General features: G+C 40.0%; 29 protein-coding genes. 14 read left to right on the top strand and 15 right to left on the bottom strand.

Annotation, left to right across the window (positions count from 1 at the left end; all coding sequences use genetic code 11):
• Both DS2_RS15475 and DS2_RS15470 read right to left on the bottom strand, forming a co-directional pair.
• Positions 1 to 643 (bottom strand): hypothetical protein (locus DS2_RS15475; protein WP_035015749.1); only part of this gene is annotated, 643 nt, incomplete at its 3' end.
• 180 nt (positions 644 to 823) lie between these two features.
• A complete protein-coding gene (locus DS2_RS15470) occupies positions 824 to 1,327 on the bottom strand; it encodes a hypothetical protein (RefSeq protein WP_160168578.1) in 504 nt (167 codons plus the stop codon).
• Between the two features lie 230 nt (positions 1,328 to 1,557).
• Between DS2_RS15470 and DS2_RS15465 the strand changes: the two genes are divergently transcribed.
• The 3 genes from DS2_RS15465 (at position 1,558) to DS2_RS15460 (ending at position 4,370) form a co-directional block, all read left to right on the top strand.
• The gene (locus DS2_RS15465) at positions 1,558 to 3,198 is read left to right on the top strand and encodes a glycoside hydrolase family 43 protein (protein ID WP_035015747.1); all 1,641 of its coding nucleotides are present in this window, start codon (positions 1,558 to 1,560) and stop codon (positions 3,196 to 3,198) included.
• A 127-nt stretch (positions 3,199 to 3,325) separates the two neighbouring features.
• A complete protein-coding gene (locus DS2_RS20590; protein ID WP_160168577.1) occupies positions 3,326 to 3,472 on the top strand; it encodes a hypothetical protein in 147 nt (48 codons plus the stop codon).
• Between the two features lie 322 nt (positions 3,473 to 3,794).
• Positions 3,795 to 4,370 carry a hypothetical protein gene (locus DS2_RS15460; protein WP_035015746.1) on the top strand — a complete coding sequence of 192 codons (576 nt, stop codon included), beginning with the start codon at positions 3,795 to 3,797 and terminating at the stop codon, positions 4,368 to 4,370.
• A gap of 5 nt (positions 4,371 to 4,375) precedes the next feature.
• Here the strand turns inward: DS2_RS15460 and DS2_RS15455 are convergent, their stop codons facing one another.
• The 3 genes from DS2_RS15455 to DS2_RS15445 form a co-directional block, all read right to left on the bottom strand.
• Positions 4,376 to 5,269 carry a DNA replication terminus site-binding protein gene (locus tag DS2_RS15455; protein WP_035015745.1) on the bottom strand — a complete coding sequence of 298 codons (894 nt, stop codon included), beginning with the start codon at positions 5,267 to 5,269 and terminating at the stop codon, positions 4,376 to 4,378.
• 9 nt (positions 5,270 to 5,278) lie between these two features.
• Positions 5,279 to 6,736, bottom strand: coding sequence for a replication initiation protein (locus tag DS2_RS15450; RefSeq protein ID WP_035015744.1), 1,458 nt, complete (start codon positions 6,734 to 6,736; stop codon positions 5,279 to 5,281).
• Positions 6,737 to 7,563: 827 nt separating this feature from the next.
• Positions 7,564 to 8,679, bottom strand: a complete 1,116-nt coding sequence (locus DS2_RS15445) for a hypothetical protein (protein WP_035015743.1) — start codon at positions 8,677 to 8,679, stop codon at positions 7,564 to 7,566.
• 2,246 nt (positions 8,680 to 10,925) lie between these two features.
• Between DS2_RS15445 and DS2_RS15440 the strand changes: the two genes are divergently transcribed.
• Positions 10,926 to 11,810, top strand: a complete 885-nt coding sequence (locus DS2_RS15440; RefSeq protein WP_035015742.1) for a ParA family protein — start codon at positions 10,926 to 10,928, stop codon at positions 11,808 to 11,810.
• Positions 11,810 to 13,042 carry a hypothetical protein gene (locus DS2_RS15435; protein ID WP_035015741.1) on the top strand — a complete coding sequence of 411 codons (1,233 nt, stop codon included), beginning with the start codon at positions 11,810 to 11,812 and terminating at the stop codon, positions 13,040 to 13,042. Before DS2_RS15440 ends, DS2_RS15435 begins: the two co-directional genes overlap by 1 nt.
• A gap of 300 nt (positions 13,043 to 13,342) precedes the next feature.
• Here DS2_RS15435 and DS2_RS15430 read toward each other — a convergent pair whose 3' ends face one another.
• Positions 13,343 to 14,812 carry a tetratricopeptide repeat protein gene (locus DS2_RS15430; RefSeq protein ID WP_035015739.1) on the bottom strand — a complete coding sequence of 490 codons (1,470 nt, stop codon included), beginning with the start codon at positions 14,810 to 14,812 and terminating at the stop codon, positions 13,343 to 13,345.
• 197 nt (positions 14,813 to 15,009) lie between these two features.
• Here DS2_RS15430 and DS2_RS15425 point away from each other — a divergent pair, with 197 nt between their 5' ends.
• Both DS2_RS15425 and DS2_RS15420 read left to right on the top strand, forming a co-directional pair.
• On the top strand, positions 15,010 to 16,413 hold the full coding sequence (locus tag DS2_RS15425; RefSeq protein WP_035015738.1) for a sulfatase: 1,404 nt from the start codon (positions 15,010 to 15,012) through the stop codon (positions 16,411 to 16,413).
• Positions 16,414 to 16,675: 262 nt separating this feature from the next.
• Positions 16,676 to 18,358: a hypothetical protein gene (locus DS2_RS15420; protein WP_035015737.1), complete on the top strand. Its 1,683-nt coding sequence runs from the start codon at positions 16,676 to 16,678 to the stop codon at positions 18,356 to 18,358.
• Here DS2_RS15420 and DS2_RS15415 read toward each other — a convergent pair whose 3' ends face one another.
• Entirely contained in the window at positions 18,359 to 19,240 is an 882-nt protein-coding gene (locus tag DS2_RS15415) for a transporter substrate-binding domain-containing protein (RefSeq protein ID WP_051479929.1), read from the bottom strand. It abuts the gene before it with no gap.
• A 215-nt stretch (positions 19,241 to 19,455) separates the two neighbouring features.
• Here DS2_RS15415 and DS2_RS15410 point away from each other — a divergent pair, with 215 nt between their 5' ends.
• The 3 genes from DS2_RS15410 to DS2_RS20015 all read left to right on the top strand — a co-directional run bounded on the left by DS2_RS15410 (position 19,456) and on the right by DS2_RS20015 (position 23,730).
• Complete coding sequence (locus DS2_RS15410) at positions 19,456 to 20,895, top strand: BNR-4 repeat-containing protein (protein WP_035015736.1); 1,440 nt, start codon at positions 19,456 to 19,458, stop codon at positions 20,893 to 20,895.
• A 10-nt stretch (positions 20,896 to 20,905) separates the two neighbouring features.
• Complete coding sequence (locus tag DS2_RS15405; RefSeq protein WP_081754302.1) at positions 20,906 to 21,730, top strand: DUF1961 family protein; 825 nt, start codon at positions 20,906 to 20,908, stop codon at positions 21,728 to 21,730.
• 371 nt (positions 21,731 to 22,101) lie between these two features.
• Positions 22,102 to 23,730 carry an alginate lyase family protein gene (locus tag DS2_RS20015; protein WP_051479928.1) on the top strand — a complete coding sequence of 543 codons (1,629 nt, stop codon included), beginning with the start codon at positions 22,102 to 22,104 and terminating at the stop codon, positions 23,728 to 23,730.
• A gap of 117 nt (positions 23,731 to 23,847) precedes the next feature.
• Here the strand turns inward: DS2_RS20015 and DS2_RS15395 are convergent, their stop codons facing one another.
• The 4 genes from DS2_RS15395 to DS2_RS15380 form a co-directional block, all read right to left on the bottom strand.
• Positions 23,848 to 26,715, bottom strand: a complete 2,868-nt coding sequence (locus DS2_RS15395) for a VCBS domain-containing protein (RefSeq protein WP_035015735.1) — start codon at positions 26,713 to 26,715, stop codon at positions 23,848 to 23,850.
• Positions 26,716 to 26,748: 33 nt separating this feature from the next.
• Positions 26,749 to 28,332, bottom strand: coding sequence for a VCBS domain-containing protein (locus tag DS2_RS15390; RefSeq protein WP_035015733.1), 1,584 nt, complete (start codon positions 28,330 to 28,332; stop codon positions 26,749 to 26,751).
• Positions 28,333 to 28,390: 58 nt separating this feature from the next.
• Positions 28,391 to 31,765 carry a TonB-dependent receptor gene (locus DS2_RS15385; protein ID WP_035015732.1) on the bottom strand — a complete coding sequence of 1,125 codons (3,375 nt, stop codon included), beginning with the start codon at positions 31,763 to 31,765 and terminating at the stop codon, positions 28,391 to 28,393.
• Between the two features lie 211 nt (positions 31,766 to 31,976).
• Positions 31,977 to 33,638, bottom strand: coding sequence for a hypothetical protein (locus DS2_RS15380; RefSeq protein ID WP_035015731.1), 1,662 nt, complete (start codon positions 33,636 to 33,638; stop codon positions 31,977 to 31,979).
• Positions 33,639 to 34,084: 446 nt separating this feature from the next.
• Between DS2_RS15380 and DS2_RS15375 the strand changes: the two genes are divergently transcribed.
• From DS2_RS15375 to DS2_RS15365, 3 genes are all read left to right on the top strand, one after another.
• Complete coding sequence (locus DS2_RS15375) at positions 34,085 to 35,551, top strand: alginate lyase family protein (RefSeq protein ID WP_035015730.1); 1,467 nt, start codon at positions 34,085 to 34,087, stop codon at positions 35,549 to 35,551.
• A gap of 365 nt (positions 35,552 to 35,916) precedes the next feature.
• A complete protein-coding gene (locus DS2_RS15370) occupies positions 35,917 to 37,503 on the top strand; it encodes a BNR-4 repeat-containing protein (RefSeq protein WP_235188628.1) in 1,587 nt (528 codons plus the stop codon).
• Between the two features lie 214 nt (positions 37,504 to 37,717).
• On the top strand, positions 37,718 to 39,154 hold the full coding sequence (locus DS2_RS15365) for a BNR-4 repeat-containing protein (protein ID WP_035015729.1): 1,437 nt from the start codon (positions 37,718 to 37,720) through the stop codon (positions 39,152 to 39,154).
• Here DS2_RS15365 and DS2_RS15360 read toward each other — a convergent pair.
• The 3 genes from DS2_RS15360 to DS2_RS15350 all read right to left on the bottom strand — a co-directional run bounded on the left by DS2_RS15360 (position 39,141) and on the right by DS2_RS15350 (position 44,811).
• On the bottom strand, positions 39,141 to 40,760 hold the full coding sequence (locus DS2_RS15360) for a LamG-like jellyroll fold domain-containing protein (RefSeq protein WP_035015728.1): 1,620 nt from the start codon (positions 40,758 to 40,760) through the stop codon (positions 39,141 to 39,143). The genes DS2_RS15365 and DS2_RS15360 overlap by 14 nt on opposite strands.
• Positions 40,757 to 41,287 (bottom strand): sigma-70 family RNA polymerase sigma factor, encoded by a 531-nt coding sequence (locus tag DS2_RS15355; protein ID WP_051479927.1) that lies wholly within the window; start codon positions 41,285 to 41,287, stop codon positions 40,757 to 40,759. Before DS2_RS15355 ends, DS2_RS15360 begins: the two co-directional genes overlap by 4 nt.
• Before the next feature lie 203 nt (positions 41,288 to 41,490).
• The gene (locus DS2_RS15350) at positions 41,491 to 44,811 is read right to left on the bottom strand and encodes a glycosyl hydrolase (RefSeq protein WP_035015725.1); all 3,321 of its coding nucleotides are present in this window, start codon (positions 44,809 to 44,811) and stop codon (positions 41,491 to 41,493) included.
• 266 nt (positions 44,812 to 45,077) lie between these two features.
• On the opposite strand from DS2_RS15350, the gene DS2_RS15345 reads away from it, so the two are divergent.
• Entirely contained in the window at positions 45,078 to 46,787 is a 1,710-nt protein-coding gene (locus DS2_RS15345) for a BNR-4 repeat-containing protein (protein WP_035015723.1), read from the top strand.
• Positions 46,788 to 46,846: 59 nt separating this feature from the next.
• Here the strand turns inward: DS2_RS15345 and DS2_RS15340 are convergent.
• Positions 46,847 to 47,276 (bottom strand): GNAT family N-acetyltransferase (locus tag DS2_RS15340; RefSeq protein WP_200870156.1); only part of this gene is annotated, 430 nt, incomplete at its 5' end.

The raw sequence follows: 47,276 nt of genomic DNA, 5'->3' as shown, positions 1-47,276 counted from the left end.
CTAGGCTGACACAGATTTTCGAACGCCCTCTTTGATGGGTTCGCCAATAGTTATTCTCAGGTTCAAAAACACTAAAAGCCAAATAATTATTATGCCCACCAAGCACAATTACATCACCGGAATCTGTACATATTAATTGATTTGTATTGTGTAACACGCCATCGTGCGACGTGTAGCGCAACCAATTTCGTTCGTGTTTATCGTGAACGACGATTTCGCCTTCTGGGTTGAAAAAATACTGACGACCGCTAACATCTTCACATTGAAAGAATAACTCGTCATAAATTTTGTTGCGCTTTCCAGCGTGATCATAACGTAGTACCGCTGAACGACGTTGCATCAACCATACGTAGCCTTGAGCGCTCATGTGTAGTTGGTTGAAAGAAGTGGTTAAATCAATTTTCTCGTTGTTTACTGTGTACCACAATCCATTATCCAATATATGCAGCGATGATTGACCGGTTACAACAATATGTCCTTCTGGGAGTTGTAAAATGGCACTATTTACATTGGATGGCAATTGATGTTTGCGCCAGGCATCTATGGAAGGTTCATAAGACATTGGTGGAACATCTGACAAAGAGGTAACAACCCAAATAGTGCCTGTATCCGTTTCAAGCAATTGACCAGCTTGGTAGGTCATTTCTCGACGTTCGTTAGAAAAAACACGCTTTTTGAAGCTATTTATGGGTAGTAACTGTTCACCTGTGTAATTGAATTTGGATATATCGCCCGTTTCTAAATCTAAGGTCCAAACGTTTTGCTGTGTATCTATTAAAATGTCACTAATAAATTGGCCAACTGAGTTGAAAATGGTGATCTGTTAGTCTTTAAAGACGATGAGTTTATTCGCTGCTGGTAGCCAAGTAGCACCATCATGACCGGTTCGAAATTGCGCTGAATACGGAATGTTTAAACCCGTTTGTACTAATGTCCATTTGTTGTCTTTGAATTGATATATGCGTTTGTTGTCTGCTGCCAACACATTGCCGTTTTCGAGTGCATGAATTGCGGTAATTTTGTTTAGCTTGATTCCGTCTTCAGTTCCATAGTACTTCACCTCACTACCATCGTAGAAGGCAATTTCATTATCAAGCCCGAGCCATAAATGGCCTTCGTTGTTAACACTCATACTGAATAAGCGGCTGCTATCTAACCAGTCTAGGCGACGCCACAGCTTTTGATTGTTAAGATTTACCGTTAATTTTGGTTGATAGTGTTCTAGCGCATGTACACTCTTACTTGTCAGTACATTGAGCATACATATCATCATAAAAGTAAAAATACAGCAGCAAAAATGAAATACGGTTAGTTTGGGTTTTATCATGTATTTGTCTTCGTGAACTATGAACTTGTAAATGTTGGGTGAATATTTGTAATAATATATCAATAAAAATGCTCTTGTTAAACAATATGCCTTGTATAAGAGATTATTAGTCAGTTTAGATATTTTTCATCTTGTTAACATCATTTTAGCAGCTTTCTGCTCAAGTGGGTGTTTTCCATATTAATTGGTGAATTACCTTGTTAATAAATTTAAGTAATAAGCAGGCTAAGATGAATAAAAAATTTGTACAATGGCTTTATATCTTTGTTGGTGTCATGGCACTTGGCTTAGGTGCCCATGCTCAACCTGGACCGAAAAACTTTAAAAACCCAATTATTCCTGGTTTTGCACCGGATCCAACGATTACAAAAGTGGGTGAGGATTACTATTTAGCGAACTCAAGCTTTGAGTTTTTTCCAGCTGTGCCAATTTATCACAGTAAAGACTTAGTCAATTGGCAATTGATTAGTTACGCTGTGTCTAATTCAGACTATCTGCCTGAATTGCGTCAGGTTGACCCTAATCGTGGTATTTACGCGCCAACATTGAGATACCACGACGGTTTGTTTTATATGATCACTACGTGCGTACGTTGTGGTGATAATTTTTATGTAACTGCGAAAGACCCGAGAGGCCCTTGGAGTGAACCCGTTTGGGTTGAAGGTGATCGTGGTATAGATCCTGACCTTTTCTGGGATGATGACGGCAAAGTTTATTACTCTGGCACAGGTATTTTAGACAAGTCGAAAGCGCCGTGGAAACAAGCAAATGGTATTTGGATCCAACAAATAGATTTAAAAACAGGAAAGTTGCTCGGTAAAAAAACACAACTTACATTCGGTCATGCAGCGGAAGCGCATTACACCGAAGGACCACATATTTATAAAATTAAAGGTAAGTACTATCTAATTGTCGCTGAAGGTGGAACTGGCTCAAGCCACGCTGTTTCTGTTTTTAGAAGCGATAAAGTAAAAGGCCCATACGAACCTTTCCAAAACAACCCTGTGATGACTCACAGAAATATGGGTTATAAAGCGTTTATTCATACTACAGGCCATGCAGATTTAATTGAAACACAAAATGGTGAATGGTGGTCTGTTATGTTGGCCAAGCGTAATTTTGGTGGCAAAACCATGCTTGCACGTGAATCATTTTTAACCAAAGTTGAATGGCACAATGGCTGGCCGATATTTAACGGGCCCGTAAATCGAGTTTTGGAAGTAGATAAACGCCCTAACCTACCTTGGAGCCCATTTCCTGCAAAACCGACTCGCTATCATTTTGATGATAAAAACTTAGAGCTCGAATTCAACTTTTTACGCAACCCTGCTAGTAAATGGTATGCGTTGACAAAAGGTCAGCTAGCCATTGATGTGCGCCCTGAAACAGGTGATATGAATAAGGTTAGCCCGTCAATGGTATTGCATAGAACACGTGACCTGCAATATGTTGCAAGTACCCAAGTTAGCTTAAAAAATAGAAAAGATAACGAAGCTGCTGGTTTGGTGGTTTACCGCAATAAAGACAACTGGTACCAGTTTGTTTTAAAAGGTGACAAGGTGGAATTGTCATACTACCGTAAAGGCAAACTCATCGAAGTTGCAAGCGAACCTTATATAGCTGATTCCGCTGTATTGAAAATTGTAGCCAGCAAAGATATCAAGCTGTATTTCAGCTATGGTGAATCAGAAAAACAGTTAAGAAGTATTGGTGGTTCGGTAAATGCTGATGCTACATCTGATAATATCGCGCTAGGCTTTAACGGCCCATATGTTGGCATGTATGCAACAAGCCACAATCAAGTAAGTAACAAAAAAGCTTATTTTGATTGGTTTGAATACAAAGGCTTAGACGACAAAAATGGCCAATAAGCTCGGTTATAATTTTTCCAACACATATGAGCATTACCAAATTCTTTGTATTTAATTAATTTGTAAGGTGAGTTGTACTGATTTTAGGCAACTCATTTAATCTCAAATTTATTCCAAAGGCATAAATATGTATAAGTTCAATGTGAGCTTTGGTTTAGTTCTCTTGCTACTACGTCCAGCCTTAAAAGCTGAAAAACGCATTCCTAACGGCTCTGCGCCCCAAGGTTATTTGCAAAATTCAAAATATCACACTTACAGCCCAACCATGGTTTAAATTATTAAAGTAATATTCCTGCTAGTTAGACTCTTAACCTTGTTCGTGACAACAATAAAAGCTAAAGGAATTAGCCTAATTTTTGCTAAGAAGGGAACCGGGTTCCCAACATGCAATACCATATAATTGTTACGGCGTAATATTCAACGTCGACAGCAACTCAATATCTTGCATTATGCATATCACCAACATAACAAAAGAGCATGTTGGGAACTTTCATGGGAATAGCGCGACTATAAAAAATCTTTCTTTGGATGTCTTTATTCATTGCAGCTGGAATGTTTTTACCTGATAATGTTACAGGTAACAAAAGGAGGCATTTATGGATCATACAAGCAAAGACGAGCATTGGTTGGCTTTTGTCACTAAAGACAAAGAATTTGAACGGCTCGATCTAAACATACAAAATAACCTTAGACAAATGAGTTATCGACAAGCTCAATCATTGTTAAAACAGACTTTGGATGACAATACCTTTAAAAAGTTGAATGGCCGCTTCCGTGCACAATTACACAGAGCAAAAGTCGGTAAGTCTACTCTCACTGTTGATGGCTATCTTCTGCGAAAATTAGATGCGATGAAAAATAATATTGGTGCAGACGATTATTCGGATTTACTCGAGTATTTGTTAAAACCAGATGGAGCATATAAGAAAGAACTTGATACATTTCATACTAACAACCAGCAACACAGATTGAACACACAGAACATTGAGTCTGATTTTAGTCATTTATTAAAACAGCTTTATCCAGAACACCAAAGTCTGATTAAGAAAGTTTTGGAGTTAACCTTTATGCAAGGGGCGCTATCAGCGAAAACGTCCGGTCGCTTACAGGATCTAGAACAAGCTTGCGAAGAGCATATAGATAAATTTCAATACAACATCGTTAACTTGTAAATCGTTTAGGTACAAGCGTATAGATAGAAGTGTTCGGATAATCTTTTATAATTGCGAGCCCTGCCCTCTTTTATGACCAACGGATGTTTCGGAGGTGGCGCGAGTAGCTTTCTAAATTTAAATTCTCCGTCCGTCTTTACGATGACAGGCAATTTACACTTTATGCGCTTTTTTGAGCCGGCAAAAAATACCATAGGTTCTACAGGTTTTGGGTCAATCGTCCTAAGTTCAGTATTGTTATTGGCATACGACTCTATTTTTGCAATAGTCTTTTCAATTTCTTGTTGCCACTGTTTGTTGGTCAAATCCATTTTCGGTTCAAACATTTTATTGTTCAATTTTGCAATTAATCCCTCTACATCAGTAATTTTTCTATGGATGAAATCCACATTCCAGGTAAAACTCGCGCAACTGTGTGAGTCAATCTCGTGGTCGATATGACGAGTCATCATTAAATGATTTTTCATTGGTAATGCATTAAATAAAAGATCATTTTTAACATAATTAGATTGACCAACACCATCGCTCACATAAGTCGGTTTACCGTTGTCTGCAATATAGTTGTGCAATAACTTTTTATGTTCGTTAATACGGTTAACAAACCGAATTACCTTATTAAAGGTAGCCTCGCAGTTAATAGCGATAATGCCGGGATAACGAATAACCAACTTAGCATTAGCCCCGGCTTCAATTTCAAAATGTTCAAACGCACTCAGAATATCTTCTAGATTATCTTTTAGTTCGTAAGAGGAAGGTGATTTTGATAGTGAACAGACTGGGCCGAGTTTATAGGCTATAGACCTAATATTTTTTCTGTTTTTAAGCAGAATGTTTTTGAACTCGACGATTAATTGAACTAGCTCTGCATACAACCGCTGTACGACTATAATGTGTTCCAATAAAATTTCCTATTGTTGAATCAAAGGTAACCGATTTTTGTTTGCTTTGAATTCTTGTTCAATCGTTTCATCAGCATTCTTTAATAATCGCTTCAATTTTGCTTGGTCAATCATGTCGTCAACCAAACCGCTATTAATCACGTACTGGCGAACGATCGCATCCTTAGCAGCTTGCGGTAATTTATCAAACAAACGGGATGGATTGGTTTTGTTTTGCGATTTAGCGGCTTGCTCAATGAGAGCATCTTTTTGTACTTGTGAAAGTTCACTCATATACTCAGCGACAACGCTAGCATTATAAGCGCCCTTCACTTCAGCTCGTTTAGCTTTTTTAGCTTCATTAAGTTGTTGTTCATAGACAATCTTTTCTTGTCTTTGTTTTTTGCGCTCTTGTTCTAAAGAGTCTTGGATTTTAGCCCATATTGGTTCAAACGCTTCTTCGTTCCTTTCTAAACAAGTTGTTAAATACCTAGACTCATTACCAGGTCTAATAGAACCTATCTTCTCAATATACTTTTCAATACAGTATTGTAAGTAATGATATTCTTTGGAAGTTAATTTATGTAATGAATTTGTTTGTCCAAGTTTACGGTCATAAAAATTTTCAGCAGCCTGTTTTAAACCATGCTCAATAAGCAGGTTTAGAACTTGTTTAGCGACACGGTCATTCAGTGAATTATCAAATGATTCTTTTAAACTTAAACCAACAAATATTGTGTGAACAGGCTTGCCAACCGTTTTAACTTGAACATTAAAATCAATAAAATTTGATTCATTAATATTTTTAACCGCTTTAGAAAGTACACGTTTGTTGAAATCTCTAAACTCTGCATTTGCCCAGACTTTTTCACCGTTTACAATTTCGTATGGACAATCCACCGCTTCACGAATACCGTCTACAGAATAACGAGTAGAGTTTTTCCCATCACGCCAATTCCTCAAACACAACTCGTAGAAACGAGGAGTATATTTGTCACTCCATGCAGAGTTAATCAAACTGACATCATAAGCTATGCTTGCCAATCCTCTTAAATTCAGGAGTTCCCGTCTCACTAGCGGGTCTATGCGTACAGATAGCACACCATTGTCAATTTTTGCACCACTAATTATATGTAAGTAACCAGCACTACCAGTATCGTATTCGCCTAACCCCCACTCGACTTGCACTTGACGCAGAGTTTTAACGGTTTTTTTTGCACTATCACGGTTTGTTGATTTCCAACCCATAGTTTGGCAAAACTCAACCCAGGGTACTTCGAATTCTAATACACTCTCACCAAGAACATCTTCGGCAGTATCAACCGATGTGTAATGTTCAATAACAAAGTTTTGTAAACTTACTTGAATAGCATTAAAACATTTCAGCATAGTTGCGGTCATAACGCCGCCTTCCGATGTCATCAAAGACACGCGGTCACTTTTATAAATTTCGTTTTTTTCTTTTTGTGCGAGATGCTGTTTTGTCATTTTTGCTTTTAGAGCGTTATAAAGTGGCTAAGAAAATACACTATGGCCACATTAGTTTCAACTGTTAGTTATCCACAGGCTATTTATAAAGTGGCTATTTTTACGTGTTAAGAGGCCTTGTTTACGTATAACGTGGCATTATTTACGTCTTCAAAATAATCCGATTCGTAAATAAGGCCACATTTAGTCGTATATTAAGCCACGGTTAGTCGTAAAGACGGCCACAGTGCTCGTATAATTAGCCACTTTAAGTCGTATTTAATGCCTCATTATATTATTTTAGGCCACATTGGTAATGTAAGTTACTGATTTTATTAGTCCCGGCTGGATCGATCAGATCTAATATTTATATATATAAATATAGATCTATCGATCTTATATATTGATCCAAATTTAATTTTTAAGGATTTTAATATGTTAGGAATTCGGATTTTCAAAGGGTTAATCAACAGTAACGTGGCATAGTTTACGTGTTTGATTAGTTAATGTCGTAAATAGTGCCACTTTTGTAGTAATTTTCGTCGCTTAAATGTTTCAATGTGGCCAATTTTACGATCAGTGAATAGCTTTGAAGATAAAAAAGACGCCTTATTAGATTATTTTTTGGCCTAGACGCTTTATTGTGGCCATATTTACGAGTTAAATTTAGCGTAAATCGTATTTCCTGCCACTTTTTTACTAACAGAATGGTTTAAAGTGGCACAATTTACTACCTGTTGTTTCTAACGAATTATTTTCGGCCACGTTAGTCTAGAAATTGAGCTATGTGTCTTATGTTATGGGATTTTCTCTTGCTATATTTTAGTAAAGTCGCATTTGTTGCCACGTTAAGAACACCAAAAAATCACGTCTTTTTCTAGTTTAATTCTAATACTCTGAATAGGTTTTATATTTAGCTCACTAATAATTGATGAAGAGACATCACTATCTTCTAATGTGTATTCAATTGTAGAAGCTAATTTTTGTTTAGTTTCTATTAGATCTGCTTGTTTGTTGGTGGTTAATAACCTATCTAACATTGTCTCTTGAATTGTCAATGCTTGGATATCGTTAATACAAATGTTTAACAACACAAATATGTGAAGGTTGGTTAAACACCTATGTGTAGACAAATTTATACGTTCTAAAATCTTTGGAAAAAATATCATCAAAGATGATTCTAATAATTTGTTGATCAGTTCGATAGGAAATTCTAAATCGTATTCTATGAGGGGATGTTTATTTCTTTTAGTTACTAATTTATAAAAATACGAGTAATTAACGTTTTGGCCTTCGGCTACCTTAAAATTAAACTCACTTAATTGTTCAACTTTTTGTTCGAATTCAATGACAGAGTAATTAGGATAGTCACTACTTCTTATAGTGAGTTTGTTGTTGTAGAGTTCTGAAGAAGGCAACTCTCTTTTAGACATTAATTCGGCTTGGGTAAGCTTGTGCTTATATAAGCTCGAGATTATTTGAACATAAAAATCTATGGCTTCATTTGGTACAAGTTTGTTTGTACTAAATTCATTTCGTTCTGTTTTTAACTGACTTTCAACCATTAGCATAAGGGCGAACCAGTTCGAAGCATATAAATGCCTGGTCGATTCTTCATGTTGTGGGTTAGATTCTCTGATACTCAGCTGATTACAGAAAAAAATGTCTACAGGTTTATTACCCCTACCCTTTCCTTTTACTCGATTTAGAATTCCCATTGCACATAGCTTATTTGCTATATGTCTTATAGTTACAGGTTTTCTTGATATTTTTTCTGCTATAACTTCACAACTCACCAATGTTGGTGATTGTTTTGGCTGCAAGCTCAGTGCACTCATAAATGATATTTGTGACATAGTTAGAACATTATCTAGCCCGCTTATGTCAAATTTGCTCATCAAAAAATAAGGCGGTTTGCCTGAATCAGGTATGTTGTATGTGCCAACTAGTTTGGTATTTTCCATATAAAAATTAAAAATAGGGTTGAAAAATTATAAATAGAATAGCCCAAATCTAACTTTCTCTCAATGTATATAAAGTCTCGTACGAGACGCTTTGTAGAACTTAATTATTCACTAATAAGTTTAAAGTGCGAGATAAATGAGTTTTAAGATGACACAATTATGTAGATACCTTTCATGCCAATATCTCATTATGAGTTATTTTTTTTCTTAATTGGTTTTTGCCGTACCACTTGTCAGTTGCATGTTTTTATTAGTTTACATCTGACCAAACTTAGAAATAGAAGAACATTTTTATAAATAAATCATGTATTCAGCTAATTTAAAATAGATTTAGGTAGCCTGAATTCCCGATTGCAATTTGTATTCTAGAGGCTATTTATCCATATAACGGCTTTGTAATCGATAGTAATATTTTGCTATTACTGATGCAGATACCTTTGTTCTAAGGATAAATATTTCCCTACGATAGGCATTAATTAACTTAGTCATAATTTCAATGTATTAGCTTATTAGTCATCGAGAATTAAGGTTGAATATGTATAAAAACGTTTGAACTGTTTTCCACTGATAGACTATCGACTCTTTTTGTTTGCATTAATATTCCAATTATTTGGCAGTTTAACAATTAATAAGAGAGAGCGAGATAAATTTAGTGGACTAAATGTTCGATTTCATAAACTGTTATTAGGTATTATATCCATGGGCTAGCGGCAAATTTCGCTTTATATACTTAGAACACTAAAACATGGCCGGTAAGAATTTAGTGACTATATTCTTGTCTGGTGCAATTTCTGAAATTGGCTAACACTACAATTAAGACAAATAGCGTGTAGTTCCTGTTGAGGTTTTGTGCTCAAATATATTCTGTTAATACACAATTTTTAATTGAATCTCATCATTGAAGACCTAATAGATTAAAATAGTTATAGATTGATGCGAACCACTTCGAATTGAGCCAATGACTGTCTATGTTAGGGTATTGCTATCTGTGAAATATCGCATTTATATCGCAAATTACACAATAATCACTATGCCTTGTATAGACACCAAGCAAAGCGGTACAAAATCAGACTCAAACGCACTACAGGCCATACCAATTTAAATAGAATTATCTTTATTTTTCTAGGCCGTTTTGTAGCGCTTGTTTTTGTATCCCTCATTTGCATTATGTTAGAACAAATAATTGATACCTTGATAGTCGTTAATAGGTTTACTTACAATTGGTACAAGCAACTAATAGAAATTAGTTCCTGCTTAAATTCACAAGAGTCTCGTGCGAGACTCTATTTTCAAAAGTAAAAAAGCGACTAAAGATTGAGAAAGTCAACACGCCTTTTTGTTGGCCCCTACCCCAGCTTTAATATAGTCAGGCGCGAATCTAGTTGAAATGCCAAATATTAAATTATAGCCAGTAAGTTCAAGCTATTAAAAACTAGTTTAGTAATCAATTAAAAATATATACACAGCATTAGTTAACGGCAAAAAATACGCGTTATTAATATGTGAGCGTAAAAATTGTGAGCAATGTTACACTTGCGACTGGTACTATTGTAGTTACACTGAGCATTTAAATACCTGGTTGTTACTTTCAGTTGCTCAAACAATATGTGATTAAACAAAGTGTGATTCACGTTTACTGCGTCGCATTAATAAGGGTTGAGCCAATATTAACGCTAGCTTTGTGATTATACTTAAAAATTTGCAGTTCTTTTTTATTCAATTTTAAACGGCTAACTGTTCATAACAGTGGTAATAGTGACCTTTCAAAGCGGATAATTGATGCAAGTTTGACTCGAGATAGATAGTTCAGTATAGCGACAAACGTCATTGGCAATTCCTGAAATTGATAAACTGCAGTGTGATATGGGTTCACTAAAGTATATTTTGCGTGATAATCGCTAGTTTGAATAGATTAGAGACTAATCAAATACAACAATGATATATTAATCTTTTGAGCCTTAACATACTTGGTTGCCGATTATATCCGCAGCTACAGACAGTCGAACGATATAGATTAATTTCGATACCTTACATTCATGTATACCCATGGCCTAGAAACTTTTATTGTTTAAACTTCAAAGTTCCAATGCAAACTTTAGTTTAACCTATTCTATATTAGTCTCGTACGAGACTTTATGATTCCAACTAGTCGAATCACTATTGATAAAAATATTAAATAATGCCCTATACACAGTTATAAATAGACGTTATCATTTAAAAATAGAACTATAGTGAGGAAGAAAATCATGAAGGTAATCGCAGTCGCTGCCCGTAAAGGTGGCGTTGGAAAAACATTTTCTGCTACTACATTAGCGGTTCATTTAGCTCGAGGGATCGATAACTTACCGCCTCTTAGGGTGTTATATGTTGACGGTGATAGCCAACAAAATTCCACTTACTATTTCCTTAAATATCTAGCACCAGAAACAAAATATCAGACGGCTGAGCAATGGCCTCTGCCCTCAAATCCATTATGTGAACACGGTGGCACCTACAGTATTTCTGATATTTTTGCTGGTCAAGACTTTATAGAATATCCAACCATAATCGAAAATCTCAATGTTGTACCTTCAGATGGCGGGATAGATACCTTCAATGGTATGTTCAAAGCAGATGAAATTGCAGAGGAACCTTTAACTGCTGTTATACACCAATTCCGAGGTCTCGTGCGATTGGTCGAACAAGACTATGACGTAATGATTATAGACACGCCACCTTCGCGCACTTATGCTGCTCACGCCGCCATTGCTATTGCTGATCAAGTTATCGTTCCAGTCAATTTAGATATTTGGAATGTAGAACAAGGTGTGCCTGCTGTATTGGGTGATATTCAAAACATAGCTCGTCAATACAGAAATGAAGACCATGATTTTGTCGGTTTATTCCTGAATAAAGTCAGTAAACGTTTTAACAAAAAAGAAAGTACTTGTTACGACTTGCTTAAAGGTATCCCTGGTGCTGCTCCGTTAATTCAAGAGGAAGCCTTTACTAAGCGCACAGCTTTTGAATTGGAATCTTTACCAGACGATCCTGAAAACTTTGAATACATGAGACAGCCCGATACCTTCAAAATGGTCAAGGATTTCGTTGCTAAAATTTATCATAAATTAGATATACAAGAGGTGGTCTAGTGAAAAGACAAATCACCCGGCGTTCATTTGATTCAATTGGCAAAGAGCCAACTGTTGCTGATACAACGCGTAGACGTTTTAAAAGTAATAAGTCAACTACCACTGTTCTTAATAACGTGCTGTTCAACCCATTGAATAGTCGAATCGCCACCTCACTATTACGTCGAGTTAATGATTCAGTTATAAACAAATTTAAGTTAAATGAATTGTCCGAAACTGCCGCATTAAAATGTATTGACAACTGGGTTGGAGAGGTACCTGCAAATGAAGTATTTAGTTTTATCGATGGTGATACAACTGAAGACTTCACATCGTTTGGCGTAGACAAATCTTTGGTTCAAGATATTAGAGAATTGTACCCATTAGGTAGCGATGAAGGTTTATTTATCGGCAAAGACTTTTCGCTAATAAATATAAAAGATGAGAAGCTCAATGAAATCGCTAATGCGTTTTTAGATTCAGTTATACGAGTCTGTGAAAATGTTAAAGCGGGTTCACTATTACAAGATAAAATAAAAACAATGCACATACGTGGTCAAAAATATTTGATTACAGGTGGTGGTCACAGAAGGGCAGTCGCCTTAGCATATGTTGATGGCTGGCAATCGTCGCAAGATATTGAAGTAGAAGCGACAGCTGAAACATCTTTATTAGACCTATACACTGAAAACAATAGTAAAGAGTCTGAATCAAAATTTGAGCGTTTATTAGCGCAGCACAGATTATATAGTTTCCTTAAAGCTAAAGGAGCGACGGCAGATGAAATGCGCGCAAAACTCCAGCTTTCTCGTTCTTGGTATTTCAAATTAATAAAGATCCTTAAGCGTCCAGTAGTAATAGAATTAATTAAAAAGAATCCAAGCATATTAGATTCTGTTGGTTTAGAAAGCATTTCAAAAATTATTGATAGCTTAAGCGAATTAGAACATGATGAAGCTAAATTTACCCAAGCTTTAGAACAATCACTGAGTGATTTTAGAGCGCCAGTGAGAGAAGAGACAGTAGAAGTCTCGTACGAGACTTCTACTGCAAAACCATCCGCTTCTAAAGCTACAATTGAAAAGTCAGTAAAAAAGACCAATCAATTATTTAGTAAAGTGTTGAAGGAACAAACTTCATTTAGTGCGTTATTTGAACTGATCTTTCCAAATGAAAATGCATCAACTTTGTCGCAAGAACAACAACATGAAATGTTGCGCTCAAAACTAGAATCATTGATCACAAAGTCATAACTTGTTCAAGGCGCAAAAATTAATTGCGCCTATCTTTAGTTCAGTTCTGAAAAAACCAAAATAATAAAATGTTACAGGTAACATAAAAGTTCGTAAATATAACTATATTTAAAAAATAATACTATATTGATATTTGGTGGGGTGGGCTGGCGTAATATTTGTCACTTAGTTAATACTTTAGATAGCAAGTTGATTGACAAATTGGATGCTAGACGACTTTAAAGCCAAAACTATCACAGCCTGTTGATTGATGTTTTAACGGGTAGGGCAGTGGTAAATGACCACTGCCGATTTACTTTGTTATTCAACTATGAATACTCGGCCAGTGGTTAACTCTGCCAATAAGTCTTCCCAGTCACTAACGTCCCAATTGGCACGATCAGCCATTCTAATTGCTTTTTCTAAATTATCGACAACCTTTTTAAAGTCACGCGCTTGCCTGTCTTTATAACTAAGTGCTAATAGATAGTAATACTCTGGATTACGAGATTGTGAATCTTTTACCTTATCTAAAAGCTCAATAGCATGATTAACATTGCGAATACCTTGATCTTGTGACAGCAATTTGATTTCAGCTACACGGATACTCGAAGCTTCATGCCCCTTCTCGATAGCTGATTGATACCAAAACAGTGCTTTTTCTTCATCGTGTAATATCCAAGGGCTCGTTTGAAAAAAACGCGCTAAACGATATTCTGCTCGCGATAAGCCATATTTACTTGCTTCGGTGATCCAATGAATTGCGGTTGGAATTTCTTTTTGCTCTCGATAAAGCTTCAAACCATATTCATACATCGCAGATGGATGGCCTTGTTTTGCTAAGGAAAGGAGTATTTTCTCTGCCTGATTAGGTTGATCTTCGAGCCAGGGAAAATTTAACATTGCCATGGCTGCTTGATATTGGTCGGTCAAACTGTGGTTGCTTGTTCCACGTTTGGCGACACTTCTGTATTCACGATAAAGGCGAGGGCGTTCTTCAACTAAGTCAAATTGATCATAAGTTGCTGCGCCAAGATATGCTCTATGAACAAACTCGGCAGCTTGGCCGTTGAAAGTCGGTTTAGGCAACGGAAACAGCTTGTAAGCGTCTATGTACCTATTGACCGACCCTAGCTTCTGTATTTGGTTTACATAGCGTATAGAGCCGTCTGGCGCGACGTCGTGGTCCAACACCAGTAAAGGTGGAGCTGTTGTAATCATAGATACGTCAGAACTATCAGAAAACTCGTCATCTTCATCAAAAAAAGCGCCACTTGTTTCCATTTCAAACCCAATACCGAATTCATCTTGCAATTCGTCTAAGTAAACTTTGTGATCAAGCTTGGGGGCGCCATCAAAGGTAAATTTTTTGCTTAAGTTGTTGCTATCTATCTGTGGCAAATAGCGTTGTGCGCCTTTTGTTAGTTGTGCTGCTGTTTCGTCGAGTAGGTTTTTTATCTCTAAGTGTTTTTCTACAGGGACAACGGCCATCATTTTATCCAACAATTGCTGTGCTATATGATAGTTTTGTTTTGCTGCAGCATTTATATACATGAGTGCATTTAGCTGATCTTGCTTTACGCCTAATCCCTTTGCGTACATAAGGCCTAGCTGATAATGCGCATGAGCGCTATTTAGTTCTACACCGCGTTTGTATTCAAGTGCTGCTTGCTGGTATTGTTGTTGTTTATATAGACTGTTGGCCTTTAACAAATTGGCCGAATAGCTGTTAAAAGGGGTTGATAGCATAAGCGCTAAACCCACAAGGCTTGTTGTTAATTTTTGTTCCATAATTATCTACTCGATTTCCTCGTTTTATTTATAGACTGACTCGTCTACGCATAAATGTTATGTGAGAACAAGAAAAAATGATACCTAAATAATCATGAATGCTCACAATTGTTCAATTAAATTTACAAGAATGATTTACACTAATTTAAACTGAAATATAATGACTATAAATTCAACCAATTTAAATTGGAGATTGCATGATCAAATTAATCATACAAAGAACCTGTTTGGCGATTACGCTTGTTGCTGTTGCAGCTTGCAGCCATATTGGTGGTAAAACAGACACTGACATTGCTGCGGAAAATCAAAATAAACGACCACCGAATATATTACTCATTTTGTCAGACGATCACGCCTGGAATGATTATAGCTTCATGGGACACGAGATTGTTAAGACACCAAATATAGACAAGCTGGCGAATGAGGGCGTCACCTTCAAACGAGGATATGTACCAACGTCGTTATGTCGACCTTCACTTGCAACCATAGCAACCGGATTATATGCCTACCAACACGGGATAACAGGCAATGATCCTTCAAGACTCTTACCTGGTGGTAAGAAAGGTGAATTGTATGCACAGCAAAGAGCTGAAATCATAGCCAAAATTGACCAAGTTGACACATTAGCTGAATTGTTAAAACCCAAAGGGTATGTATCTTTGCAAACCGGCAAATGGTGGGAAGGTAACTATAGCCGCGGTGGTTTTGATGAAGGCATGACCCGAGGGTTTCCACAAAAAGGGGGTCGTCATGGTGATGATGGACTCAAGATTGGTCGTAGCGGGGTGAAGCCAATCACTGACTTTATCGACCGCACGGTTGAACAAGAAAAGCCATTCTTTGTTTGGTATGCGCCGTTTATGCCGCATACACCGCATACACCGCCGCAGCGCATTTACAAAAAATATCAAAATTTAGGTTTGGCTGAATCGGTTGCTAAATACTACGCGATGATAGAGTGGTTTGACGAAACAAACGGGCAGCTATTTAATTACCTGGAAGAAAAAGGTCTTAAGGACAATACCCTAATTGTATATGTTTCTGATAACGGATGGATTTCTAATCCACAGCAAACGGACCGCTTTTTACCAAAATCAAAACAAAGCCCAAATGAAAGTGGTGTGCGTACGCCTATAATTTACTCACTGCCAAGTCAATTTCCAGCTCAAATGCGTGAAGAAATGACGAGCAGTATCGACATTGTACCAACTGTTTTAGGCGCTGCCGGGTTACCTGTGCCTAAAGATCTACCTGGTTTAAATTTGTTTAGCCAGTTAAAAAATAAAACTCCAATTTGGCGCGATACCATATTCGGTGAAGGGTTTGCTCATGATATGGATGATCTTAACAAACCTGAGTCAACGTTAATGTATCGTTGGGTTATCGATGGAGATTGGAAGCTTATCGTCAGTTATGATGGCAAAAACGTTAGTTATCAAAAATACCACGATCAAATCAATCAACCTCCGAGATTATTTAATGTAACGAATGATCCTTACGAGCAAAACAATTTAGCTGCCCAACATCCGCAAATAGTCGCTAAACTTAAACGCAAGCTCGAGGAGTGGTACCCGCTAAACGAACGAAAAATGATCGAATAATTAGTTAAATTTTTTGAACAATATCAAAGCCCTTAGCTACCAGCTAGGGGCTTTTTGTATGCATAAGTCCACTCGTTAGTTCGCATTTAGGTTGTTTTTTTTAGTAAGTTTGAACTATACTGCTGTTCAGTAAGGTGGTAAGGCCAATTGTTGCGGTTGATGGTATTAGCCATGATACACTTTGTTTTGCGGAAAATGTGCTAAGCTAAAAATCAAAATTGGTCACGTTTGTTCACAAATTTATAATTACAAGAGGAAGTCGATGAAACGTATTCTCATGTTATCGGTTGTTTCTAGTTGCATTTTAGCAAGCTTGGGGTGTAGCAAGTCTCCGGAATCAACTAATTCAGCTACAGCAGTGCCAACAGAGCAGGCTTCCGCTGAGGTCTTTTCTGCAAAAGCGGCGAAAGACAATTTAACCTTTGCTAAAAATCAGTATTTAAAATTGATTGAGCATGTTGAAAGTTCGCGTCACCTAGATGTTAAAGAGGGGTGTAATGCGACACCAGAAACCGTTTGTGTGCCACGTTCGCAAGAGGGTGATGAAATCCATATGGAGATCCCCGAAAAGTGGACAAATGGCTTCTATCCCGGCGTATTATGGAAGTTGTTATCCGCTAAAGACAATATCGCTAATTGGCAAGGTGGTGAAGAACAAAAGTTATATGAAACTGCCTTGTATTATCAAAAAACATTGTTTTCAGAGAGCAAGCGTGGTTCCACCCATGATTTAGGTTTTATCTTGTATGACTCTTTTGGTGAAGCCTTACATTATGACGGGCTAGACGCAAAAACACGTGCTGAATATGTAACTGCACTAGACGTTGGTCGTGCAACACTTGCCACTCGCTATACTGACGATGTAGGTTTAATTCGTTCATGGGATTGGACGCCTCGAATGCGAGTGTTGACGCTTGAAGACGGTGAGCAAGTGGTTGATAGGTATACCATAGCAAACCCTTGGACTTACCCTGTAATTGTTGACAACATGATGAATCTCGAATATCTGTTTGCCAGCGATAATGCTCGCTATCATGAGATCGCTTTTAATCATGCCAAGCATACTAGTGAAAACCACTATTTTTATGATGAGTCTGACACCGACAAGCAATATCCGTTGTCGTATCATGTGTTTGACTATGGCGCGAATAAGCCCGGAAACTGGCAGGGCGTAGGTAATGTATCTGCATGGGCGAGAGGACAAGCTTGGTCTTTATATGGCTTTGTAACCGTGGTTGAGGCGATGGAACAGGCCGAAATTGATTTGTCGTCATACCCTGACTTCAAAGCCCATTTAAGCCGTTTATACGGAAGTATCGAGCATTTATTAAAAGACGACAAAGTACCTTACTGGGATTTTTTTGCTGCAAGAGAAAATGCTTACGAATATGCCGAAAACCTTTCCGACGATACTGCTGTGTTCCATGGTATTTTGAGTTTATGTAGCAAGTTACTTGAGCCACATATATTACCATATGTTGGCTATCGCCCTATGGAATTAGAAGCGTCAATGTTGTCTGAAGAGTCATTAGAACGCTTAGAAGGCAAGGTAAATTGGTATGGCGAAAAGATTATTCAGGGTGACAAATTGCTACCATGTGGTACCAAAGATTACCCAGATACTCATGTGAAAATACCGCGTGATACCTCTGCTGCCGCGATTTATGCCGCTGCTTTATATCGTTACGCAAACTACACTAAGGATAAAAATGAGCGAGAACAATATGCAGGGCTTGCTGATAAAATCATGGCTAAGCTAACGCAAGAGTATCGCACTGATCGCCAAGCAACAGGTCGTGAAAGCAGTTACGAGCTAGGGTTTGTATTATCAGAAGCTACAGGTGACTTTGGCAACGGAGGAGAAATAGATACGCCGATTATCTACGGTGACTTCTACTTTATTGAAGCGAATATGCGCAAACTAGAATTAGAATCGCGCCAATAATCATTCTAATGTAAATGGCAGTGGGCTTGAAGATTGCTGCCAAAAAGTTTGAGCATTGTGTTTGCTCTCAGCACTTAAAAAAGGGTTCTCTACATAGAGAACCCTTCTTGTTTCTAACGCTAAGTCTGTAGGTACAGTTGCAAAAAACTGGGCAAAAATCTTATCGAATTTTCCAGTTTTAATTAGGCTGTGTAAACCACTCTCAATTCGTTTGGCCAGAGCTGGATTATCTGCGCCGACAAAAAAGTAAATTGGCAGCTCTGTATATAAAAGAATATTGTTCTCAATGGCGAGATTACCAAACCTTTTTTGAATAATACGCTGAGTTTCGCTTGCTTCTATGACCCCTCGTGTTGTGTAGTCGAATCTGCCAACATTCAGCATTTTATATAAACTGTGGTTGGTATCTGCTTTGACATGCGCAAAGTTATGATATTGATAAACTTGTGTCATTCGCCATCGCGTTCCGGTCCCTTTAAGCAATCTTTTTAACTGCTGTAAGTTAGAAATACTATCAAACTTGGTTTGGTCTTTTGCCTGTATAAGTAAAAACCTGTACCCCATTAATCCTTTGTATAATGGCACTCTGATTGGTATTAAGTGCCTTTCTATCTTCTTTTCTGCTGGGAAGTAAGTGACATCTGCTTGGCCTTTAGATACTAAATACGCTCGAGCATCATAACCATAACTGACTGATACTTGTTTAACGCTTTCGAAATGATTGTGTGCTGTGTTGGCGTTGAGCGCCGCTGTTAATAAGCGATTTGTGTATGCTTTGCGGTCATCACTCGTCCCTTTGGCAGCAGTCAAGGTAATTTCTGCCACTGCGTTGGCCGCAACGAACAATGTTAATAATAAAACAGCAAGTTTGTGCAGCAGCATATCAGATTACCTTGTTACGCAGTTTGTAGAGCTGAGCAATTTATCGTAGACCTTATAAAGCTTAGATACGAATGGTTCGATTTGCCAAGATTTAGTAAAGATTGATGGTTTGATAGCAAGTTGCAATAAATTTTGCTGTATTTAAGGGTAGCAATTGGCGAAGTGGGCTGCTTATTTTATATGACCCCTGACGTTTAAATTGGAAACAAATAAAAATGATAAAACTTAATTGCCTAATTTTAGTTAGCCTGTTTGCTTTAGTGGGTTGCCAAATGACTGGCAATGGTCATTCTAATAGCAAGCGTAAAAATATCCAGGTCGATTATTTTACCGATTCAGGCTTGAGTAATCCGGTTGCCACTTTACAGCATCCAGCTGGCGAACATGCTAATGGCATAACTTATGTAACTTACCAAGGGCCACTAGAAGACCCCTATGTTGCTGCTTACAACCACAATACCCAAGAATGGCTTGGACCGTTCAAGGCTGGCACCAGCGCGATGGGCAAAGATCCAACACGAAAAATTGATAATCATGGTAAACCTGCTTTAATTATTGACGACTTGGGTTACATCCACATTGCTTTTGGTGGCCATGGCGGGACGCCGGACATGGGTGAAAATGATATGGGTAACTACAATTATGGCAAGTTAAAGCATGTTGTTTCCAAGCGCCCTTACGACATAACAGAATGGCAAGAGCTGGATAATGTTTCGCCTTTTGGTACTTATAATCAGTGGGTTAAAACCAGTAATGGCGATCTCTACTTATTTTATCGCCATGGCGCACATCAAAGTCACTGGGTTTACCAAAAATCGACTGATCATGGCCGAACTTTTGGCAAAAGAGTCTCAGTTATGCAACCGAAAACACGCAGCGATGGTTTAGGGGTTGATTCTTGGTATGGTTATTTTTCTGAAGAAGCCCAGGATACTATAGCGCTGGCTTATATTTATCATCGCTGCGGTAACAGCCATGCCAATGGTAAGCATTTAGGTGAGCGCTCTAATGGTTATTATATGCAAATGAATACTAAAACCGGCCAATGGTCTAATGTTCAAGGTGAAGCTCTGGCCACTCCGATTGACCGCGAAACGGCTAATCAAAAAACCTTAGTATTTAAAACCGAGCATACCGATGACTGGACAGGTATAAGTACGGTTCATTTAGACGATAATGGTTACCCGCATATTCGTTTTGCCCGCGGGCACCATAAAAACCGTCACCAAGGTGGTCCGAAAAAGGCGGTTTATTATCGTTGGGATGGTGCTCAATGGATTGCAAGCAAAATTGGCCATCTGCCTATTTCTAATGGTGATCATATTGTGTACTCGCCTTTAAAAATAAGTGCTTTATTAACCAGCAGGGCACAAGATAAATCTCATATGATTTCGTGGCACCATAGTGTTAATGGCGGTAAAACCTTCAAAAAAGGTGATGTGGTACTGGCAAATAAAACCTTTGGTGTGCAAGTATCTTCATTTATTCGCAACGCCCATCCTGATGCTTTGATGTTGGTTTCAGAAAAAATCGAGAATTCACATTTAAGAAGAATGTATCTGGTTGGTGAAAAAGGGCCTGTACTTAGAGACTTGGCTCAAGCAAACAATGTGTCAGCTGCATTTAAACGTCAATACCAAATTAACAAGCAATAAGTGGTTAGTTATGTATAAAAAATTGAAAATAGCCTTAAATTTATTATGGGCCGTTAGCTGTGCCGCGCAAGCACAAGAGTTAACCAGTACGCAAGCTAAACAAATTGAATTTAATCAAATTAACAACTCAGCTTGGCAACAAGTTATGTTTGATTCTGGTGATAAAAACTGGCGTGAGCATTGGTTTGTCGACGGCCTTGTTGGCTCGGTGGAAAATTCTCCAAAAGGTATGCATGTAAAAGCTGGACCTGAAGCAAATAATCACGCGCATCATTTTGTCGTTTGGAGCAAGCAAATTTTTACAGGCGATATTAAAGTCGAGTATGAATACACCCGTACCGACTCAGCTATTCGCTACGTTAACATTCTTTATCTGTTGGCCAACGGTGAGGGCACGGCTCAATTTGATAAAGATATTATGCGCTGGGCTGATTATCGACAAGCGCCTTATATGCGGCACTATTTCGACAACATGAATACTTACCACATTAGTTATGCAGCATTTGGGATAGAAAATAATGATGCTGATAAAGATTATGTTCGAGCGCGCCGTTATCTACCGCTTGAAAACAGAGGTTTAAAAGGTACAGCATTAGAAGGTGATAATATGAACACTGGCTTGTTTAAGACGGGTGTTCCACATCGCATTACTGTGATTAAAAAAGGACAAAATTTATGGATGAGAGTTGTTAATCAAACGCAAAGCCAAATTTATCATTGGGATTTGACTAGCCACCCAGATATTACAGAAGGTCGCATTGGCTTACGCCACATGTATACTCGCAGTGCTCGTTATAAAAATTTCAGCGTTTCAACATTAGCACCAGCGAATTAATTTAATATGCAAATGAAACGCGACAAAGCCACATAAAAGGCAAGCTTAATGCTCTGCCAAAAAATATTAACTTATGCGCCTAGACAGCAGCAATAGGCGCTTTCACCTCTAATTAGTAAAAGCAATGAGCTAATAAAAATTGACCTTTAGGGGTAGTAATCTCATTCGTTAGTAGCTCTTCTTAATAAAGACAAAGTTTCCGATCCCGGCACCACGCGCCAATATTTTTTAACAAGATGCCATGGCAAGTTCAAAGCGATATCTTCCTTGCGCCAAGGGCTCTGTTGAAGTTAGCTGAGCTAACAAGCGTGTTTGCCGAATTTAATATGAAACCAGTCGTATTACGACTATATAACAATAAGGCTACTAACATGAAAAAAGCATTATTAATAACCCCAGCTATCATATTTGGTTTGGCTGCTTGCGGCGGCGGTTCAAGTAGTGGCGGGCAGGATACGAGTAATCCACCGCCCCAAACCCAAACGCCCACACCAACACCTACTCCAACACCTACTCCAACACCCTCGCCAAATTCAGCCGCTAAATTTTCGGGGGATTTAGCTGGCGAAGTCAGCTTGAACGATACCAGCTTAACGGGTTTAGTTGTGGTTTCTGACGTTGACCCAGGTGAAGCTGGTTTGAATACTTCGGCGACCGCTCAATATGGCAACTTCTCAATTACAGAGCAGGGCGGTTGGACATATAACTTAAACCCTGCGCACGAAAAATTTACTGCTTGGACGAGTGAATCAGACAGAGCGGTTGAATCCATCACACTCGAATCTGTGGATGGCACGACAACTAAACTTGTCATCACAATTAAAGGGGTTGATAAAGCAGATAACCAGCGACCTGATGAGCTGATTTTTTTAAATGAAGACAAACTGACTCAGGCTAAAACTTTACTTGAAGCCAATAAAACTGAATATGTCGACGCTTACCAAGCGCTTATGACCCTTGCGGATAAAGAATTAGATAAAGCGGTAGATCCTGTTACCAACAAGACGTTAATTCCAGCAAGTGGTGATATTCACGATTATTATTCAATAGGTCCTTATTACTGGCCAAACCCAGACACAGACGACGGATTACCATGGGTTTATCGAGATGGTGAGTACAATCGAGATACTTCTAATGGCCCTACAGCTGATTATAAACGCCGCAGAGATATGCTCAATGCGTTGGAGATTCTGAATCTTGCGTTCTATTTCTCCGAAGACATGGTTTATTTAGAAAAAGCCAAAGAGATTGTCAAAACTTGGTTTGTAGATGAAGCTACTAAAATGAACCCGAATGTAAACCATGGTAGTGCTGTCCCTGGCAAATCAGACGGCAGTGGATTTGGTATTTTACAATGGAATAGTATTGGTCATGTGATGACATCAGTACAACTGATTGAAAAAAATAACCTATGGACAGACTCGGATAGTCAAACCATGCAACAATGGTTTGCTGATTATTACACCTGGCTAACCACTAGCGAGTTAGGTATTTTCGAAAGTACCCGCAGTAATAATCATGGCACCAACTATGACCATCAAGCACTGGGTCTGCAAATTTACTTGGGTAAAATTGCTGACGCAGAAGCACAAATTGATGTCACAAAAACACGAATCGACTCACAAGTTGCTGCTGACGGCAGCCTGCCTGAAGAGTTAAAGCGCTCTAAGTCAGTCAATTATACGGTAAATAACTTATGGGCTTTAACGCGAATAGTGGATCTTGGTCGCCGCCACACTAACAATGACTTATGGGCTTATACTGGCAAAGATGGGGTTAGCGTAAAAAAAGTTTTTGATTTTGTGGTGCCTTATTTTAATAACCCTGATGCTTGGTCATGGAAACAAATTACCGGTGGTGGGGTTGAACCATCATTACAAGACTTAGCATTGCCGATGTTTAGCAAAGCAGAACTTATGTTAGGTGAAGATATTTTACCAGACAGTTTAGATGGCTCGGATAAGTTTACTGCCATCGAAATACTGACGTATGCGCCTTAATTTAATCTTGGCTAAATAATTAAGCAAAAAATAAACCCCATGCATAAGTCATGGGGTTTATTGCTAACCTAACGCGAGCAAGTCGCGCTAGGTTGCTTTTTTGCGGTATTGGAAAGGTTATTTTTCAACAATATCTGCGTTACGAATTGTCCCCAGTGTTTTCATACCACTTTGTAAAACGTCATCTTTAACAATCACATCTTCACCAGCGTCAAGACTATTAAAGTCTTCAGTCGCAATGGTTGAGCCATCGGCTGCTTTTACAACGACATTATCAAAATCACAGACACTAGGTTTATCTGCATTAACATTGTAACCACACTTAAAGGCGATTCTATGCACACCTTCTGCGATGTCATTAGGCGCTGTACTTTTAGACTCAAAAGCGCCATCAGCATCAAGGGTGAAATCTGGAATTTCAGTGACTAAGCTGCCATTAAGTTTCATGGTTACGGTCGGTGTGCTGTCACCTGTTGCATCCCAAGATAACTCAATTGGGAACCACTCACCCATAGGGTATCGAATAACAGGGATATAGCCTGGTTTTTGTGTGGTGCCTCTGACTTTAAAAGCGCCGAACTTGTTAAGGTCAAAGTCGACCAGAGCGTCGCCCTGACCGCCGCTTGTCCCCCCAAATAGGCTTGTATAGCCTGAATGCGCGCTTGTATTCATTCTGACATCAAAACTGACACTGCCTTTCTCTTGCTTAGCAAATTCGAGTGTGGTGCCACCAAAGTGTTCCTCATTATTCGATAAACGCAGGAACTTATCCGCTGGCGGGAACTCAACGCCGACAGTGTTAGACTTGGTTAATCCACCATGCACATAGTCGCGTGTGATTTCAACACCTTCAGCAATGCCATCTTCATCAAAACGTTCGCTAAAGATTTCCGTTGTACCAGCCAGATCTGAATAAATAATTAAATCATCGAGATCAACCGGCAGCGCGTCTTTAGTCCAGATGGCAAAAAATCTTGGCCCTTTATCTAACTTAGAGACATCAACCGTTGAGAATGAAGGGAAAACACCATCGACAATGCTAGAGCCGCTAGCAGATTCGCTGCCAGATACAGGTTTGCCATTGAGCTTAAGGGTGATTAAAGGCTTATCCCCATTAGCTGCTAAGGTATCGACTGAGCCATCCCAGCTAAATTCAAACTTCAACAATTCACCCATGGTTAATGGCTGATCAAGCTTGACACTATTGCCAGTTGTGCTCGTGCCAGTGCCATCCAAAATAAAGATGGAATTTGATCTAGGTTGCAGCGCCATGGACAGCATATGTTTTCTAACATCGCCCCCTTGCCATTCTGACCCGTGGAACTGGACTTTGACATCTTTAGTATTGCTTTCAGGTACTCTCAAGGTAAATTCAGCCTTACCTACGGCGCCTGTTCCATCGGGCATTTTCATCACCCATACTTTAGTACCTGATCCTGTGCCCGCTATTTGTGCACCAAAGTTCAAGCCTTCCACGGAGGTAATGCTAATGGGTAAATTAACTTCAGTGCCATCTTTTGCTGAAACCCTAATTTGCTCCGTAAATGGTAATACCAAGGTGCCGTCGTTAATTAGGCCAACCGATTCATCGCTGAGTGTGTAACTCCAACTACCGGCTTCGTTAATCGAAAACGAACCGTAAGTGGTTGCAAAGGAGTCAGCTATGAACGAAGCTTGCCAAGTATTTGCATCGGTTAAGTTCAAGTTGCCTGCTGTTGCAAGCAAGTTAGCATTAACCGCTGAGGTTGATACGCCGTCCTCTACTGCTGGCAAGCCACTAATGACCGCAGGTTCTAGTAGTGCAGCTTCAAGGCTGACAGTGACGTTTGCTAAGGTCCCGTCAATTGCTTCAAAAGTGAGCGACTCATTTAAGGTCGGCAGTGGATCCTGTGCTGTATCAAGCAAAATGCTTTTAACGTCATCATTGGTGTAATCTATGTTATAGGCGAAATTACCGGATGCGTCGATTGATACTCGACCATAAGTTGTTTCAGCATCGGTTAGTGGTTTAAATGCTGCTTCTTGGTAGTTAGGATCTGTTATGCTTAATGAACCAGCCAAGTTTGCATCATTGACGCTTAATACAGTTGAAAAAGTCCCATCTTCGTTGGTGGTGAGTGGACTGTTTGCAACAAAGGTAGCAGGTACAGGATCAGAGCCCTTAACTAACACAGTGACTTCTTGCTCTGTGCCATCGGCTGAGACTAGCGTAAAAGTATCATTCAAAGACTCACTGGCATCGGCTAATGCGATGACCTCTTGATTCATTTCATCTAAATCATATGTCCATTCAACTTTGCCTGGTTCCGCTTTGTCTGTTTCGGTCGCTTCGACAGGTGCTAGTACTTTAATCATGACTTCGCCATAACTGGTCACAATTTTAGCCGTATCGGCCATTTCTGTTGCCACTGTATTAGGCTGCTCAAGAATGGGCTTAAAATAGGCTTCAGCTGGATTGGCATCATTGACTGTAATAGTGCCCTCTGCATTGCCTTGGTCTGTATCTCTTTGGACCAATCTGGTGGCTATATCACCACCAAAGGTGGCCGGTTCGTCAATACCACGAATGGTAACGGTAAATTGTTTTTCTGTACCGTCGGCCGTTTTTACAGTAAATGAATCAAACAAGTCAGGTAAACCTGCTTTTACCAATGCTGTGACGGCTGGGTGCTCAGGTGTTGCTGAATATTCATGGCCTTGCCAAAGCGTATAGCTCCATTCGCCACTGGCACTAAATGAAAACTCACCATAAGTACCAGTTGCTTTAAATGGATAGAATTGAGATTCATTTTTGGTTTCATCCGAAATGATAATCTGTCCACTGGGGTTACCTGTTTCAGCATGTTTGGTTGCGACTGCTGCAAATTCACCGGTAAAAGTTGGAACCGTAGCTGTATTTGCTTTAAAACCAATAGGTCTTTGATCATCGCTACCACAACCAGTGAGAGCGGCAACAATCGATAGGGTTAATAATTTATATTTCATTGTATTACCTTTAATTCTTTTTAAGTCAGTGCTTTAATCCCGTGCAATTAGCACATTTTCTGTAGAGCCCTCATAGACATTTGCGCCTTCAACAGTCATTTCTTGCACGACATCCCCAGCTTGGCTGTTAGCAAACTTTTCGTTTAAAAGGGCTTTAGTGTCTGCTTCAAATATTGGGTCGGCATCTATATCTGTGTAGTACTGAATATCATCTACCATCATGGCGCCATAACCGCCTTCATCTTCATCGGCATTGACATAAAAGCGCATTTGATTGACACACTGCACAGGCAGCTTTCCGCCAAGGGTTGAGCCAACAAAACCTTGATCCGGATCAGTCGGGATAGCAGGGTGTACCGAGGTTAAGCTTTCACCATCAAGGGTGGCTTTTAATAAAGGCTTTTGCGTTAAACTCGCGCCTTCCCATGTGATGATAAATTCAGACCACTCACCTGGAACAAAGCGTTGATCAAAAATGACCTTTTTATATTTGGGTGGGGTGATAAAAATACCTGGGATACCCCTATCGTCATAGGTTTTGCCAGCTTTAAGTTCGCCAGACCACATTTCAAATTGACCATCAGGCTGAATATAGAAAGTGGCGACCCGTCTTTTTTCATCGTTGTGGAAATTAGAGCTACAACCAATAGAAAAGCTCGCTTGTCTAGATAAATCTTGAGTAATTTTGGCTTTAAATACTATTTTGCCGTTACGGGTTTTATGTGGTTCTAGACCAGCTAAATCCATATTGATATCAAACCAACTTTCTTCAGTTGTGGTACTGAGTAGCTCGGGGGCAAAGTTGGGGACCGCACCATATATATTAACGTCAATGGTTTGGGTTGTACCATCTAATGTTGTTAAGGTGACAGTGTCTGTCACTGGTGGGCTATCAGCTTCAGGTAACATATCTTTAAGTGTTTGGGTTTCATCTTCTGGGTTTTTGGCAATGCGATTGACTTTAAATTCCCAAGTACCATTTTCGTCAATAAAGAGAGAGCCATAGCCGTTGTCAGATAAAATACCAATTGGATTACCGTCATCATCCACTGGACCTATTTGAAATTTTGATTCACCAAAATTCGGGTCATAAACGGTAACAGCGCCGAATGCTGAGGTTTCTCGAATTGAAGCATTCGCGGTCAACGCGCCTTTTATTTCAGCGGGTAGACTTGGGTCAACGCCCTTGATGATAAAGTTGAGATCTTGGGTTGTACCATCCAATGTTGTAATGGTCAGTTTGTCAGTAATTGAGGCATTGGCAACATCTAATATCGCCGCCACTTCTGGGTGGGTTTCATCTAAGTCATATGTCCATTTAGCTAAGCCTGATTCAACATACTCTAATGTGAAAGTTCCGTACATGGCTTCAGGGATCATATCGTAGTTGGGTTCAGCTTCGCCAAAGTTGACGTCGAATACGCCAAGTTCACCTTCAGCTTGACCATGGCCTGTGGTTAATTCAACATCAAAACCATAACCTTCAGTACCGTAAAAACCAACTTCAGTGGTAAAGTTATTGGCGAATGTAGCTGAGACTTGTAAGTCATCCATATTGTCAAGGTCACATCCGGTTAGTGCCGCGGCGACCGACATAGCTAATATTTGTTTTTTCATTGGGTCTTTCCTGTTAATTCTATTCTTCTAAAACTGTTCAAAGCGCTAAACCTTTTAGTTAAAAGCTGTAACCTATGCCTGCCTGAATAATGCGCCCCTGGTAACGAATACGGTTAATCGCTTTGTCATTACCACCTATGAACTCATATTCTTGACGGTTGTTTAGGTTGATTGCTTTAAGGTTGAGCGAAAGGCCTTTTAGGCTACCTTTAAATCGGTAGCGAGCAGCCATATCAAGACGCCCCCCTGATGTTTGTGTACGCGCTTCGGTACCTAAGAATGTGCCCGACTCAGTACCTGTACTCAGGAGCTTTTCGTCTTGCCAGTTATAGATAAATTGAATGCTGGCACCATGGTTTTCCCAATAGGCGATTAAGTTAGCTGTATGAGGTGCGATTTTGGTCATAGGAATGCCGCCACCTTCATCTAAATCGATTTTGGTGAAGTTGAGCTTGCCGCCAAAACCGTTCCATGGATATGCTAAGAAATCCAATTTTTGTTGAATTGATAGCTCGTAACCATAAACCTTAACTGGAATGTCACTGTTGTAAGTATGTTTAATACTGACGTCTCGGTTGAAATAGACTTCACCATTTTCGGCTTGATATTCGCCTACCTCAATGCAGTTGCCTTCAGTGTCTCGTCCTAGTTCGCCCGTACCCCATTGTTCATGGTTGCCGATAGGACAAATCGATTCACTGACAATTTTTCCTTCAATTTCTTTATAGAAAAAACCGGCAGAAATAGATGAACCGTCGCGGTTGTACCAAGCTAATGAAAGGTCGTAGTTATCTGACGTATAGGGTAATACTTCTGCTTTTGAGTTTTCGAGTCTGACTCGATTATCATTACTGGTATTAACTGGGCTAGGGGTTTGCGACAACAGGTTAGGACGCACAAGTGCTTTTGAATACGCCGATCTAAACACCACATCATCGGTTAAATCTACTGCAAGATTAAATGAAGGTAAGGTGTTGGTATAATTGGTTTCTGTTAATATAGCAACCGCATTACCATCTATGTTAAAGCCTTGTCCAACCACGTCATTTGATGTTTCAACGTAACGTACACCCGCATTACCTGTATAACTGAAATCGCCAAGGTAACCTTCAAATTTACCCATTAAATATACAGCATTTATTGCTTGGTCCGCGCTGAAGTTTTGGCGGAAATTTGCATTGACGACAGCCCCATCTTCAAAGGTGGTTAACTTTTCGGCAAATCCAAGTCCAGGTATTTTTTTGAACCTGTCATCAACCTCACCGTTTTCGTCTAGAGCGACCATGTCCGTTTGAATAATCTCTTTGAGGTTTTTAGAGTCAAGTACTTGCCAGCCAGCATCTGAACCAAAGTGATTGGGGTAGTCACCATTAAAAAATTCATTTTGGCTATCTGAGGTTAACTGATCTTTATAAAACTCACTGCCATCGAGCAAACCTACACTGATACCGCCACTACCCAGTCTCCGGTCATAAGCTTCTAAGGTTTCACGTGAATGACGAAAACCACTCTTAACACTGGTGAGCAAGAATGAATCGCCGCCGATATCAGTGTAGCGTTCAGCATTAAATTCAAAGGATTTCATATCACGTTCAGGACGCTCGTATCGGCCATTGACGTAAAAATCGAGTGATTTACCGCCAATTTCGGCTTTTTGCTCTGCCAATTCAGCGGCTATGTTTTCTTCAGTCAGTGGGTCTTTAGCTTTTTGAAGTGCTTCAACAGCTTTGTTGTAGAAATAATCTTGCGGGTAGTCATCATAATCAACAGGATTAATTTTTGGATCTAGGTTGCTACCAAACCGTGTCACCCGAACGGGCGTCCAACCGTTGTCAAAGCGCTTCCACGCATTGTCGCCCAGATCATAAATCAGTTCGCCAGTTGCAGGGTCCGTTTGTTGAAAAATGCCATTTACATCGGCGTAGTGATAGTCTTCAAATCCCTCAACGGTTGCAAATGCATTTTTTAAATTGCCGCGTCCAGTATTGACTTCCCCATTAATACCAGTCACTGCATAGGTATATCTCTGACCGTCATCTAAGTCTTGATATCTATTATTGGTTTTGTTGGATAAGCGCAGATCTATGCCTTCTTGTGACGCTTCACTCACAGAACTTGATCTGGTGACAGTTGCATCTAGTTTCCAATCATCTTTGACATAGTCAGCGTATAAAAATATCCCTTTGGCTTCATCTTTTGATGTTTGTAATCGGTTAGATGGTTTATAAGACACATTGGTCATTTTTGAGTGAGTAACCGCATAGACAGGAATCGTAGCCATATCCGGATTATCTGTTTCGGAATTGTAATCTGGGTTGGCAATATCGTCTAAGCGAATAGGTGCACTTAATGGCGTTAGCCTTTGTGTATCTAGCTGTGAGCCTCTATCTACTTGAAACAACACATCTTCCATATTGCTGTCGTCCATGTTCTTTATTGTATAAAGAAAGTTCGCACCTAGCTTTAGCTCATCCGTTGGCTTCCACTCAATGTTGCCTGTTGTTGAAAACCGTCTGCCTCGGTTATTGACTGTGACCTGATGCGCTTTACCAATTGCTTTGACAACAGAAAGTGGCTCGTTAATGCCATGTTCTGCTTTATAGGCTTCTAGGTCTTCTGGTGAAATTAATCCATTGTAGACAGTTTGATTGTTGCTTAATGAATTTAACGCGACATATTCGGTAAAGTTGGCGGTGTCGCTACGGAAAACTTGCTTTGAACCAGCCATTTTTATCGCAACTGCGAGTTTGTCTTTAATAATGTGCTTTGATGCGGATAGCTTAAAGGTTGTGTTCCAGTCATCTGTCAACTCTTCATAGCGGCCACCAATGCCAACTGAATATTTACCGTCTTTTGAACCCAGCGCACGTTGTAGCTTTTTATTTACCACACCGGCCATACCACCTTCTTGTAAATCAGCCGTAGTTGCTTTAATGACGGTGACTCCATCAAATACGCTGGCTTCAAATGCACCAAATGGATTAGATGCGCCAACCACACCGCGGCTACGGCTGGGTATTGCAAAAGATTGCCCTTCAGCAATGACTTTTGCATAACCGCCCGGTAGACCACGCAAAGTGATATGTGAATTGCGACCTGAGTCATCCGTATTTAACTGCACACCCGGGATAGATTGCATTGCTTCACCTAAATCAAGTGCTGGCAAGGAGTCCATATCTTTAGCTGAAATAGCATCCACAATTGATAGTGCTTCGCGTTTTTCTAGCAATGCCGATTCTAAAGAGCCACGTACACCAGTCACTTCAATTGTTTCTACTTCTTCACTTTCATTGTTGTTGGCATTTAGTACTGAACTGACTTCTGCCGCCAATACTGATGGCGTGAAAAGCGACATCAGCAAGCTAGCCGACCCTCCAACTAATAGCGATTTGCCAACGCTATGTTGTTTTTGATTGTTTGTGTTCTTATTCATTACAAGTTATTTCCCCATATATGGAATTTTTCTGTACTAAGAAGCAAGTGCTTCAATAAGAACAGCAAGACGAAATGCAAATTAGTACCCCTTTTTTGACAAAATGTGATTTAAAATGGTTTTTTTTGTTAAATTGTGGTCGGAGGGAACTGCGTTAGTTGGTTGTTGCTAGTGTGGAATCATTAGCGCCACGACGTGGCGCTATTTGGGTTTATCGGCTTAATTCGTACGCTATTTTGCGAATGTTGGCTTCGACAAAATAGAAATCACCATAAACAATTGGCGTATCAATTTCACCTGCGCTGCCCATATTGCCGGTTGCTTCGGCTAAAACAAAACCTAGATCTTGGCTGATTTCTCGGTTTGTATTGCGGTCAGTTCGGTAGTTTTGCGTGAGCTCCAACATAATATTGTCTGCTAACTTTGCGTATCTTTGACGTAATTCAACGTCCTTAGTGATAGTTGCAAAGCGGTAGAACGCTGAAGCAAACAATGCTGATGCCGAGGTATCTCTAGGTATTTTTTGATGGCTAGCTGGATAAGGTTTTGAGCCGCAAGGTACCAATTTATCACCTTGTATTACCTCTTCACCGTACCAGTTTTTCTTACCTGCTAGGCGATTGCGTGATTCTTCAGATAACATTGAAGCTTCCAGCACCTGTGGTCGATAACCTTTATAGGGGGTGATATGCTCCTCTAAACGTTTAGCACATAACTCTAAAATACCTGAATAAACGGCTGTTTCTGGAGATTTATTTTCTGCGTATTCATAAGCGTTATCGCGGGCTGCCCAAAAATCCCAATAAGGGACATATTGATCACCGAGCAAATGTTCAACCGATGCTAATAATCTATGCAAGTGGGCGGTAAAATCGGGATAGTTGCTTAAATCGGTTCTAGCGCGCTGCATAGCTTCAACTACAGTTAAATATCCATATAACGACCAACCTTGACCGCGCGCCCAAGCCGATACATTACCTAAACCTTGCCAGTTGCCTGGTTTGTTTTCGCCATAGTCAAAAACATGGTATGACAATGGGTATTGTTTCGCTGTGTCGGCTTCATCATAAAAATAATGGTTCACCATGGTTTGCTCAGCATGGCTAAATCCAATGTGGTGATATCTTTCAACATCACTATCGAATAAGTACTCCAGGTTCATCATATTGTCGATAATAACAGGGAAAGTCCATGGGTCAGACAGTGAATAAAAGCCGACTTTTTGCTCACCGTTTTCCATGGTGGTTAGCTTCATATGCGGCTCAAAGTCCCACGACTTAATCACACCTTCTTGATCGCTGAATCGTGTTGCTAAGGTCGCACGGCCAGTATCAAGTAATTGAATATATTTTTGCCGAGTAGTTGAGTCTAAACCTTCGTAATGTAGCGCTTCACCGTATGAATCATATAGCATAAAACCTAGATCATGAGTTGAGGCGAGACTCGCATCGTTTTCCAACGCTTGCTGAAAATACTTAGCACTTTGATATAGCTTTTGCTCTTCTCCTTCGTTCCATTCTATCTCTTGTTTATTCGCCAATAGCTTCCACATTAATCCTGGAAAAAAGCCATTGGTCCATTTAGCGTATTTTTCCATAAATATACCGCCGTGCTCTTGCGACCTAGGGATACAAATCATAGTTGGATCTTGTTCGCATGCAGGGCGGTTGTACTGATGCCGTTTATTTTCGACGTGCTCGATCATTTTCAAATATTGATCTTTAGCAAAAGTTAAATTTTCGCGTGCTTGCTCTACAGAAAAAGTGCTCACAGACGATGGTTGTTTTGGCTGTATTTCAGTTGGTTGCTGCTGCGAACAGCCTGCAATCAATATGGTTGAAACGAGCATCTGAACTAAACTTTGTTTTTTCATAATACTTCCACTTTTAATACGATGTGTTGAAAAACGATAACTATTAACAAAAGCGAGTTAGTTAAATAATTGCTACCCCAAATAGCGCTAAAAACGCATCTGAACGAGTTTTAGCTGTGTAACTAACCTCAACTCTGGATAACAACTTGCTTTCTAGAGGCTATTTATCCTTATAACTGCGTTGCATTCGCTAGTAATAGCCAGCTATTACGTACGCAAATTCGCCTTGTTCTAAGAATAACTATCTCTCTAGAATGACCATAGACAAACTTAACTAATAATAACAATGAGGTAGCTAACTTGTTATCCAGAGTTCAGGTTAACTAAGTCGTATTTTGTTTAACAAGGGGTAGCACTTTTTGCATTTGCTCGCTATTCCCAATAGGCAAGTAAAAACATGCCCTTATCCACTACAAATATACAAAACTAGATTTTCTGGGGGGTTTATGACCAAACAAAAGTACAACACTTTTACTTTAAACTTACTTGCCACTGGCGTTTTGCTTTCTACTAGTGCTAGCACACAACAAGCAACTCCTTATACTATTGAATTCATTCAACCGCAGCAGACTCTAAACATTGCAAAAAATTTATTAGACCGAGATACACGCGATACTTCGCGTTGGAGCGCTGAGGGCTCTAATGCTAGCGTGGTGAATGACCTCGGTTCTGTTAAAACCATAACAGGCACTAATTTGTCGACGTATAAAAACAGTGCTGTTCAATACAAGGTAAGCGAATCCGATAGTCCAAATAGCGGCGCTGATAGTTTAATTTGTATAGATGAAGAACGACTCAATATAGCTAAAACCGCAATTGAAGCCGGAAACCCTCTATATGTTGCTGCATATAATGCGCTAATTAAGCTCGCAGATATTGAGTTGGTTAAAGCGGTTGATCCAGTCACCAACAAAACCTTAATTGCTGCAAGTGGTGATATTCATGACTACCATACTATTGGAGCCTATTATTGGCCTGATCCAACTAAACCTGATGGCTTGCCTTGGGTTTACCGAGACGGAGAGTTCAATCGAGATAGCTCTGGACCTGCAACCGACTGGTCACGCAGAAAAAACATGCTCAAGTCACTCGAAATACTAAATCTTGCCTTTTATATGTCTGGCAAAACTGATTATTTGCAAAAGGTACGAGAAATTGTCCAAACTTGGTTTGTTGATAAAGCGACTAGAATGAATCCCAATTTAAACTACGGCAAAGCAATACCTGGCAAAAGTGATGGCTCTAACTTTGCTGTGATAGATTTTACAGATATTGGCCAAGTGATTACCGCTGTGCAATTAATAGAAAAGCACAATATGTGGGATGAACGGGCCAAACAACGCATGCAAGATTGGTTTAGTGATTATTATACTTGGTTAACCACCAGTGAATTAGGCATCAGAGAAAGTACTCGGGGTAATAACCATGGGACTAACTACGACTATCAAGCTCTTAGCCTGCAGTTATATTTGGGTAAATTGAACGATGCAAATGCACAAATCAATGTTGCAAAATCGCGCATAGATTCACAAATTGACTCTAATGGCCGCCAGCCTGCAGAATTATCTCGGACCAAATCCGTGAATTACACAGTGAATAACCTTTGGGCCTTTGCTCGCATTACTGACTTAAGTCGTCGTCATACCAGCAATGATTTGTGGAATTACACGCGCCCTGACGGCGTTAGTTTAAGAACTGCTTTTGACTTTGTAGTGCCCTATTTCTCCAACCCAAAGGCATGGAAATGGAAGCAAATTACTGGCGGTGGAGTTGAGCCATCATTTGCTAATTTGGCTTTACCAAAATTCACTATAGCTCAGTTGATGTTGGGGGTGAAAATCCTCCCAAGTGGCTTACATGGCAATGATAAATTGACACCTGTCGAGATTTTAACCTATGCACCACAGTTCTGAGATTAGACATTTAGAGCTGAGTTTGTTCCTATTGCACACGAGTAATTCCATTGCTTTGTTGCTTTCCCCTTGGTTTTCTAGAAAAGGAGATTTTGGTTTTGGTTCTATGCCAAGTATTTCCAATGGTGAGGTAAAAAGCCTTAACTACGGCGCAACGTGATGGTCTCACTATCAGTTAGTTGTAATTGAGTAGTGTTTTTTTACCGGTCAAGCTGATTACCATTATCAGCTTGATGCGACCAGCTTAGTTGAATAATTAATATTTTCGTCTATATTAAACGGATGATTGAATTTGCTTACTTATGCGTGTTTGCGTGAGTAAGCATGTCATTGTCCCTATTTGATAAAACTGGAAGCAAAACTCGATGCAAAAATTTAAACAATCCAAGCTCAAAGTAGCATGCTTATCATCACTCAAGAGTTTGGTTGCAATTACTGTATTAACTGCTTGCTCTGCAACCAACAATACGCCACCAACTGCTACTCTTGAAAACAATCAAGCGGGCTTGGTCGTTTTAGAAAGCCAAACTAAAATTACCGATGGTGCTTTGCATTTTGATGGTAAAAAGCTGAATCATAAAACGTTTGAAAATCCATCAAAAGGCCCAGAGTATGATTACTTCTTTGGTAAAAATATTTCGGCGCATGGCGATGCGGTAAAACCATACAAGCACTATGTATTTATGACTTGGTATAAAGGCGGCAAAGACAATCGTAATGTGATGTTGTCGCGTTTAAATACTAAAACAGGCAAGGTTAAAACCATTGAGTTTCCGCATCAACATACCGGGTTTCGTGGAGACCCTCTAGTTGGAGAATCGCACAATACGATAGGGTTAGCCGTTAGCCCGTTAAATGGCACTATTCATATGGTTTACGATATGCACGCCTATCGGGATGATGATGAAAATGGCCGTTTTAAAGGACGTTTTGTTAACGACTTTTTCCGTTATTCATATTCAGTTCCAGGCGCTGCAGACGTGAGTGACGAAGAATTCACATTAGCGCAATTTGTAAAAGATACCAGCGAAGTGAGCGAAGGGCCTGACGACTATAAACACCTAACCATGACGGGTGATTTAGCCGATAAAGATAATTTTGTCGCTTTAACTTATCCAAAATTTTATACCACAACTGATGGCACATTAATCCACTATATGCGCTGGGGGGGCAATAATAACGGCGCTTATTATTTCAATAAATACGATGCAGAAAAGCAAAAATGGACTCGCTTTACTCCGTTTAATCACAAAGATCAAAAAACTCATGGGCACCCATATAACTGGGGCTTGTACGGCTACATGAAGTACCTAAATGGCAAACTTAGAGTGAGCTTTCAACAGCGTAGTGCCGACAATAACGACAGGTACAAATATCAAAACGGTGTGTATTACGCATACTCTGATCATCCTGATGGCATGGGCGAGTGGAAAAACCATAAAGGTGAACCTATGACTTGGCCTTTGGTGAACTCTGATGAAATAAAAGTGTTTGAGCCAGGCGATTATATGACGCACCAAGAGCCGAATTCTGTGTATATTGTTGGTGGGTTTGACTGGACTGTCACGGAAAACGAAGACATTCACATTATTAGTAAAGCTCGTTCGACTGACAGAAAGCGCCCTGATTATGAAGAAGTCGCTATTCATGCCTACAAACCCGCTGGTGCGAGTGAGTTTAAAATTTCGACCGACTTCACCGGTGGTGACTCAATATATACAGCTGGCGATGATATTTTTATCATTGGTTTGAAAAACGGTTATCCATACGTAGAAAAAGCCAAAGGCGGTACCAATGATTTTGTACCTATGTATCAGCAAAAAGGCGGTACCCAATTTGACCACGGTACAATTCATATTAAAAACGGTAAGGCGTATTATTATTTAATGGAAAGAGGCGAAGGCAGCTCATTACCATTGTATTTGCAAATTATCGATTTAGGCATTAATTAACCTAAAAAGACTTTTGATAGCCTAGAGCGTGTTGATCTTTGTGGTATATTTTTGCAGCAATTTGAACAAAATTTATACCAAAAAGTTCAACACGCTCTAATATAAAGCTCGCTGTAACTAGCGAGCTTTTTTTATTTGTTTTGGGTAGCAACTTGGCAGCATTAAGGCTTTTCTTATAAAAGTAGTTAATTATTCACGTCAACAAGGCTCTGATATGAAAAAGCTAATCAAACACGTTGTTCCATTATTCACGGTTGCTATATTTTCCATGTTAATCGGCTGCAAAAGCATCCAACAGGCGCCGGTAATCGAAGAAGTGGAGATGGTTGAGTATTTTGCCGACAATGCACTTGGCACACCTGTTGCGGTAGTTCAGCACCCAGCTGGTATACACAAAGATGGTATTACCTATGTCTCCTATCAAGGACCTTTAACAGACCCGTATGTTGCGGCTTACAACCATAACACTAAGCAATGGCAAGGCCCGTATCAAGCTGGAGAAAGCGATCTGGGGCGATTAAAGTCAAAGCGGAAAAAGCCTGATAGTCACGGTAAACCAACCATGTTAATTGACGACCTAGGTTATATTCATGTGTTTTTCGGAGGCCATGGCGGTAGTCGAGAGCATGGCGAAAATTTGCTGGGAAATTACAATTCAGGCCGAAACAAACATGTGGTGTCTAAGCGCCCCGGTGACATCAGTGAATGGCAAGAGTTGAAAAATATTTCAGTATTTGGCACATACAATCAAGCGCTAAAGATGGACAATGGCGATATCTACTTAATCTACCGTCATGGTGCGCATCGTAGTGATTGGGTTTACCAAAAATCGACTGATCATGGCCGCACGTTTGCCGAGCCTGTTTCGTTTTTAAAGCATAAACCTCATGAAGAAAGAGATATGCACGATAGCTGGTATGTTTGGGCAACGCGTGGGCAAAACGACGACATTATCATGGGGTACGATTATCACTATTGTTGGAATGGCCATCCACGTGGGCATATTCCAGAGCGACATGATTTGTATTACATGGTTTTTGATACTAAAAACAATTCATGGCGTAACGTCAAATCAGAACCTTTGAGCATACCAGTTACCCGGCAAATTGCAGATGAAAAAACCTTAGTGGCGCGTACTGGTGGTGATGATATGTGGACATTCAATGGCACAGCGCATTTAGCGCCTAATGGTTATCCGCACTTGTCGATAAATGTAGGTAAAGATACTGGTCAACCTTGGGGTGGGGCAAAACAAACTCGTTATTATAGTTGGACTGGCAAAGCCTGGATTGGCGGTCATCAAGTAAACAACCAGTTATCCCAAAACCGTGGTTCAGAAGGTGACTTTGTGATTGAGTCGAACAACAAAGTTAAGTTCACCCTTGCTTACCAAGAAAAAAATAACGATGCGGTTGTCGCTGATTTTCATAGCCAAAATGGTGGACAAAGTTTTAGCAAAGGACACGAGCTATTGCGCATAAATGGCGTCAGTTGGTCAGTGAGCTCGCTTATTCAGGATGCTCATCCAGATGCACGTATATTGGTGGCCGCGCGAGAAAAAGGCACACAATGGCAGAAAGTGTATTTGTTAGGGGATAACGGCCCAATAAAGCGGGTTAAGTCAGAAGCTTTAGTCCTCAATCCTCAATAACCCTTTTGGGTAAACCAGTTATGTAGTCTAACTCAAGCGTTATATATTCTGGCAATTGGAGTTTAGGTCTAAACGGCAATGGTTGATCGTTTGCAGGCAAGCCATAATAGTTTAGACCTTGCTGGCTGGTTTGAAAGTGCTGTTGCACCATAAATTCAGGCAGAGCAAAATCGTAAAAGGCTACCTCATCAATTGCGCCAGAAAACACTTCTTTGTGCCATTTATCCTTAGACGGATTATTACCTATAGTTGCGGTTCCTGGCCCACCAGATAATACCTTTGAGCCTGCTGGGTATTGATAAAAAGCATGTCGTTTTCCGTCAATGTAAATTGCTTTTAAACCAGTGTACGTATTGTAAGTAGCTGCTATGTGATGATATTGGCCATCGGTTAAATCCGCTAGGCTTGGGCGGCCATTTTCCCCATCTAGAGCTACATTTAGTTCATGGTAACCCTGACCCAGAATGAATAAACCAAAACTCAGGTTTTGCTTCAAATCTCCTTGTGGTTTGAGAGAACTTTTGCCCACACCATGTTGAAAGCTTAGTAATATTTTATGTTCGCCATCATCATGATCTTTTCGAAAGATAGTATCTATATCACCTATTTGGCCAGAAAAACTCGGTTTGATCAGCGCTTCAATAGTAACACCATCGGTTACTGCAAACGAACCAGTGCCAAGCACAGTACCCCCACCGCTGCCAACTTCAATTCTAGCATTGCTCCCTGAGTTAAACCTAAAAGCACCATTACCGACTTCACCGACAATTCTATCGGCACCTTCAGTTGGGATACCGTGTGAATTACCGGTTAAATCAGTCACTCGATCACCTGTCCCGTTAAATCCCCAATAATGCGTAGGGCGCCAGCGCAACGGCATAATTCGGGTTTCTTTGCCTGTGATCAGTCGTGGCAGATTATGGGTTAAATCGTAGGTCAGGCGACTACCATTTGGTGTCATTATGGTTTTTTTACTGTGGACGATAATATTCTTGGCCGAACCAGGTTCAAGTTCAAGTTTTCCGCGTTTGAGTCGTACCTCATTGTGATTAAACAATTTTATGATTGAGTGAGGTGCTAGTTTAATTAAACTACCATCTTCTAGCTGGAGGGTTGCGCCGTGCTCTGTTTTGTAATCACCGGTAAATAAGTATTCTCCATCTAACTTTGCTTGAGTTCCCTGCGGCGCTATTGTCCCTTTTATCACTTGGGCAATATGAGTAGGCCCTGTTCGGGTAGTAAACCACCAAATACTCAATATTACACAGGTCAAAACTAATAGTGCGATCACAATAACTTTTTGAGTTATTCGAGGTCGTTTGTAATCGGTTGGCTGGTCTAGGTAATCATTTTTATCGTTTGCTGAGTCGCTTTGCTGGCGTATAACAAATTCTTCGGTCATGCGTCGATAAATAATTTCCATATTATTTGCCGTTGGCTTTTTTAGTTGCGCATGCATGTTTATGTAATCGTAATAAAATTCTTGCGCAGCAAAGTCACCCGACAGCAGTCGCTCGAGTTTTTCTAGCTGTTCTTGTGTTGCAACATCGGAACAAACAGCATCTGCTATTTCTCTGACCTCGGAAAATTGATCGGTACGGTTCATGATGAGGCCTCTCGACTTTTGTTCTCCACACAATCAAACAATTTTTTACGCAGTTTAAATACAGACTTTCGAATGGCGTGAATTGACCTGCCCGTTATGTCGGCTAACTCTTGTGCTGTTAAATTTTCGACATAGAATTTATGATAAATGTTTTTTAATGGTTCGGGCAACAATGAACAACAGTGTTCTAGCATCCGCCATTTTTGTTCTTGTGAACCCACTTGGCTTTCGATAATTGCGACGTTTTGGCTAAATTCCTGTAAAAAGTCATCACTTAAACCCAGCTGATACTTTTTTTGCGATTGCCGATAATGCCGCACGCGATTAAATGCAATTACATTGGCCCATTTTGAAAAGTTGCTGCCCAACTCAAACTTGTCAAACTCTTGCCAAAGGGTTAAACAGGTTTCTTGAAAGATGTCGTCGGCTACACTTTGACTAGAAACAAAAGCATAAATATAAGCGTATAGGCGGTTTTTATCTGCTTCAAATAATTGACCAAATTGAGAAGATCGAAACGCTTCCATAGTGTTAGGCTCGATCCGCTGAGTGTTTAATGGTTTAGTTGAACGCAAGGGCTAACCTATGTTGATAATTCATGGCAAATAAACGTCACTTAAACAGCTTTAAATACCATATTAAAACAAAAAAGTTCAAATTCGATAACGTTTATTCAATATACCGAATAACTACCGCAGAAACAACGGTAGTTATTCGAAGGGGACTAGGCTTAAAAGTTAATCAGTCGAACAGGGCCGAGCAAACCTGAACTTTGTAATTTCTTGGCTGATTCTTTTTTAAAGAAGTTGTAGCCAGTAAAGGTGACTCTTTGGCTTTTGGGCGGTTTTTGATTGGCATTTAGCCATGGCACAGTATCACCTGTCATCTTATAGCCACTGGTATCTGGTAGAGCCTCATCACCAATTAAGCGATTGACCCAAGTATTGGTAACTTTTACTTGTAGCTCATTAAAACCAGCTTGAACAGCCGGTTTTATATCCAGCGCAAACGGTGGCTTCCACAAGGTTTTTAAGACTATACCATTAATACTGACTTCGGCAATTTGTTGCACGTCGCCTAAATCTAAATAGATGTGCCTGGACGAAGCGATATCGTCAGCCGAGACATTAAAAGGTTTGCTATACACAGCTGTGCCAGAATAATACTTGATGCCTTCATCACTATGATTTACCCAATCAGTCAAACCAGTAAATATAGTTTTGCCTGGCCCTGCCCATTGCCTATCAAATTCAACAGCCCAATTGCCCGTTAAAGTTTGTGATTTGTTAGCCGTTTGGCTATATATGTGATTAACTAAGGTTGAATGTGTACTCGTATAATCCACTTTACTGTTGTCGCGGCGAATAAGAACAAAACGGCTTGCGTGTGGCTCGAGTGTCAGTGAAGTTTTTAACCTAGTACCTTCACGGCTAAATTGACTGATTTTTTCAATGCTCCCATCATCTATATTCCAAATTTCGGGCTGACCATCACCATCTCGAACATCAAGATTAACTTGTTTTAACTCTGGAAATTCGTTGTGGAAAAAATACAAGGTATTTTCGCCAATACGTCGTTTGGCAAAGTGTTCCATCGGCTGCCCATCTATGATGAGATCTGGCTGAAAACCAAGCTTATTAATAGAATTAACTAGGTTATAACTACTCACTACACCCTTTTCATAAGTAATAATCGAGTCGCTTTCATTGCCCCAAAGCTGATTGGCTATGCGGCTAAATTCTGCTTGTTGCGGCCACTCGCTATAACCAATCACTTTTTGCGGCTTTTCCCCAATTACAGTTGCGCCAGCAGCGACTAACTCTGCGATGCGTTCTAGCGTTTTAAAATGCATATAGTCGGTTTTGTTTAGATACAAAGCACGATAGCGAGTACCCTCAGGTAAAACCAAATAACCATCTCTAACGCTCATGCGATTCAGTAATACATCGCTATTGACTAAGTCATATTTAAAACCAGCAGGTACTTGAACAGAGCTACCGCCTCGTACCGGTGCTGCATCGCCCACATGTACCAAAAGGTCGGCATCTGGCACGCCTTGCTGCAATAAATATGAACCGCGTGCTAAATATTTAAACCATTCTGCACCACCGTTGTACCACCAAGTTTGGGTTCGATCGAAGTGTGAACCAATCGAATCCATAGTCATGCCAGGTTTTATATGGTTGTTTGGCTGATGGGCAAAGCGGTGGAACATGGTTTCATTGATGCCGCGTGTCCACATGTGGTCGCCATGGTGTTTATAATAATAGGGGTGTCCAGACCAATGAACGACATTGATTGAGGTGAAGGACTCGGCTGAGATAATTTTTTTACCATAGATATGGCCAGATGAAATCGCAGCACTGGTGCGGCCGTGATATTTTTTATTCTTGCCAAATGGCGATTTAACCCAAAATTCACCCATTAACCTGTCTGCTTTACCACCTGATGCCAATTCATCAAATGGCCCCCAACCATAAGGTTCGATATAAGCCTCTAAGCCATATTCGTTTGAGATACGAGTAAACTCACCAAAATAGTTTTCCACCATTAAGTCAGATAGGTGCTGGCGAAATTCTTGCAAAATACCGCCAGTATGTTCTGGCGATTCAATTACCCGACCTGTCATTAGGGGTAACCAAGGGATAAAGTCGTAGTCGAATTTGGCTTTAAAACTTTGGTCAATGTTTTGCGTCCAGTTTTGACCACCAACTTCATAACTGTCGATTTCAGTTGTCTTCAATGATTTAATGCCTTTAGCCTTAGCTTTATCCACTAGCTTGCCAACGTACTGCTCAAAGTGAAAACGTAATGCTTTGGCATCAAATTTATCCACTTCTAAACCTTCACCTTCCACTGTTGCAGGCACGTTATAGGCGCCGGTACTGGTATAACCAAAACGTAATACTCGCCAGTTGCCTTCGGGTAATGCAACTCCTTCTTTTGGTAATTCGCCGCGGTTTAAAACGATAACATCGCTCGCTTTGGTAATGGCATCTGCTGCTAAAGTTGGGGTTAAACTCAATTTACCGCGCTCCATTGAGTTCATTGAAAACCAGTTGTCAAATCGAGGAATTGACCATAAATCGAAGCGCTTAATTGTGATGGGGTTATCGAATACTAAGCGGAAATATTTTGCGGTAAAACCGTCTTGTTGAGCGCTCACCAACTGAGGACTAAACGCCCATAACCTAGCGCCTGGGCGAGGGCGTCTGAGCTTATTTACAACCGTTTTAAAATTAACACCATCGTCTGATATTTGCAGCAATGCATCACCGTGACGGTTTGGCGTTTCAATATGCAAACTGCGTAGTGTTGTTGCGTGTTCAACTTCTATTTGTAACCAATACGGGTGTGCTTTATTGTTGTCGGAAGTTGGTTTGCTATCCCAGCTACTTGAATCTTGTTGGTCTGTAAATTTAAACTCTGTGTCCCAGTCGTTATCGGTTAATACGGAAGTATCTAAGTTTGGGTTTGAGCTGGTAATTTTTGCATTAGCAAACGCATTACTCTGGTTGTATTTATTGGCAGGTAGAGCAATGACAGCAACGTCGCGATAAAAGCCCTCATAATAACCGGGTTGTGGTGGAATAACATTTTTACCGCCTTCAACTGCTAATTCTGACCAAGTAATACGCTTCATTGACATTTCAGGTGTAATCCAAGGGCCACCACTTGATGTCCAGCCATCGGCATTGTGTACACCAAATTCAATATCGTTTTTGTCTGCTGCAGCCGCCGCATGCACCAAATGGTCAAAAAACTCATCTGTACCAAAACGCACAGGTCCACGCGAAGAGTAAGGTTTATTGCGACGATGCACATGAAAGAAAATAGCACCGCCAATACCTGCATCTTTCATCGCTTTAAAGTCGCCACTAAAACCTGGTTTGCTCATATTGCCGTTCATCGCATGCATCCAAGTTTTAGGAAGGTAATTTTTTGCAGGTTGCTTGAATGCCTCTGGTGAAAGTTGTGTTGCTAGGCTGCTTGAAGTAACACCTGCCAATAGCACCAGCCAAGCACATTTCGTTGTTCGTTTTAAGCTCATTTTAGACCTCAGTGGTAGATTTTTGTTGCTATACCTTAAGTACCTTTACCAACTAAATGCATATTCTGTTGACGTTGATACCAGCCTAATTGTTGGTATTTGTACTAGTTTTTTATGGTCGGCTATGTTTTTTTGGTATTAATTTGATTGATTTTGACATTTTATAGTGGAAAATGAAAATTATCAGCTAAAATTAGCTATTATGTAAATAACCATTATTGACATATCAAGAATCGGTTTAAGTGGTTTACACCATAGGTATCTTTATGAAATTGATAAAACGAAATACAGTCAACTCAATGTTAGTGCTTAAGAAAACGGCATTGGCTGTTGTGATTGGCAGTTCAGCTTTACTTTTAAACGCATGCTCATCTTCTAATTCTGAAATGACTTCAGCAGATTTAAGCGAACAAGAGTTTTTGGCTAAACGCAGCGCATTAATTGCTAAACATTCGGTCAAAGATAAAGTTTTTGCGACCTTACAAGCTCAGGTTAAACCTGGTGATAGTGAAAGTGCCGAATACTGGCGCTGGCGCATCGACCAATACTTGTATGGACAATATCCTGAGTATCAACCAATTTACGATGCTTACAAAAAAGGTAAAGGCTTTCACGATATTTATGAAATGCCGCCAGAGCAACTCGGGCCGAAAAAGCCTGTACCAGATAGATTACCTGCATTACCAGCGGACTATTTTTCTGAAAATTTACCGGGTAATCCGCACGCAGGTTGGCACGATGTGGTTGGCAATAAAATTTATATAACTTACCAAGGTAAGTTAACTGACCCTTATATTGCTAGCTTTGATATGGTGACCAAGCAGTGGGAGGGTCCATATAAAGCGGCTGAAAGTACCTTATCTAAGGGTGACAGAAAAATTGATAGTCATGGTCGACCAATTATCGAAATAGACAGCAAAGGGCATTTGCATCTTATTTATGGTGGCCATGGGGGAGAGCGTGAAGACGGTTTAAACCCAATGTCTATTGATACCCCGCATGCCGGCGGCCGAATGTTGCATGTAATGTCAGAAAAGCCATATGACATTAGCAAGTTTGTGTATGTGAATGACATTACTCCATATGCTTCGTACACAGCCAGTGAAAAAATGGCCAATGGTGATATTTATTTATTCACCCGTGCTGGCACGCATAAATCACCTTGGGTTTATTACAAAATGCCAGCAGGACAGAGCAAGTTTGAAGCGCCTGTGATTTTTACTTGGCCAGTACCCCAGCCACACAATCCAATTAATGTAGACACCTTTTACATTAAACCTCTGCGTGTTTCAGACACTGAAATTGCCATTAGCTCTTTATGGCATGAATGTAACTTCCTTGAATATCACGACAAAACTACTTATTCGCGCGTGAACGTGTATTACATGAAGCTAGATACTACAACCGGTGATTTTTATAACGCGCAAGGGGAAAAGTTACCTATACCTATCACGCTAGATATTGCGAATGCAAAAACGCTTGCGTTTGATTCAACCCAAAGAGAAGAAACGCCATTTGGTACAGACCCACTTATCTTAGAAGATGGTAGGCCTGCTGTGGCGTATCAAGCACGCACTAAAGACTATCGTGAAATGCGTATGGTGTCTTACAACAATGGCCAGTGGGTGCATAGTCAGCCAATGCCTGGTACGAGTAAACGGACTTTGCGTGACGCTAACAACAAGGAAATTAACAAAATTGTAAGCCTAGAAACTTTGGGTGACTCTAAACAAAGCAATAATGCTGTTGTTGTTTACAAAGATGCTAAAGGAAATAGTGTGTTTGCAACTGCTACAAGTACCAATGGTCAAGATTGGCGGGTGGACAAAGAGCAGTTTAGCTTGAGCAAAGCGCGCATTATGATGGAAGCGGTTAAAGATAAAAGTGACAATACAGTTGGCGTTATATTAAGCATTAAACGCGGTGCGGCACAACGTTTGTATTTATGGCAAGACGGTGCGTTACGGGGTGTGTAGCTAGCGGCAGTGCTTATTAACAATGTTTTGAGGCCTATAACTATAGGCCTCTATAAAAGTTAACAAAGTTGTTTAGCCAACTGCAAATCTTGCAGCACAATATCATCAGCTCGTTCTTTATTGATCTCGCCTGTGGCGACAAACCCCATTTTCTGGTAGAAGTTTAACGCTTGTTGATTGCCATCTAACACCCACAAAGTGATGCGTTTGGCTTTTGCTAACGTCATTATTTTTTCGCATTCCGCATAAAGTTGACTGCCGACACCCAAGTTAAAATGACTCGGTTTTAGGTAGATAGAACTTAGCTCGTAGAATTGTGTATTTTTATAATTTTTCGGTTGGCCGAAACAAATAAAACCGACAATTTGATTATTCTCAACAGCAACCAACACCTGCGCTAACTCGCGGCCAATAATGCGCTGCCACATATCTACGCGTTTTTCTATTGTGTGCTGAGCTAGAGCTAAATCAATATAAATTGCGAGTATC

The organism is Catenovulum agarivorans DS-2 (assembly GCF_000568405.1).
GTDB lineage: Bacteria > Pseudomonadota > Gammaproteobacteria > Enterobacterales > Alteromonadaceae > Catenovulum > Catenovulum agarivorans_A.
The sequence above is the reverse complement of the archived record's forward strand: the minus strand, read 5'-3'. Positions and strand labels throughout refer to the sequence as shown.

Coding starts and splice junctions, on each gene's coding strand:
- DS2_RS15380 (WP_035015731.1), bottom strand. CDS start 33,638: ATGAAAAAACAAAGTTTAGTTCAGATGCTCGTTTCAACCATATTGATT.
- DS2_RS15425 (WP_035015738.1), top strand. CDS start 15,010: ATGATCAAATTAATCATACAAAGAACCTGTTTGGCGATTACGCTTGTT.
- DS2_RS15415 (WP_051479929.1), bottom strand. CDS start 19,240: ATGCTGCTGCACAAACTTGCTGTTTTATTATTAACATTGTTCGTTGCG.
- DS2_RS15350 (WP_035015725.1), bottom strand. CDS start 44,811: ATGAGCTTAAAACGAACAACGAAATGTGCTTGGCTGGTGCTATTGGCA.
- DS2_RS15345 (WP_035015723.1), top strand. CDS start 45,078: ATGAAATTGATAAAACGAAATACAGTCAACTCAATGTTAGTGCTTAAG.
- DS2_RS15365 (WP_035015729.1), top strand. CDS start 37,718: ATGAAAAAGCTAATCAAACACGTTGTTCCATTATTCACGGTTGCTATA.
- DS2_RS15410 (WP_035015736.1), top strand. CDS start 19,456: ATGATAAAACTTAATTGCCTAATTTTAGTTAGCCTGTTTGCTTTAGTG.
- DS2_RS15440 (WP_035015742.1), top strand. CDS start 10,926: ATGAAGGTAATCGCAGTCGCTGCCCGTAAAGGTGGCGTTGGAAAAACA.
- DS2_RS15470 (WP_160168578.1), bottom strand. CDS start 1,327: ATGATAAAACCCAAACTAACCGTATTTCATTTTTGCTGCTGTATTTTT.
- DS2_RS15445 (WP_035015743.1), bottom strand. CDS start 8,679: ATGGAAAATACCAAACTAGTTGGCACATACAACATACCTGATTCAGGC.
- DS2_RS15360 (WP_035015728.1), bottom strand. CDS start 40,760: ATGAACCGTACCGATCAATTTTCCGAGGTCAGAGAAATAGCAGATGCT.
- DS2_RS15395 (WP_035015735.1), bottom strand. CDS start 26,715: ATGAAATATAAATTATTAACCCTATCGATTGTTGCCGCTCTCACTGGT.
- DS2_RS15450 (WP_035015744.1), bottom strand. CDS start 6,736: ATGACAAAACAGCATCTCGCACAAAAAGAAAAAAACGAAATTTATAAA.
- DS2_RS20015 (WP_051479928.1), top strand. CDS start 22,102: ATGAAAAAAGCATTATTAATAACCCCAGCTATCATATTTGGTTTGGCT.
- DS2_RS15420 (WP_035015737.1), top strand. CDS start 16,676: ATGAAACGTATTCTCATGTTATCGGTTGTTTCTAGTTGCATTTTAGCA.
- DS2_RS15465 (WP_035015747.1), top strand. CDS start 1,558: ATGAATAAAAAATTTGTACAATGGCTTTATATCTTTGTTGGTGTCATG.
- DS2_RS20590 (WP_160168577.1), top strand. CDS start 3,326: ATGTATAAGTTCAATGTGAGCTTTGGTTTAGTTCTCTTGCTACTACGT.
- DS2_RS15430 (WP_035015739.1), bottom strand. CDS start 14,812: ATGGAACAAAAATTAACAACAAGCCTTGTGGGTTTAGCGCTTATGCTA.
- DS2_RS15460 (WP_035015746.1), top strand. CDS start 3,795: ATGGATCATACAAGCAAAGACGAGCATTGGTTGGCTTTTGTCACTAAA.
- DS2_RS15355 (WP_051479927.1), bottom strand. CDS start 41,287: ATGGAAGCGTTTCGATCTTCTCAATTTGGTCAATTATTTGAAGCAGAT.
- DS2_RS15385 (WP_035015732.1), bottom strand. CDS start 31,765: ATGAATAAGAACACAAACAATCAAAAACAACATAGCGTTGGCAAATCG.
- DS2_RS15370 (WP_235188628.1), top strand. CDS start 35,917: ATGCAAAAATTTAAACAATCCAAGCTCAAAGTAGCATGCTTATCATCA.
- DS2_RS15405 (WP_081754302.1), top strand. CDS start 20,906: ATGTATAAAAAATTGAAAATAGCCTTAAATTTATTATGGGCCGTTAGC.
- DS2_RS15390 (WP_035015733.1), bottom strand. CDS start 28,332: ATGAAAAAACAAATATTAGCTATGTCGGTCGCCGCGGCACTAACCGGA.
- DS2_RS15375 (WP_035015730.1), top strand. CDS start 34,085: ATGACCAAACAAAAGTACAACACTTTTACTTTAAACTTACTTGCCACT.